46 protein-coding genes and 2 pseudogenes (1 of these 48 cut by a window edge) are annotated in these 57,365 nt (G+C 67.1%); 32 read left to right on the top strand and 16 right to left on the bottom strand.

Annotated features, from left to right (window positions below):
• The 3 genes and pseudogenes from DFS13_RS21520 to DFS13_RS40870 form a co-directional block, all read left to right on the top strand.
• Window positions 1–2,273: the 3' portion of a cytochrome P450/oxidoreductase gene (locus tag DFS13_RS21520; RefSeq protein WP_111442101.1), read on the top strand. 73 nt of this gene lie to the left of the window's left edge; the window shows 2,273 of its 2,346 coding nt (coding positions 74–2,346); its start codon lies beyond the left edge, outside the window; the stop codon is at window positions 2,271–2,273.
• 66 nt (window positions 2,274–2,339) lie between these two features.
• On the top strand, window positions 2,340–3,674 hold the full coding sequence (locus tag DFS13_RS21515; RefSeq protein WP_006482599.1) for an MFS transporter: 1,335 nt from the start codon (window positions 2,340–2,342) through the stop codon (window positions 3,672–3,674).
• 78 nt (window positions 3,675–3,752) lie between these two features.
• Window positions 3,753–3,891, top strand: a pseudogene (locus DFS13_RS40870) (short-chain dehydrogenase/reductase); the annotation flags it as partial.
• Between the two features lie 17 nt (window positions 3,892–3,908).
• On the opposite strand, the gene DFS13_RS21505 reads toward DFS13_RS40870, so the two are convergent.
• Window positions 3,909–4,619: an IclR family transcriptional regulator gene (locus DFS13_RS21505; RefSeq protein ID WP_006482615.1), complete on the bottom strand. Its 711-nt coding sequence runs from the start codon at window positions 4,617–4,619 to the stop codon at window positions 3,909–3,911.
• 165 nt (window positions 4,620–4,784) lie between these two features.
• Between DFS13_RS21505 and DFS13_RS21500 the strand changes: the two genes are divergently transcribed.
• The 10 genes from DFS13_RS21500 to DFS13_RS21455 all read left to right on the top strand — a co-directional run bounded on the left by DFS13_RS21500 (window position 4,785) and on the right by DFS13_RS21455 (window position 15,898).
• Window positions 4,785–5,483, top strand: a complete 699-nt coding sequence (locus DFS13_RS21500; protein ID WP_111442100.1) for an RraA family protein — start codon at window positions 4,785–4,787, stop codon at window positions 5,481–5,483.
• Window positions 5,483–6,430, top strand: a complete 948-nt coding sequence (locus tag DFS13_RS21495) for an NAD(P)-dependent oxidoreductase (protein WP_048987772.1) — start codon at window positions 5,483–5,485, stop codon at window positions 6,428–6,430. Before DFS13_RS21500 ends, DFS13_RS21495 begins: the two co-directional genes overlap by 1 nt.
• 21 nt (window positions 6,431–6,451) lie before the next feature.
• On the top strand, window positions 6,452–7,393 hold the full coding sequence (locus tag DFS13_RS21490; protein ID WP_069352632.1) for an SMP-30/gluconolactonase/LRE family protein: 942 nt from the start codon (window positions 6,452–6,454) through the stop codon (window positions 7,391–7,393).
• Window positions 7,394–7,479: 86 nt separating this feature from the next.
• The gene (locus tag DFS13_RS21485; RefSeq protein ID WP_111442099.1) at window positions 7,480–8,859 is read left to right on the top strand and encodes an MFS transporter; all 1,380 of its coding nucleotides are present in this window, start codon (window positions 7,480–7,482) and stop codon (window positions 8,857–8,859) included.
• A gap of 49 nt (window positions 8,860–8,908) precedes the next feature.
• Complete coding sequence (locus tag DFS13_RS21480) at window positions 8,909–10,060, top strand: porin (protein ID WP_006494204.1); 1,152 nt, start codon at window positions 8,909–8,911, stop codon at window positions 10,058–10,060.
• A 10-nt stretch (window positions 10,061–10,070) separates the two neighbouring features.
• Window positions 10,071–11,117 (top strand): amidohydrolase, encoded by a 1,047-nt coding sequence (locus DFS13_RS21475; RefSeq protein WP_111442098.1) that lies wholly within the window; start codon window positions 10,071–10,073, stop codon window positions 11,115–11,117.
• The gene (locus DFS13_RS21470; RefSeq protein ID WP_111442097.1) at window positions 11,114–12,394 is read left to right on the top strand and encodes an MFS transporter; all 1,281 of its coding nucleotides are present in this window, start codon (window positions 11,114–11,116) and stop codon (window positions 12,392–12,394) included. The genes DFS13_RS21475 and DFS13_RS21470 overlap by 4 nt, the downstream gene beginning before the upstream one ends.
• Complete coding sequence (locus DFS13_RS21465; RefSeq protein ID WP_111442096.1) at window positions 12,391–13,629, top strand: MFS transporter; 1,239 nt, start codon at window positions 12,391–12,393, stop codon at window positions 13,627–13,629. The genes DFS13_RS21470 and DFS13_RS21465 overlap by 4 nt, the downstream gene beginning before the upstream one ends.
• A gap of 11 nt (window positions 13,630–13,640) precedes the next feature.
• Window positions 13,641–14,963: an MFS transporter gene (locus DFS13_RS21460; protein WP_006494208.1), complete on the top strand. Its 1,323-nt coding sequence runs from the start codon at window positions 13,641–13,643 to the stop codon at window positions 14,961–14,963.
• A gap of 2 nt (window positions 14,964–14,965) precedes the next feature.
• A complete protein-coding gene (locus tag DFS13_RS21455) occupies window positions 14,966–15,898 on the top strand; it encodes an amidohydrolase (protein ID WP_111442095.1) in 933 nt (310 codons plus the stop codon).
• A gap of 191 nt (window positions 15,899–16,089) precedes the next feature.
• On the opposite strand, the gene DFS13_RS21450 is transcribed toward DFS13_RS21455, so the two are convergent.
• The 3 genes from DFS13_RS21450 to DFS13_RS21440 all read right to left on the bottom strand — a co-directional run bounded on the left by DFS13_RS21450 (window position 16,090) and on the right by DFS13_RS21440 (window position 18,523).
• On the bottom strand, window positions 16,090–16,884 hold the full coding sequence (locus tag DFS13_RS21450; protein WP_048987665.1) for an SDR family NAD(P)-dependent oxidoreductase: 795 nt from the start codon (window positions 16,882–16,884) through the stop codon (window positions 16,090–16,092).
• A 61-nt stretch (window positions 16,885–16,945) separates the two neighbouring features.
• The gene (locus tag DFS13_RS21445; protein WP_230205719.1) at window positions 16,946–17,800 is read right to left on the bottom strand and encodes a type 1 glutamine amidotransferase domain-containing protein; all 855 of its coding nucleotides are present in this window, start codon (window positions 17,798–17,800) and stop codon (window positions 16,946–16,948) included.
• A 9-nt stretch (window positions 17,801–17,809) separates the two neighbouring features.
• On the bottom strand, window positions 17,810–18,523 hold the full coding sequence (locus DFS13_RS21440) for a type 1 glutamine amidotransferase domain-containing protein (RefSeq protein WP_006482622.1): 714 nt from the start codon (window positions 18,521–18,523) through the stop codon (window positions 17,810–17,812).
• 121 nt (window positions 18,524–18,644) lie between these two features.
• Between DFS13_RS21440 and DFS13_RS21435 the strand changes: the two are divergent.
• From DFS13_RS21435 to DFS13_RS21425, 3 genes and pseudogenes are all read left to right on the top strand, one after another.
• Window positions 18,645–19,554 (top strand): annotated as a pseudogene (locus DFS13_RS21435) (LysR family transcriptional regulator).
• A gap of 239 nt (window positions 19,555–19,793) precedes the next feature.
• A complete protein-coding gene (locus DFS13_RS21430) occupies window positions 19,794–20,984 on the top strand; it encodes a M20 aminoacylase family protein (protein ID WP_006482607.1) in 1,191 nt (396 codons plus the stop codon).
• A 56-nt stretch (window positions 20,985–21,040) separates the two neighbouring features.
• A complete protein-coding gene (locus DFS13_RS21425) occupies window positions 21,041–22,372 on the top strand; it encodes an MFS transporter (RefSeq protein WP_006482620.1) in 1,332 nt (443 codons plus the stop codon).
• Between the two features lie 41 nt (window positions 22,373–22,413).
• On the opposite strand, the gene DFS13_RS21420 is transcribed toward DFS13_RS21425, so the two are convergent.
• Window positions 22,414–23,334 (bottom strand): LysR family transcriptional regulator, encoded by a 921-nt coding sequence (locus DFS13_RS21420; RefSeq protein WP_006482592.1) that lies wholly within the window; start codon window positions 23,332–23,334, stop codon window positions 22,414–22,416.
• A gap of 136 nt (window positions 23,335–23,470) precedes the next feature.
• On the opposite strand from DFS13_RS21420, the gene DFS13_RS21415 reads away from it, so the two are divergent.
• Together DFS13_RS21415 and DFS13_RS21410 are read left to right on the top strand one after the other, a co-directional pair.
• Window positions 23,471–24,244 carry a transporter substrate-binding domain-containing protein gene (locus tag DFS13_RS21415; protein WP_006482624.1) on the top strand — a complete coding sequence of 258 codons (774 nt, stop codon included), beginning with the start codon at window positions 23,471–23,473 and terminating at the stop codon, window positions 24,242–24,244.
• Window positions 24,245–24,299: 55 nt separating this feature from the next.
• Window positions 24,300–25,415 carry a succinylglutamate desuccinylase/aspartoacylase family protein gene (locus tag DFS13_RS21410; RefSeq protein ID WP_069352623.1) on the top strand — a complete coding sequence of 372 codons (1,116 nt, stop codon included), beginning with the start codon at window positions 24,300–24,302 and terminating at the stop codon, window positions 25,413–25,415.
• A gap of 211 nt (window positions 25,416–25,626) precedes the next feature.
• Here DFS13_RS21410 and DFS13_RS21405 read toward each other — a convergent pair whose 3' ends face one another.
• Complete coding sequence (locus tag DFS13_RS21405) at window positions 25,627–26,415, bottom strand: IclR family transcriptional regulator (RefSeq protein ID WP_006482577.1); 789 nt, start codon at window positions 26,413–26,415, stop codon at window positions 25,627–25,629.
• A gap of 227 nt (window positions 26,416–26,642) precedes the next feature.
• On the opposite strand from DFS13_RS21405, the gene pcaF reads away from it, so the two are divergent.
• Window positions 26,643–27,845 (top strand): 3-oxoadipyl-CoA thiolase, encoded by a 1,203-nt coding sequence (gene pcaF / locus DFS13_RS21400; RefSeq protein WP_006494221.1) that lies wholly within the window; start codon window positions 26,643–26,645, stop codon window positions 27,843–27,845.
• Window positions 27,846–27,956: 111 nt separating this feature from the next.
• On the opposite strand, the gene DFS13_RS21395 is transcribed toward pcaF, so the two are convergent.
• The 3 genes from DFS13_RS21395 to DFS13_RS21385 form a co-directional block, all read right to left on the bottom strand.
• Window positions 27,957–28,484 (bottom strand): DUF523 domain-containing protein, encoded by a 528-nt coding sequence (locus DFS13_RS21395; protein ID WP_060211008.1) that lies wholly within the window; start codon window positions 28,482–28,484, stop codon window positions 27,957–27,959.
• A gap of 74 nt (window positions 28,485–28,558) precedes the next feature.
• Window positions 28,559–29,119 carry a GNAT family N-acetyltransferase gene (locus tag DFS13_RS21390; RefSeq protein ID WP_111442094.1) on the bottom strand — a complete coding sequence of 187 codons (561 nt, stop codon included), beginning with the start codon at window positions 29,117–29,119 and terminating at the stop codon, window positions 28,559–28,561.
• A complete protein-coding gene (locus tag DFS13_RS21385) occupies window positions 29,116–29,973 on the bottom strand; it encodes a class I SAM-dependent methyltransferase (protein WP_111442093.1) in 858 nt (285 codons plus the stop codon). Before DFS13_RS21385 ends, DFS13_RS21390 begins: the two co-directional genes overlap by 4 nt.
• 311 nt (window positions 29,974–30,284) lie before the next feature.
• Between DFS13_RS21385 and DFS13_RS21380 the strand changes: the two genes are divergently transcribed.
• Both DFS13_RS21380 and DFS13_RS21375 read left to right on the top strand, forming a co-directional pair.
• Entirely contained in the window at window positions 30,285–31,829 is a 1,545-nt protein-coding gene (locus tag DFS13_RS21380) for a PAS domain-containing methyl-accepting chemotaxis protein (protein WP_006494225.1), read from the top strand.
• A gap of 411 nt (window positions 31,830–32,240) precedes the next feature.
• Complete coding sequence (locus tag DFS13_RS21375; protein ID WP_006494226.1) at window positions 32,241–33,785, top strand: PAS domain-containing methyl-accepting chemotaxis protein; 1,545 nt, start codon at window positions 32,241–32,243, stop codon at window positions 33,783–33,785.
• A 116-nt stretch (window positions 33,786–33,901) separates the two neighbouring features.
• Here DFS13_RS21375 and gabD read toward each other — a convergent pair whose 3' ends face one another.
• Both gabD and DFS13_RS21365 read right to left on the bottom strand, forming a co-directional pair.
• On the bottom strand, window positions 33,902–35,371 hold the full coding sequence (gene gabD / locus DFS13_RS21370; RefSeq protein WP_012493582.1) for an NADP-dependent succinate-semialdehyde dehydrogenase: 1,470 nt from the start codon (window positions 35,369–35,371) through the stop codon (window positions 33,902–33,904).
• Window positions 35,372–35,461: 90 nt separating this feature from the next.
• Window positions 35,462–36,751, bottom strand: a complete 1,290-nt coding sequence (locus tag DFS13_RS21365) for a 4-aminobutyrate--2-oxoglutarate transaminase (protein ID WP_060263351.1) — start codon at window positions 36,749–36,751, stop codon at window positions 35,462–35,464.
• Between the two features lie 120 nt (window positions 36,752–36,871).
• On the opposite strand from DFS13_RS21365, the gene DFS13_RS21360 reads away from it, so the two are divergent.
• The gene (locus DFS13_RS21360) at window positions 36,872–38,380 is read left to right on the top strand and encodes a PLP-dependent aminotransferase family protein (protein ID WP_006491984.1); all 1,509 of its coding nucleotides are present in this window, start codon (window positions 36,872–36,874) and stop codon (window positions 38,378–38,380) included.
• Window positions 38,381–38,540: 160 nt separating this feature from the next.
• On the opposite strand, the gene DFS13_RS21355 is transcribed toward DFS13_RS21360, so the two are convergent.
• The gene (locus DFS13_RS21355) at window positions 38,541–39,377 is read right to left on the bottom strand and encodes a DMT family transporter (protein ID WP_062910281.1); all 837 of its coding nucleotides are present in this window, start codon (window positions 39,375–39,377) and stop codon (window positions 38,541–38,543) included.
• Between the two features lie 114 nt (window positions 39,378–39,491).
• Between DFS13_RS21355 and selD the strand changes: the two genes are divergently transcribed.
• From selD to DFS13_RS21335, 3 genes are all read left to right on the top strand, one after another.
• Window positions 39,492–40,556 (top strand): selenide, water dikinase SelD, encoded by a 1,065-nt coding sequence (gene selD / locus DFS13_RS21350; protein ID WP_111442128.1) that lies wholly within the window; start codon window positions 39,492–39,494, stop codon window positions 40,554–40,556.
• A gap of 81 nt (window positions 40,557–40,637) precedes the next feature.
• Window positions 40,638–41,231, top strand: coding sequence for a LysE family translocator (locus DFS13_RS21345; protein WP_058902351.1), 594 nt, complete (start codon window positions 40,638–40,640; stop codon window positions 41,229–41,231).
• Between the two features lie 230 nt (window positions 41,232–41,461).
• Complete coding sequence (locus DFS13_RS21335; RefSeq protein WP_006494232.1) at window positions 41,462–42,541, top strand: purine nucleoside permease; 1,080 nt, start codon at window positions 41,462–41,464, stop codon at window positions 42,539–42,541.
• A 218-nt stretch (window positions 42,542–42,759) separates the two neighbouring features.
• Here DFS13_RS21335 and DFS13_RS21330 read toward each other — a convergent pair whose 3' ends face one another.
• Window positions 42,760–43,053, bottom strand: a complete 294-nt coding sequence (locus DFS13_RS21330; RefSeq protein ID WP_006491979.1) for a DUF4148 domain-containing protein — start codon at window positions 43,051–43,053, stop codon at window positions 42,760–42,762.
• A gap of 417 nt (window positions 43,054–43,470) precedes the next feature.
• Entirely contained in the window at window positions 43,471–44,475 is a 1,005-nt protein-coding gene (ceoR, locus tag DFS13_RS21325; protein ID WP_006484497.1) for a putative multidrug efflux transcriptional regulator CeoR, read from the bottom strand.
• Window positions 44,476–44,649: 174 nt separating this feature from the next.
• Between ceoR and DFS13_RS21320 the strand changes: the two genes are divergently transcribed.
• The 6 genes from DFS13_RS21320 to DFS13_RS21295 all read left to right on the top strand — a co-directional run bounded on the left by DFS13_RS21320 (window position 44,650) and on the right by DFS13_RS21295 (window position 52,997).
• Complete coding sequence (locus DFS13_RS21320; protein WP_006484499.1) at window positions 44,650–45,510, top strand: alpha/beta hydrolase; 861 nt, start codon at window positions 44,650–44,652, stop codon at window positions 45,508–45,510.
• Window positions 45,511–45,542: 32 nt separating this feature from the next.
• A complete protein-coding gene (gene ceoA, locus DFS13_RS21315) occupies window positions 45,543–46,760 on the top strand; it encodes a multidrug efflux RND transporter periplasmic adaptor subunit CeoA (RefSeq protein WP_058902350.1) in 1,218 nt (405 codons plus the stop codon).
• Window positions 46,761–46,805: 45 nt separating this feature from the next.
• The gene (ceoB, locus tag DFS13_RS21310) at window positions 46,806–50,006 is read left to right on the top strand and encodes a multidrug efflux RND transporter permease subunit CeoB (protein ID WP_006484500.1); all 3,201 of its coding nucleotides are present in this window, start codon (window positions 46,806–46,808) and stop codon (window positions 50,004–50,006) included.
• A gap of 10 nt (window positions 50,007–50,016) precedes the next feature.
• Entirely contained in the window at window positions 50,017–51,558 is a 1,542-nt protein-coding gene (gene opcM, locus DFS13_RS21305; RefSeq protein ID WP_060263349.1) for a multidrug efflux transporter outer membrane subunit OpcM, read from the top strand.
• 314 nt (window positions 51,559–51,872) lie between these two features.
• Complete coding sequence (locus tag DFS13_RS21300; RefSeq protein ID WP_062910282.1) at window positions 51,873–52,277, top strand: hypothetical protein; 405 nt, start codon at window positions 51,873–51,875, stop codon at window positions 52,275–52,277.
• 306 nt (window positions 52,278–52,583) lie between these two features.
• A complete protein-coding gene (locus DFS13_RS21295; RefSeq protein WP_043204459.1) occupies window positions 52,584–52,997 on the top strand; it encodes a hypothetical protein in 414 nt (137 codons plus the stop codon).
• Window positions 52,998–53,255: 258 nt separating this feature from the next.
• On the opposite strand, the gene DFS13_RS21290 is transcribed toward DFS13_RS21295, so the two are convergent.
• Both DFS13_RS21290 and DFS13_RS21285 read right to left on the bottom strand, forming a co-directional pair.
• Window positions 53,256–54,749: a M81 family metallopeptidase gene (locus tag DFS13_RS21290; protein WP_111442092.1), complete on the bottom strand. Its 1,494-nt coding sequence runs from the start codon at window positions 54,747–54,749 to the stop codon at window positions 53,256–53,258.
• Window positions 54,750–54,821: 72 nt separating this feature from the next.
• The gene (locus DFS13_RS21285; RefSeq protein ID WP_006494237.1) at window positions 54,822–56,126 is read right to left on the bottom strand and encodes an MFS transporter; all 1,305 of its coding nucleotides are present in this window, start codon (window positions 56,124–56,126) and stop codon (window positions 54,822–54,824) included.
• A 161-nt stretch (window positions 56,127–56,287) separates the two neighbouring features.
• Here DFS13_RS21285 and DFS13_RS21280 point away from each other — a divergent pair, with 161 nt between their 5' ends.
• Window positions 56,288–57,256 carry a LysR family transcriptional regulator gene (locus DFS13_RS21280; protein ID WP_006484475.1) on the top strand — a complete coding sequence of 323 codons (969 nt, stop codon included), beginning with the start codon at window positions 56,288–56,290 and terminating at the stop codon, window positions 57,254–57,256.
• The last annotated feature ends 109 nt before the right edge of the window (window positions 57,257–57,365 follow it).

Raw genomic sequence — 57,365 nt, 5'->3', positions numbered from 1 at the left:
ACGGGTGCCCGGTCAGCGCGGCCGCGGCCGCGTTCGATCCGTTCGACGACGGCTATCAGCAGGATCCGCCCGAATACGTCCGTTGGGCGCGCGAGCGGGAGCCGGTGTTTTACAGCCCGAAGCTGGGGTACTGGATCGTCACGCGCTACGACGACATCAAGGCCATCTTTCGCGACAACCTCACGTTCAGTCCGTCGATCGCGCTGGAGAAGATCACCCCGACGGGCGCCGAGGCGAACGCGGTGCTCGCGTCGTACGGCTTCGCGCTGAACCGCACGCTCGTCAACGAGGACGAGCCCGCGCACATGCCGCGTCGCCGTGCGCTGCTGGACCCGTTCACGCCCGAAGCGCTGAAGCATCACGAACCGATGGTGCGCCGGCTCGCGCGCGAATACGTGGACCGCTTCATCGACGACGGCCGCGCGGATCTGGTCGACCAGATGTTGTGGGAGGTGCCGCTTACCGTCGCGCTGCACTTTCTCGGCGTGCCGGAAGAGGACATGGACACGCTGCGCGAATACTCGATCGCCCATACGATCAACACGTGGGGCCGTCCGAAACCGGAGGAGCAGGTCGCTGTCGCGCATGCGGTCGGCAAGTTCTGGCAGTTCGCGGGCAAGGTGCTCGACAAGATGCGCGAGGATCCGTCCGGGCCGGGCTGGATGCAGTACGGGATTCGCAAGCAGAAGGCGCTGCCCGACGTGATCACCGATTCGTATCTGCACTCGATGATGATGGCGGGGATCGTCGCCGCGCACGAGACGACCGCGAACGCGACGGCCAATGCGATGAAGCTGCTGCTGCAGCATCCCGATGCGTGGCGCGACATCTGCGACGACCCGTCGCTGATCCCGAACGCGGTCGAGGAGTGCCTGCGCCACAACGGCTCGGTCGCCGCGTGGCGACGGCTCGCGACGAAGGACGTCACGATCGGCGGCGTCGCGGTGCCCGCCGGCTCGAAGCTGCTGATCGTCACGTCGTCCGCGAATCATGACGAAGCGCGCTTCGCGGATGCGGACCTGTTCGACATTCGCCGGGAGAATGCGAGCGATCAGCTCACGTTCGGCTACGGGTCGCATCAGTGCATGGGCAAGAATCTCGCGCGCATGGAGATGCAGATCTTCCTCGAGGAGTTCACGCGCCGTCTGCCGCACATGAAGCTGGCGGAACAGCGCTTCACGTATGTGCCGAACACGTCGTTCCGCGGCCCCGAGCACCTGTATGTCGAATGGGATCCGGCGGCGAATCCCGAGCGCCGCGACCCGTCGGCGCTGCGCGCGCGCACGGCGGTGCGCATCGGCGAGCCGTCGTCGCACGCGGTGAGTCGCGTGGTGAAGGTACAGCGCGTGTCGAGGTGCGCGGATCGCGTCGCGCAGGTCCGCCTCGTGTCCGGCGACGGTCGCATGCTGCCGCGCTGGACGCCCGGCGCGCATATCGACGTGATCTGTGGCGATACCGGCATCACGCGCCAGTATTCGCTGTGCGGCGACCCGGCCGAGCGCGACGCGTACGAGATCGCGGTGCTGCACGAAGCGCAGGGCCGCGGCGGATCGGCATGGGTGCATGCGAATCTGCGCGCCGGCGACGTGCTGAAGATCCGCGGGCCGCGTAATCACTTCCGTTTCGCGACCGACGCCGGCAAGGCGATCTTCGTCGCGGGCGGCATCGGCATTACGCCGATCAGCGCGATGGCGCGCGAAGCGAAGGTGCACGGCATCGACTACGAGATCCACTATAGCGGCGCACGACGCGCGTCGATGGCGCTGCTCGACGCGCTCACGGCGCTGCACGGCGAGCGTCTGCACGTCTACGTGTCGGACGAAGGTTCGCGCAACGACTTCCGCGCGCTGTTCGCCCAGCCGGCCGACGACACGCGCATCTACGCGTGCGGCCCCGCGCGGATGCTCGATGCGCTCGAAGCGAGTTGCGCGCACTGGCCGCGCGATGCGCTGCGTGTCGAGCATTTCGTGTCGACGCGTGCGGCCCTCGACCCATCGAAGGAGCGCCCGTTCGAAGTCGAACTGAAGGATTCCGGCATCACGCTGACGGTCGCGGCGAACCAGACGGTGCTCGACGCATTGCAGCACGCGAACATCGACGTGCAGAGCGACTGCCGCGAAGGGCTGTGCGGATCCTGCGAAGTGCGGGTGCTGGCCGGCCGCGTCGATCATCGCGACAGCGTGCTGACGCGCGCCGAACGCGACGCGAACGATCGCATGATGACCTGCTGTTCGCGCGCGTGCGGCGGCGAGCGGCTCGTGCTCGAACTCTGAATCCACGGGCGTCGCCGCGGCGTCGCTCGCCCCACGCAAACCACAAAAAAACCGGAGACATGCGCGATGAAGAAGCGTGCCAACCTGATGTTCGCCTGTACCGTCGGCACCACGCTGGAGTGGTACGACTTTTTCGCGTTCGCCGCGTGTGCGGTGCTCGTGTTCGACAAGCAGTTCTTCGTCGTCGGCAATCCGCTCGCCGCCACGCTGCTCGCGCTCGCGACGTTCGCCGTCGGCTTCGTCGCGCGGCCGCTCGGCGGCATCGTGTTCGGGATGATCGGCGACCGCATCGGCCGCCGCAAGACGCTCGTCGTCAGTCTGCTGATGATGGGCATCAGCACGTTCTGCGTCGGCTTGCTGCCGACCTATGCGTCGATCGGCATCGCGGCGCCGCTGCTGCTCGTGCTGCTGCGCATCGTGCAGGGCATCGCGGTCGGCGGCGAAGCGACCGGCGCGATCCTGATGATCGCCGAGTCGATGCCCGGCGCGCAGCGCGGCTTCTGGACCAGCTTCACGATGTTCGCCGGGCCGCTCGCGAACGTGCTGACCGCGTTCGTGATCGGGATGGTGCAGCGATTCTACGGCGATGCCGCATTCGTCGACTGGGCGTGGCGGATTCCGTTCTTCATTTCCGCGCTGCTCGTGATCGTCGGCTTCTGGACGCGCCGGCGCGTCGAGGAATCGGCGGCGTTCGCCGAGCTGTCGGCCGCGCACCAGACGGTCGAGCGCGCGTCGCTGCGCGACACCTGCGCGAGCAACGGGCGGCAAATGGCGCGTGCGTTCTTCGTGAAAGCCGCGGAGAACACGTTCCTGTATCTGTTTTCGACGTTCGCGCTCGGACTCGCGACCGGCTATCTGCACTTCAGCAGACCGCAGGCACTGTCCGCGCTGATGTGGGCGTCGGCGATCGAGGTCGTCGTCATCCTGATTGCCGCGCACGTGTCGGACCGGATCGGACGGCGCCCGGTGCTGATCGCCGGCCTGCTCGGCGCGGCGATCGCCGGTTGTTCGCTGTTCACGCTGTCGCCAGGCAGCGACTACGTTCATCTGCAACTGGCGTTGATCGCGTGCCTGACGTGCCACGGGATCATTCTCGGACCGATGGCCGCGTACATGGCCGAACTGTTTCCGACGCGCGTGCGCTTCACCGCGCTGTCGACCAGCTATCAGCTTGCATCGGTGCTCGGCGGATCGATCGCGCCGATCGTCGGCACGCTGCTCGTCAGCTATACGGGTTCGGCGATCTTTGTCGCCGGCTACGCGATCCTGATGGCGCTGCCGGCGTTCGTCGCGGTGATCGCGTCGCGCGAATCGCGCGGCGAGGACTTCCAGTCACGTTCGATGTCCACCGGCCATGCGGTTGTGCTGACGAACGACCGGCCGCGCTCGACGCATGCGTAAGGAACGCCGCCCGCGTCATGCGGGCGTTCGTACTAACCCTGTTTAAAAACGCTTATCACGGTGAAAAATTCCGCGTAGGAAGCCGCGTCGTTCGGCGTGCGCGTGTGCACGCTCGAGCCGGGCGGGATGCGTACCGAATGGGTCGCGCAGGCGGCGCGCGGCGCTGATCGTCGACCCGTCGCGCCGCGACGACGTGCCGCTGCGCCTGCTGCTCGGCCGTTGCGGAAGCGGCGATCAGATGCCGTAGACGTTCTCGCAGAGCGCGACACTCGCGCCCAGCTTCCGCGATAGATCGGCGGCCGCATCCAGCTGCGGTCGATCCAGTTCACCCGACTCGTGCGCGACGCTGAGGCGCGACGCAGGACCGGACAGCGTCAGCGCCGCCATGAACTTGTCGCCGGCGCCGAAGACCGGCACCGCGAACGCTGCGGTGTGCACATCGCGTGCACCCGCGGTGAAGAGGGGCAGTGCGGGCGGCTTGTCATAGATCGGTTCGCCGAGCCCCCAGAAACGGATCACCTGGCTGATGGCCGTGTCGTCGAGCGGCAGCATCGTGCCCGCGAGCCGCGTTTCACGCAGGCCTTCGGACGGCTCGACCCGAAACAGGCAAAGCCGCTGCCCGTTGTCGTGCACGTAGTACGATGCGCTTTCCTTCGTCAGCGCGGCCAGCGCATGCAGCGCCGGTTCGACCACCGTGGACAGATGGAAGGACTGCTCGTACAGCTTGCCGAGGTACAGCACGCGGTGCCCAAGCGAATAGTTGCCGGACTGCGCGCGCACGACATAGCCCATTCGCTCCAGCGAGTTCATCAGCCGATAGACCGTCGTCTTGTGCATGCCGGAGGCTTGCGACAGTGTCGCGAGCGACTGCGATTCGGCGCCCGGCTTGAAGCAGTCCAGCAGCGAAAGCGCCTTTTCCACGGCAACCACGCCGTCATTTCCCATTCCTTCTCTCCCGTCGACACACAACGGATATTGTACAGAGTAAAACGCTGGTTTACCACGTAAAAGGGTAAACGCCAGTGCCCTGGTATGGGTTGTCTCGTTATAGTGATTTCACTGTGTACACCAGTGTTGTACACAGTACAACGCACAACCCGAGGTCGAGTCATGAGCAAGCCATCCGTCAGTACTTCTCCGATCAATCGCGACATCGAACGCATCTCGCCGGAACTCGTTCAGGCGGCCGCGCGTTACCAGGCCGCGATCCTCGCCGACGTCGCGGGCCGCCGCGGCACGGTGCATGGCCGCGTGCGGCCGCTGTCGCCGAAGATGAAGGTCGCCGGCCCCGCAGTCACGGTCGAAGTCCGTCCGGGCGACAACCTGGCGATCCATGCGGCGCTCGCCGTCGCGAAGCCGGGCGACGTCGTCGTGGTCGACGGCAAAGGCGACATCTCGTGCGCGCTGCTTGGCGAAATCATGGCGGCGCAGGCGAAGGCGAGCGGCATCGCCGGCATCGTCATCGACGGCGCGGTGCGCGACGCGCACGAACTGGCCAACGGCGACTACCCGATCTTCTCGGCCGGCCTCAATCCGTGCGGCCCGACCAAAAGCATCGCGGGGCGCGTGAATGCGCCGATCTCGCTGGGCGGCGCGACGGTCGATCCGGGCGACCTGGTGGTCGGCGACGCCGACGGCGTCGTCGTCATTGCGCGCGCCGACGTCGCGCGCATCGTCGATCTCGCGCAGAAAAAGCTCGACTTCGAAACCGCGCGTATCGCAGCGATCCACAAGGGCGATCTTCGTCCGGGCTGGATCGAGAAGGAACTGCGCGCGGCCGGCATGCTGGCCGAAGGCGAGGCGCTGTGATGCAGACCGCTTCGCATCAGCCCGTGGTCCTCGTGACCGCCGCCGACCTGGCGCCGCAAGCGCTCGAGATGCTTGCGCAGTTCGACGTCGTGTTCGCCGGCAAGCAACCGACCGAGGACGACATCGTAGCGCTCTGCATCGAGCACAAGCCGGTCGCGATCATCGTCCGGTACGGCAAGATCAACGCCCGCATCATGGACGCCGCCGAGCACCTGCAGGTGATTTCGAAGCACGGCAGCGGCATCGACGTGATCGATCAGGACGCGGCTGCCGCACGCGGTATCGCGGTGTGCGCCGCGGTCGGCGCGAATGCGGCCGCCGTCGCCGAGCACGCATGGGCGCTGCTGCTCGCGTGTGCGAAGTCGGTTCCGCAGCTCGATATCCGCATGCGCGAGGGCCATTGGGACAAGGCGACGCACAAGTCCGTCGAACTCGACGGGCGCACGCTCGGCCTCGTCGGACTCGGCGCGATCGGCCGGCGCGTGGCCGCGATCGGTGCGGCGTTCGGCATGAAGGTACTCGCGTTCGATCCGTTCGCGAAGGAAGCGCCGGCCGGTGTGAAGCGCGTGCCGCTCGACACGCTGTACGCGGAGTCGGACGTCGTGTCGCTGCATTGTCCGTTGACGGCCGACAACCGCCGGATGCTCAACCGCGACACTTTCGCGCGTTTCAAGCGCGGCGCGATTCTCGTCAATACCGCACGCGGTGGCTTGATCGACGAAGCCGCGCTTGCCGACGCGCTGGCGAGCGGCCAATTGCGCGCGGCCGGCCTCGACAGCTTCGATGTCGAGCCGATGACGGTGCCGCACCCGTTCCAGCAGATCCCCAACGTGATTCTGTCTCCGCATGTCGGCGGCGTGAGCGATGCCGCGTACGTGAACATGGGCAAGGGCGCGGCCGCCAACGTTCTCGCGGTGCTCGACGAACGCGCGCATAGCGCGGCCTGAACCCTGGACATCGAGGTACGCATGTTTTATCTGACGAGTCCCGACGTGCGCGAAGCCGACGTGTTCACGCGCATGCCGGAGAAGTTTCGCAAGCCGGACGTCCGCACGGAATGGGCGCGCGCGAATCGCGGCGGCATGGTCACGGACTCCTTTCTCGAAGGGCCGGTGTGGGACCCGGACGGCTATCTGTTCGTCACCGACATTCCGCACGGGCGCATTTTCCGCATTTCGCCGTCGGGCGACTGGGATCTCGTCGTCGAATACGACGGCGAGCCCAACGGGATGAAGCGCTTCGACGCATCGCACCTGATCATCACCGACTATCGGAACGGCCTGATGCTGCTCGATATCGAGCGCGGTGAAATTCGCCCGCATCTCGAGCGCCGCAACACCGAGCGCTTCAAGGGCGTGAACGACCTGACGTTCGACTCGGCCGGCAACCTCTATTTCACCGACCAGGGGCAGACCGGGCTGCACGATCCGACGGGCCGCGTGTATCGGCTCTCGCCCGACGGCAAGCTCGACATGCTGCTCGGCACCTGCCCGAGCCCGAACGGGCTCGTCCTGTCGCGCGACGAGAAGGTGCTGTTCGTCGCGATGACGCGCGGCAATGCCGTGTGGCGCATGCCGCTGCAGGCCGACGGGTCGGTCAGCAAGGTCAGTCAGTTCTTCACGTCGTACGGACCGAGCGGTCCCGACGGCCTCACCGTCGATCTCGAAGGCCGCCTGTTCGTCGCGAATCCGGGGCTTGGCCGCGTGTGGGTGCTCAACCATTGCGCGGAGCCCGTCGAGATCCTGACCGGACCGAAAGGGGCGTCGCTCACGAGCGTGTGCTTCGGCGGCCCGGACATGAAGACGCTCTTCATCACCGAATCGACGTCCGGTTCCGTCCTGAAAGCGGACATGCGCATTGCCGGCCCGCTGCCGAAACAGGCCGCGAAACGGGCAGTGAAGCAGGACTGAGACCCACGAGCCGGGAAGCTGCGCGTCGGCTTCCCGCCCGCATGCCGAAAGATCGCGCCGCCAGCCGCGCGACGAAGGAGACAAGCATGACCATTTCGCACGCGCTGCGTGCCGGCGATGACGCCCCACGCGCCGACGCGCCATCCTCGCCGCAGCTTGCCGGCGAAGACTACGCGGCCAGCGAGCGCACGCTCGCCAGGGCGTTCCGGCGCATTCTGCCGTTCATCTTCGTCTGCTACGTGATCAGCTATCTCGACAGGACCAACGTCGGTTTCGCGGCGCTCACGATGAACAAGGATCTCGGTCTGACGGCCGAGCAGTTCGGTGTCGGTGCAGGCCTGTTCTTCATCGGCTATTTCCTGTTCGAGATTCCGAGCAACCTGATCATGCAGAAGGTCGGGGCGCGCGTATGGATCGCGAGAATCATGATCACGTGGGGCCTGTTCTCGATGGCGACGGCGTTCGTCGTCGGACCGAAGAGCTTTGCGGCCGCGCGTTTTCTGCTCGGGCTCGCCGAGGCGGGATTCACGCCCGGCATCTACCTGTATTTCACGCACTGGTTTCCCGGCAAGTGGCGTGCGAAGGTGACGGCCGCCTTCCTCGTCGGCATTCCCGTCGCGAACATGATCGGCTCGCCGGTTTCGGGCGCGCTGCTCGAACTCGGCGGCCTGCATGGGCTGCGCAGCTGGCAATGGCTGCTGCTGATCGAAGGCGTCCCTGCGGTGATGCTCGGCATCGCGTGCCTGTTCGTGCTGGCCGACCGTCCCGAGAAAGCCGCGTGGCTCAATGACGAAGAGAAGGCGTCGCTCGCGAAGCGCCTCGCGTTCGAGCAGCGCGACATCGGCGCGAAGCACGGCAGCACACTGCGCGACGCGATGACGAACTGGCGCGTGTTCGTGCTCGCGTTCGTCAACTTCTGCGGGATCGTCGGCTCGCTCGGCGTCGGCTTGTGGATGCCGCAGATCATCAAGCAGTTCGGCGTCGAACACGCGGTGGTCGGCTGGCTGACGGCCATTCCGTATGCGATCGGCGCCGGCGTGATGCTCTGGTGGGCGCGTCTCGCCAATCGCGCGGCCAACCGGATTCCGTATGTCGCCGGTGCGCTGGCCGTCGCGGCCGTGGCGCTGTGCGCGAGCGCCTTCATTCATGCGCCGGTTTTCAAGCTGATCGCACTGTGCGTCACGGTGAGCGGAATCCTCGCGTTCCAGGCGACTTACTGGGCCATCCCGTCGGGATTCCTCACCGGTCGGGCCGCCGCGGGCGGACTCGCGCTGATCGTGTCGGTCGGCAATCTCGGCGGCTTCGTCGGGCCGTCAATGATCGGTGCGCTCAAGCAATTCTCCGGCGGCTTCACCGCGCCGCTCATCGCCGTGTCGGGTGTGCTGCTGCTCGGCGCGTTGACCATCGCATGGCTCGGCGATCCGGGCTCGGGCGCCGGCGAAGCGCCTGCCGTCCGCGAGGCGTGAATTTGCTTTCGCCAGAACACCCACCCACAAAAAACAGTTTGGAGACTTCATGTCGTCGAATCAGGCCAGCCAGCATTCCCGCCCGAAACCCTGCTTCGTGCTCGGCGCCGTCACCGTCGCGAGCGCGGCCTCGTGGTGCGCTGCCGCGCATGCGCAAAGCAGCGTCACGCTGTACGGCATTGCCGACGTCGGTATCGAGCACATCAACAATACGAATACCGGCGGCGCGCAGACGCGCGAAGCGTCGGGCAATCTGTCCGGTTCGCGCTGGGGACTGAAGGGCGTCGAGGATCTCGGCGGCGGCATGAAGGCCATTTTCCAGCTGGAAAACGGCTTCAACATCAATGACGGCACGACCGCGCAGTCGACGAAAGGCCTCGGTTCGAACGCCGCCACGACGTCGCGGATTTTCGGCCGGCAGGCGTGGGTCGGGCTGGCGTACCGGGGCCAGCAACTGACGTTCGGCCGCCAGAACGCGCTCTTTTACGAACAGGCCGTGGCCTTCGACCCGATGGGCGCGTCGTCGCGATACTCGGTGCTATCGGTCGACTACGCGGCGGCCGCGCGCATCGACAACTCGGTGAAGTACACCGGCGTGTTCGGTCCGCTGACGGCGCAGGCCATGTATAGCACCCGCTACGACACCGGGTACGGCGCCGAGGTGCCGGGCGCGCAACTCACCGGCCGCTTCTTCAGCGGGGCGCTGACTTTCTCGCAAGGGCCGCTCGCCGCGAGCGTGTCGTACGAGCAGCGCAACAGCAACACCGTCGCGACGAACACGGGCACCGAGCGGCGCGCCACGGCGGCCGCGTCGTATGCGATCGGGCCGGTGAAGGGATTCGCCGGTTATCGCTACCTTCGTGCGTCGAATGCGTTCCTGCCGGCGAACCCGATCCGTGTCGCGAACGGCGCCGATGCCAGCGCGGCGAACCTGTACTGGGCCGGCGCGCAATACGCGGTGTCGCCGGCGTTCGTGGTCACGGCGACGGCCTATTACCAGGACGTGCATTCGACGAGTGCCGACCCGTGGCTCGCCGTGCTGTGTGCGGATTATCTGCTGTCGAAGCGCACCGATATCTATGCGACGGCGGGTTTCGCGCGCAACAAGGGCGGCTCCGCGCTCGGCGTGAACGGCTATGGCACGGTCGCGCCCGATCACAACCAGACGGGCGTGGTGATCGGCATGCGCCAGAAGTTCTGAGGCGAGTGCGATGCAGACCGTTCACGCGCCCCATCTGCCGGTCAGGCCCGAGTGGCTCGCATTGCGCGACGAGCCGGTGCTCGAACCCGAACTCGCCATCGTCGACGCCCACCATCACCTGTGGGACCGCCAGACCGGGCGCTATCTCGCGGACGAGTTCGGCGCGGACGTGCGCGGCGGGCATCGGGTCGTGTCGACGGTCTACGTGCAGTGCCGCTCGATGTTGCGCGCAAGCGGGCCGGAGGCGTTCAAGCCGGTGGGCGAAGTGGCATTCGCGAGCGGCATCGCCGCGATGTTCGATAGCGGCGCATACGGCCCCACGCGCTGTTGCGAGGCCATCGTCGGCGGTGCCGATCTGTCGCTCGGCGCGGAACTCGATGCGGTGCTCGACACGATGCTGCAGGTGTCCGGCGGGCGATTGCGCGGCATCCGCAATCCGCTCGCGTGGCATGCGAGCCCCGACGTGCGGTCGAGCCCGGTGACGCCGCCGCGCGACCGGATGTCGGAGCCGGCTTTCAGGCAGGGCGTGACGACGCTCGGCCGCTACGGGCTGTCGCTCGACGCGTGGGTCTATCACACGCAGCTCGACGACCTGTACGAACTCGCGCGCGCGTCCGAGGACGTCGTCGTCGTCATCGACCATTTTGGCGGCCCCGTCGGCGTGGGGCCGCATGCCGGCCGGCGTGCCGAAGTGCATGCGCAGTGGAAACGGCAACTCGCGCGTCTCGCCGCGTTGCCGAACACGCGCATGAAGCTCGGCGGCGCGGGCATGACCGTGTTCGGTTTCGACTTCGCCGCGCGCGCGCTGCCGCCGTCGTCGCAGGACCTGGCGGCCGCGTGGCAGCCGTATTTCGATACCTGCGTCGAGCTTTTCGGCGTCGATCGCTGCATGTTCGAAAGCAACTTCCCCGTCGACAAGGGGATGTTCGGCTATCGCGTGCTGTGGAACGCCTTCAAACGACTCACGTCCGCGATGTCGGTCGACGAAAAGGCCGCGCTGTTCAGCCGGACGGCCGCCTCGACGTATCGCGTCGCGATTCCCGGAGACAGCCCATGAAGACGACTGCAACCGTGGCGACGCAGGACATCGATGCCGCCGCCGCGGAAAAAGGGCTCACGCGCGTGACCGGTATCGAGTGGCGTTCGCTGTCGCTCGCGGGGCTCGGCTGGACGTTCGAGAGCTACGACTCATTCCTGCTGTCGCTGCTGCTGCCGACGCTCGCGCTGCAGTTCGGGCTGAACAAGGCGCAACTCGGCATGTTCACGAGCGTCACGGCGGCCGGACAGATCATCGGCGGCATTCTGTTCGGCTTCGTGTCGGACCGGATCGGGCGCGTGCGCACCGCGCTGCTCTGCGTCGGCATCTACTCGCTGTTTTCCGGCCTGATCGCATTTGCGCCCGATGCGCACGCGTTCGCCACGTTGCGCTTTTTCGGCGCGCTCGGCATGGGCGGGACCTGGACCGCGGGCGCGGCGCTCATCGCGGAGACCTGGCATCCGGGCCGGCGCGGCAAGGGCGGTGCGCTGATGCAGATGGGCTTGCCGATCGGCGCGATTCTCGCGATCGCGATCTCGGGCATCGTCGGCGCCACGCATGGCGGATTGGGCGGCGACGGCTGGCGTCTGCTGTTCCTGATCGGTGCGTCGCCGTTCTTCATCCTGTTCTGGGTCGCGCGCAAGACGCCGGAATCACCGATCTGGCTCGAACGCAGGCACGCGCAGTCGCAGGCTCGCAAGCCCGGCCCGACCAGTCGCGAGAAGCCGAACGTGCGCGGCCTGCTCACCGCCTTCTGCTTCATCTTCTTCCTGCAGTACCTCTACTGGGGCGTATTCACGTGGACGCCGACGTTCCTGATCACGGTGAAGCACCTCGACTTCGTGCATAGCCTGAAGTTCGTGCTGGCGTTGCAGTTCGGCGCGATCGCCGGGTTCCTGCTGTTCTCGGCATGGGTCGACCGGCTCGGCCGGCGGCCGATGTTCCTGGGCTATCTGCTGGTCGGCGCGCTGGCCGTCGGCGTGTATATCGTGTCGGCGAATCCGTTGCTGCTGATGACCGCGATCTTTCTGACCGGCTTCAGCGTGAACGGCATCTTCGCGGGTGCCGGCCCGTTCCTCGCGGAGATCATCGGCAACACGGCATCGCGCGGCTTCTTCATGGGTCTCGCATACAACGGCGGCCGGCTCGGCGGCTTCATCGCGCCGTTGATCATCGGTGCGCTGGCGTCGACGTCGGGCGGCTTCGTGCTCGGACTCGCGACGACGATCGTCGCGTTCGTCGCCGCGGCCGCGGTCGTGCTGTTCGCGCCTGAAACGCGCGGAAAGGCGCTGTCATGAACGTGGCGACGCAAGCGGGATGGGTGAACAGGCTGTTTCCCGCGCTGACGGAGGCATCGCTGCGGCGCTACCTGAGCGGGCAGGTCGCGTCGGTGCTCGGCAGCTGGACGCAGAACGTCACGCTGAATCTGCTGATCTATCACCTGTCCGGCTCGGCGGCGATCCTCGCGCTGCTCAACTTCCTGCTGTACGGGCCGCAGTTGATCGTCGCACCGGTGGCGGGCTCCCGCATCGGCTCGGCCAACGCGCGCCGCGTGACGCTCTGCGTGCTGACGACGTCGCTGCTGCTGACGGGCAGCCTCTTCACGTTGTCGCTGCTTGGCCTGCTCGGCGTGAAGCTGATCCTTGCGCATGCGCTGGCGATCGGCGTGTCGAGCGCGGTGGAAACGCCGGCGCGGCAGGTGCTGCTGCTGACGAGCTTGCAGGATCCGACGCACACGTCCAACGCGGTCGCGATGAACACGATGGTCTACAACGTCGGGCGTATGGTCGGCCCGACCATCGCCGGCTTCGTCTATCCGACGCTCGGCCCGCGGACGTCGTTCGCGATCTATGCGCTCGCGCTGTGCTTCATGGCGGCGTGCGTGCGGTCGATCCGGACCGCGACGGTGGACGGCCCGTCGCGCACGGAAAGCGGCCTGCGCGATGCGGTCGGCTACGTGCTGTCCGATGCGTTCTCGGCCCGCTATCTGCCGATTCTCGCGTGCATCGGCCTGTTCGCCGGCAGCTACCAGACGCTCGTGCCGCTGCTCGCGGACCAGGGCTTTCACGACGCGGCACGCTTTACCGGCGTGTTCTTCGCGTGCGCCGGCGCCGGCTCGTTGAGCGCGGCGGTGCTGCTGTCGTCGGCGTTCGGGCCGCGTGCGTCGCGCCGGCTCATCGCGTATGCGCCGTGGACGGCAGTCGGCGCGCTGGCCGTACTGGCCGCGACGACCGATGCGGCGGGATCGATTCCCGCGTTCTACGCGCTCGGCTTCAGCCTCACGTTCGCGGCCACGTCGACGAACGCGACGATTCAGCGGCAGTGCCCAGAACACGTGCGCGGCGGGCTCGTCGGGATGTACGGCATGGCCTACAACGGCACGATGCCGTTCGGTTACCTGCTCGTCGGCAGCGCATCGGAGGCGCTCGGCGTGCGACACACCTTCGCCGCCATGGCCGCCGTGCTGGCGTGCGGCGTGGTGGCGGTCATCGCGTGGCAACGGTTCACAGCAACGCGCTCAGGCGCACAATAAACGGAGACAACATGCAAGCCGGTTTCATGGAAGCGTCCGCGATCGAGCGCCGGACCATACGAAAGGTCGTCTGGCGACTCATTCCCTTCTTGATGATCTGCTACCTGCTTGCCTTCATCGACCGGGGCAACGTGGGGATGGCGTCGCTGCAGATGAACCATGACCTCGGGATGTCGGCGCAGGTCTTCGGTTTCGGCAGCAGCCTGTTCTTCATCTCGTACTTCTTTTTCGAAGTGCCGAGCAATCTCGCGCTGCAGAAATACGGCGCGCGAATCTGGATCGCGCGGATCATGATCACGTGGGGCATCGTGTCGGCGGCGACCGCGCTCGTGCACAACGCGACGACGTTCTACGTGCTGCGTTTCCTGCTGGGCGCGGCCGAGGCCGGCTTCTTCCCGGGCGTGCTGCTGTATTTGTCGTACTGGATTCCCGCGCAGTACCGGGCGCGGATCGTCGCGACGTTCATGGTCGCGATTCCGGCCGCGAGCTTCATCGGCTCGCCGATCTCCGCGCTGCTGTTGCAGATGGACGGTGTCTGGGGCCTGCGTGGCTGGCACTGGCTGTTCATCCTCGAAGGCATTCCCACGGTGCTGCTCGGCATCGCGTGCCTGTTCATGCTGACGAACAAGCCGGAGAACGCGAGGTGGCTCGACGACGACGAGCGCGCGTGGCTCTCGAACGCGCTGGCCGCCGGCCACAAGACGCGCAAGAAGGTGCCGTCGTTGCCGCTTTCGCAACTGTTCCGCAACCGCTATGTGCTGTGCCTCGCGCTCGTCGACACGTGTGCTTCCGCGGCAGGCAGCACGCTGTCCGTGTGGCAGCCGCAGTTGCTGAAGTCGTTCGGCTTGACCGTCATGGAAACCGGCCTGCTGAACTCGGTGCCGTACGCGGTGGCCTCGATCCTGATGGTTTACTGGGGCCGGCGCTCGGACCGCCTCGGCGAACGCCGCTGGCACACGGTCGTGCCGATGCTGCTGATCGGCGTGGGCCTGTTCGCGACGTCGCTGAGCGGATCGCTGCTGCCCACGATCTGCATGCTCTGCGCGGTGCTGGTCGGCGCGTATTCGTTCAAGGGCCCGTTCTGGGCGCTCGCGACCGACATGCTGTCCAACAGCACCGTGGCGGCCGGGCTCGCGACGGTCAATGCCATCGCGAACCTGCTCGGCGGCGGGCTGATGGTGAACGTATACGGGTGGGTGAAGGCGGCGACGGGCAGCTACGCGCTCGCATTGATGCCGCTCGCGATCCTCACGCTCGTGAGCGTCGCGACGCTGCTGCTGCTCACGCGCAATCATGCGGCCGGCAAGCTGGTCGGCAAGACGGGGACCATCTGATCATGGCGCGCATCGCGAGACGTGAATTCCTCCGGATCGCCGGCGCCGCGCTGGCTTCGGCTGCATTGCCGAGGCTGGCCGCGGCCGACGAAACGTGGTCGAGCGGCACCGGACGGCCGGCGTTCCGGTTGCCCGACGGGGCGATCGACTGTCACATGCACGTCTACGACGACCGGTTTCCGGTCGCGCCGGGCACGACGCTGCGCCCGCCGAATGCGACCGTCGCGCAATACCGAAGCGTGCTGGCGCGTATCGGCGTGAAGCGCAACGTGGTCGTGACGCCGTCGACGTACGGGACGGACAATCGCTGCACGCTGGCGGCGATCGCGCAGTTCGGCGCCGACGCGCGTGGCGTGGCGGTGGTCGACGGCACCGTGAGCGACGACGAACTTCGGATGCTCGATCGCGGCGGCATCCGTGCGATCCGCTTCAACCTCAGCTATCCGGGTGCGACGACACTCGACATGCTGGCGCCGCTCGCCGCGCGCATCGCGAACCTCGGATGGCACATCGAGCTGGTGGTGCAGGGTGCGCGGCTGCCTGAGCTGGAGCCGCATCTTGCGGCGTTGCCTTGCCCGCTCGTCATCGACCATATCGCGCATGTGCCGCAGCCCGGCGGACTGTCGTCGGCCGCGTTTCGTACCGCGCAACGCCTCGTGGAAAAGGGCCATACGTGGATCACGTTGTCGGGGCCGTACGTCGACAGCAAGACGGGCGCGCCCGCCTACGACGACGTCGCGCCGGTCGCGAAGGCGCTGATCGACATGGCGCCGGAACGCATGCTGTGGGGCACCGACTGGCCGCACCCGACGCAGAAGACGGACAAGCCGGACGACGCAAGCTTGCTGGACGTGATCGCCGGCTGGATCGGGCGGCCGGACTGGCAGCAGCGGATATTCGTCACGAACCCGGCGAAGTTGTACGGATTTGCATAGCGCGGGGAGGAGGTCGGGAAGCTTGAAGCCGCTGACGAAACGATGTCGTCCGCAATCGGAGGATATGTTTGAAGGCGGATGGAGCCAGCGGCTGCTCGGCGGCGGCTACCGCCGACCGCGTCGCGCGGTATCCGGGCAGACGCGCGCGTCGACGGCGACGCAGGCATGTGCGCCGACAAGCGGCCTGCGGCTCAGAGAATCGACCGGTAGGTGCCGCCCTCGACGCGCACCGCGGCGCCATTGGATGCCGCGCCCAAAGGGCTGGCAAGCAGCGCCACCATCGCGGCAATCTCGTCGGCCTCGATCATGCGGGCGATCAGCGAGCTTGGACGATACGTGCCGAAGAAGTGCGATTCGATTTCCGCATCGGTCATATCGGGCCGAGGCGCGGTTTGCCGAAGATACGCGACGATGCCTTCGGATCGCGTGGCGGACGGCAGTACGCTGTTGACGGTCACGCCGGTTCCCTTCGTCAGTTCGGCCATGCCGCGCGAGACCGCGAGTTGGGCCGATTTGCTGACACCGTAGTGCACCATGTCCGGCGGCGTGAACGCACCGACTTCGCTGGACATGAAGATCACACGCCCCCAGTTCTTCGCAAGCATGCGAGGAAAGTAATGCCGTGACAGCCTGACACCCGACATCACGTTGACGTCGATCATTCGCAACCAGTCGTCGTCGGTGATCTCCGCGAACGGCTTCGCTTCGTAGTAGCCGAGATTGTTCACGAGAATATCCGTGTCCGGCTGGGCATCGATCAGTGCCGCGACGCCTCGCTCGCCGCTCACGTCGGCGACGATGCCGCGTACGCTGCCGCGCGGCGCGGCAGCGGAGAGCTCGGCGACGGCTGCGTCGAGCTTGTCTCGTTGCCGCCCCGTGATCGTGACCGCGACGCCTTCCGATGCCAATGTTCGCGCGATCGCCATCCCGATGCCGGCGGTGGCGCCGGTGACGATCGCGGTTTTTCCTTCAAGTTGCAGATCCACGGTTTGCTTCTCCTTTGCTTTACTCATCGAGGAACCGGCACGGCCGGTCCGTTGCACGGCATTACTTGAGCCGCTTCAGCATTTCGCCGGCGACGTCCAGCGCCGACGCCGGATTCTGTCCGGTGATCAATTCGCGGTCGGTCACCATGTGCGCGGTAAACGGCACCTCGTTGCTGCTATAAACGCCACCCGCGCGTTGCAATGCGGTCTGCGGATAGAACTTCATCGCGCCGCCGCCGAGCAGCCCTTTGGCTTGCTCTTCTTCCGCGTTGCTGATCACCGTCATCCGGTAACCGGCATAGATCCATTTCATGTCGCCGTCGCCCGCGTTTCCCGCCGCGAGCTTTCGCGTGAAGCCCGGCGCATCGGGCAGGGTCGACAGCAGCGCAATCGGGCCGTGGCAAACGAGCGCAGTGGTCTTGCCGCGCGCGTGAAAGTCGGCCAGCAATCTGCCGACGGCGGCACTGGTCAACAGGTCCTGCATCGGCGCATGGCCGCCGGGAACATAGACGGCATCGAAGTGCGCGTAACCGATCTGCTCCACCCGCGACAGGCTGATCACCGGGGAGTGCGCGCGCGACGTGATTTGCAGCCGGTCGAGCAACGCGCGGTAGTCGCGCATCGCGTTTTCGTCGCCGTTGAAGTACATCTTGTCGGCCGACGTGACGTCCAGCGTCGGCGCCTTGCCCTCCGGCGTCGCGAAGGTCACCTGGTGGCCGGCATCGAGCAGCGCCTTCACGGGCTGCATCAGCTCGTTCAGGTAGAAGCCCGTCGCGAAGACCTTGCCGTCCTTCAGGTCGAGGTGGTCGGAATCCGACAACACCACAAGCACGTTGGCAGCGTGGGCGCCGTATGCGGCAATGCCGAGGATTGCCGCAACGGCGAGCTTGCGCATCGAATACATCGCTTTCTCCATCGGGAAGTTTCAGGCTTGTCGTGAACGGGTGAGCAACAGATGACGCATCGCGGCGCCCACGCCGGAAGCCGACTGCGGGTTCTGGCCGGTCACGAGCCGTCCGTCGACGACGACCTTTGCGGTCCAGTTCGGTGCGGGATCGTGAAGTGCGCCACGCTGCCTCAACGTACTCGCGAGCAGGAAGGGGACCACGCGATCGAGCTGGACCGCCCGTTCTTCTTCGTCCGTGAATGCGCTCAGATTCTTTCCGGCGACGAGATAGGTACCGTCGTCGAACTTCACGTCGACCAGTGCGGCCGGGCCGTGACATACGGCACCAACCACGCCACCCGCTTCATAGATCGTGCGCGTCACCTTCTCCACGTCGGCGTTGCGGGGAAAATCCCACATTGCGCCATGACCGCCGGCAAAGAAGACCGCCGCATATTTCGACGCGTCGACGTCGCCGAGCCGCTGCGTGTGGCGCAGTGCGTCTCGGAACGCGGCATCGCTCCAATACCGGGCGTTGATTTCGTCATCGAGATCGAGCCCGTCGACGGGCGGTTCACCGCCCTGAATCGATGCGAATTCGACGGGAATGCCGGCCGCGTCGAGTTCGGCCAGCGGATGCGTCACTTCGCCGAGATAGAAACCGGTCGGCTCCCCGGTCGAGCCTTTCCTTGCGTGGCTCGTGAGTACGAATAGAACCGACAGATCCTGCCGGTCGCGATGTTCGCCATTCATGCTGTGCTCCTGGATTTCAATGGGTGACTCGACGATGCAGTCACGACGCACGCACTTTATTTGGCTCGTTCGCGGAGATAAACTGGCGGAAAAGTAAAGCTTTTGTTCTTTGGAGGACAAGATGGCGCGCAAATTCGACCATCTCGGTGACGTGGAAGCATTCGTGACGGTGGTCGAAAAAGGCTCGATGACTGCCGGCGCGGTGGCATTGGGCAGCACGCCTTCCGTGTTGAGCCGGGCCATCACACGCCTGGAAGCCCGGCTGGGCACGCAGTTGCTGCGTCGCTCCACGCGGCGGTTGAGCCTGACGGAGCACGGCCGGCTCTATCTGGAACAATCGCGCGCGGCGTTCCTGCTGATCGATGACGCCGAGCGGGCCATTCAGGGGCACGGCGGTACCTTGACCGGCCATGTCCGGCTGAGCGTACCCACGACGTACGGGCACTATCGTCTGCCGCCGCTGCTTCGGCGGTTCACGCGGGAACACCCGCACGTTCGCGTGGAGTTGAACATCGCGAACCGGAACGTGGATCTCGTGGCCGAGGGCTTCGACCTGGCGATCCGTCTGGGCGAATTGCCGGACAGCGGTCTGGTCGCGCGCAAGCATCGAGGATGCGGCACTGTGCCTGGTCGCGTCGCCCGAGTATGTCGCGCACGCCGGCACGCCCGGAAATGTGGCCGACCTGGAGCACCATCTTTGTTTGCCGTTCATGCTGCCCAGCAGCGGCCGTATCGCACCCTGGGTATTCCGCGACGGCGATCAGGACATCGATTGGCTGCCGGCTTCGAACGTCGCGGTGTCCGACGATGTGCTCGGTGTCGTGTCGATGGCGCAGAGCGGCGCCGGTATATGCCAGACCTACGACTTCATCGTTCAGGATCGGATCCAGGCCGGACATCTCGTCGAAGTGCTGCCCCATCTGCGCGGTCGCACACGGCCGTTTTCGGTCGTCTATGCGCCGCATCGCCGTCTGTCGGCCGCGTCCCGCAACTTGATCGACATGTTGGTCACGTCGGCATCCGAGGCTTGAAGTGCCGGCAATGCCGACGCGAGATTCGACGTGGCGTGACGGGTGCTGCATCGGATGCCTGTATTCGCATCTCATCGAAAGCGACACGAGCCGGACCGAAGCCCCGTATTAACCCTGATTAAAAACACTTATCACGGTGAAAAATTCCGCATCTTCTTGAACCGATATCGGCTCGCTATAGTGGCTCGCTTTCCCGCACGCATCCGCGGCGTGCGCAGACAAACGGCAGGAGCCCCTTGATGACCACCGATACCCGCTTCACCGAAGTCGAGGATCTGATGCCCGCCGCCGGCGGGCTGCGCGAGATCCGTCACCACATCCATCACCACCCCGAACTCGCGTACGAAGAGCACGACACGGCCGCGCTCGTCGCGGACAAGCTCGAGCAATGGGGCTGGCAGGTGACGCGCGGCGTCGGCAAGACGGGTGTCGTCGGCACGCTGAGGGTGGGCGACGGCACGCGCAGCATCGGCATTCGCGCGGACATGGACGCGCTGCCGATCGTCGAGGCGACCGGCCTGCCGTATGCGAGCGGCACGCACGGCAAGATGCACGCATGCGGCCACGACGGCCACACCACGATGCTGCTCGGCGCCGCCCAGCATCTCGCGAAGACGCGCCACTTCTCGGGCACCGTGCACCTGTATTTCCAGCCGGCGGAAGAGCACGGCGTCGACAGCGGCGCGAAGAAGATGATCGACGACGGCCTGTTCGAGCGTTTCCCGTGCGATGCGGTGTTCGGCATGCACAACCATCCGGGCGCGGCGCCCGGCGTATTCCTCACGCGGCGCGGCCCGTTCATGTCGGCGGGCGACAAGGCGATCATCACGATCGAAGGCGTCGGCGGCCACGCGGCGCGGCCGCACCTCACGGTCGATCCGGTCGTCGTCGCGGCGAGCATCGTGATGGCGCTGCAGACGATCGTCGCGCGCAACGTCGACCCGTCGCAGCCGGCGGTCGTCACGGTCGGCTCGATGCACGCGGGCACCGCGAACAACGTGATTCCGAACGGTGCGCGCCTCGAGCTCAGCGTGCGTTCGTTCAGCCCCGACGTGCGCGCGCTGCTCAAGCGCCGCATCACCGAGCTGGCCGAAACGCAGGCCGCGAGCTACGGTGCGACTGCCAACGTCGAGTACATCGAAGGCTATCCGGTCGTCGTCAATACGGATGCCGAAACGGATTTCGCCGCGCAGGTCGCGCGCGAACTCGTCGGCGATGCGCACGTGGTCGAGCAGGCCGACCTGCTGATGGGCAGCGAGGATTTCGCGTTCATGCTGCAGCAGCGACCGGGCTCGTTCGTGCGGCTCGGCAACGGCGAAGGCGAGGACGGCTGCATGGTGCACAACCCGAAATACGACTTCAACGATCGCAACCTGCCGATCGGCGCGGCGTTCTGGACGCGCCTCGTCGAGCGTTACCTCGGACAGTGATCGCGGCGGCGGCGCGCGGCCGGCGCTTCCGGCCGCATTGACAGGAGAGGATAGCGATGCAGAAGGACCATCTCGCGCTGCACCCCGCGACGACGGACGCCGCCGACACCGGCGCGCCGGGCGCGCCTGCCGTCACGCGGCGCGGCGCGATCGCCGCGGCCGTGATCGGCAACTGGCTGGAATTCTTCGATTTCACCGTGTACGGCTTCTTCGCGGTGCTGATCGGCAAGCTGTTCTTCCCGTCGAGCGACCCGACCACGTCGCTGCTGCTGTCGGTCGCGACGTTCGCCGCCGGCTTCTTCACGCGGCCGCTCGGCAGCGTCGTGCTCGGCGTCTACGCGGACCGCAAGGGACGCAAGGCCGCGCTGAACCTGACGATCATGCTGATGGCGCTCGGCACCGGCCTGATCGCGATCGCGCCGACCTATGCGCAGGTGGGCGTCGCCGCGCCGCTGCTCGTCGTGTTCGCGCGCTTGCTGCAGGGTTTCTCACAGGGCGGCGAATTCGGCGCGGCGACGTCGACGCTGCTCGAACAGGGCGGCACGTCGCGTCGCGGGTTCCGCGCGAGCTGGCAGCTCGCGACGCAGGGCGGCGCCGCGCTGATGGGCTCGGGCTTCGCAGCGCTGCTGTCGAACACGATGACGAAGGATGCGCTGGAAGGTTGGGGCTGGCGGCTGCCGTTTCTCGTCGGCGTGCTGATCGCGCCAGTCGGGATGTTTTTGCGCCGCCGGCTCGCGGACGATGCGCCCGGCGACCGCCATCACGGCATCGAGCGCGGCGTGCTGCACGAACTGTTCTCGAAGCACACGCGCACGGTGTTGCTGCTGATGCTCACGGTGATGGGCGGCACGGTGTCGACCTACATCCTGACCTTCTACATGCCGACCTACGCGATCCATACGCTCGGCCTGCCGATGAAGCTGTCGATGTTCGTCGGCGTCGCGTCGGGCTGCGTGATGCTGGTCACGTGCCCGCTGTTCGGCTGGCTGTCGGACCGGCTCGGCAGCCGCCGCCTGCCGATCTTCGTCGGCCGCGGCGTGCTGGTCGCGCTGCTGTTCCCGGCGTTCTGGCTGATGAACCATCATCCGACGCTGTCGGTGATCCTGCCGCTGACCGCGCTGATGCTGCTGTTCTATTCGCTCGGCTCCGCATCGGAAATGGCGCTGATGTGCGAGTCGCTGCCGCGCCACGTGCGCGCGACGGGGATCTCGATCGCGTATGCGCTCGCGGTGACGATCTTCGGCGGCACCGCGCAGCTGATCGCGACCTGGCTCGTGAAGACGACCGGCAGCAAGCTCGCGCCGGCCGGCTACGTGGCCGCGTGCGTGGTGCTGTCGCTGGTCGCGGTCGCGATGCTGCGCGAGACGGCGCGGGAATCGCTGGACTGACGTGCGAGGCGCGATGCGGGCCGCGACGCGGCCCGATGCGCTTACCGCCCGCGCACGACCCTCAGATACGACGCGAGCATCGTCGCGAGTTCCTGCGCGGCCGGCGTCAGCGGCACGGCCGCGCGCTGCAGCAGGCACACGTCCTGCGCGTCGGCCCGTTCGCGCACCGATATCTTCGCGAGCGCGCCGGCGAACGGCCCGTGCCGCGTGATCGCTTCGGTTTCGAGCGCGAGCGAATCGGTCTGCGTGACGATCTGCAGCGTCTCGAACATCCCCTCGACGGTCGCGAGAATCTTCGGCGGCGGCTGGCCGTGCGCGTCGAAGTACGCCAGCAGCCGGTTGACGACCGGGTCGGCGCTCAGGTTCGGCGAGCGCGTGGACACCCATCCATAGGCGGCCAGCTCGGCGAGCGATTGCGCATGCATCGCCGGGTGCCCGTTGCGGCACACGACCACCGGCGCCGACGTGCGCAGCGGCGTGACCGCGAGATCGGTCGTGTCGGTCTGCTTCGCGACCAGCGCGATCGCGAAATCGACCGCGCTTTCGCGCAGCCAGCCGATCATCATCCGCGACGTGCCGGTGCGCAGGTGCACGTCCACCTTGTCGAAGCGCGCGCGGAACGCGGTCAGCACCGGCGCGAACGCGTCGATCAGCGGCTCGGTCACGAGGCCGAGCGTGACGGTGCCTTCGTAGGCGCCGCTCAACTGACGGATTTCCCGCTCGACCTGCTCGCATTCGCCGAGGATCGCACCGGACCGCGCGAGCAGCCGCTGGCCGACGGCCGTTGGCACGATCCCGCGGTTGGTACGCGTGAACAGCGTCGCGCCGAGCGTCGCCTCGAGGCCCTGCAGTTGCTGCGTGACGCCGCTTTGCGCGAGATCGAGCGCGCGGGCGGCCGCGCGCAGGCTGCCGTGCTCGACGACGGCCTGGAAGATGCGGAGCTGGGACAGCGTGAACGCCATGGGAAGCAGCGAGGCCGGTGATCGGAAATACCGATCATGATAAGTCAGCCGATGGTTCCGGCGCTGGCCGCGGGCTTCTACGATCGCAGGCAGTCCGGCTCATGCCGTTCGTTCCTTTTCCTGCCTATCGTCGACCATGAAACGTTTCCTTGCCCCGCTCGTTTCCCTGTGCATTGGCCTGGCCGCCACGTCCGCGTCCGCGCTCGATGCGCCCGTGGTGCGACTCGGCATCGACCCGACCTACCCGCCGATGGACGCGAAGGCGCCCGACGGCAGCCTGAAGGGCTTCGACGTCGATCTCGGCAACGAAATCTGCCGCCGCGCGCAGTTGCGCTGCCAGTGGGTCGAGCTCGAATTCTCCGGGATGATCCCCGCGTTGCAGGCGCGCAAGATCGACGCGATCCTGTCGTCGATGGCGATCACCGCGAAGCGCGAGAAGCAGATCCTGTTCTCGTCGAAGCTGTTCCGCTTCAAGTCGCGGCTCGTCGCGCGGCCCGGCAGCGGGCTCGACGGCACGGCGGCGTCGCTGGCCGGCAAGCGCGTCGGCGTGCAGTCCGGCACGCAATTCGAATCGTGGGCGCTCGCGCACTGGGCGCCGGCCGGCGTCGGCGTGGTGCCGTACAAGAGCCAGGACGACGTGTTCGCCGATCTCGTCAACGGCCGCCTGGACGCGGCGCTGCTCGGCACCGTGGAAGCCGATTACGGGTTCCTGCGCCAGCCGCGCGGCAAGGGTTTCGCATTCGTCGGCGCGCCGCTCGACATGGGCGATCGCGGCGTCGGCATCGGCATGCGGCAGTCCGATACCGCGCTGAAGGCGTCGATCGACGGCGCGATCGCGTCGATGCTGAAGGACGGCACGTACAACCGGATCGCGAAGCAGTATTTCGATTTCAACCCGTACGGCGACTGAGCGCCGTGCCGGCCCGTTGCCCCGATTCCCTGCTTTCATCCATTCGAGACCCTCGATGCAGATTCGCACCACGCCACTCCTGTCGCCGTCGATCGGCACGCAACGCACGCTGACGAGCTTTCATTTCGGGCCGGCCGACAGCGGCCGCAAGATCTACCTGCAGGCCGCGCTGCACGCGGACGAGACACCCGCGATGCTCGCGGCGGTCGTGCTCAAGCAGCGCCTCGCGCAGCTCGACGCCGAAGGGCGGCTCGCGGCCGAAATCGTGCTCGTGCCGGTGTCGAACCCGGTCGGCCTCAATCATCATCTGCTCGGGCAGTTCATCGGCCGGTTCGATCTCGCGAGCGGCCGCAACTTCAATCGCGGCTTCCTGCCGCTCGCGGAGATCGCCGCGCGTGCGCGCGACCGGCTGGGCGACGACGGCGCGCGCAATCGCGCGATCGTGCGCGAATGCGTCGGCGCGGCGCTCGACGAAATCGCGCCGCGCACCGAATTCGATGCGCTGCAGCTGGCGCTGCTGAAGCTGTCGCACGACGCCGACGTCGTGATCGACCTGCATTGCTCGCTCGAAGCGGTGATGCACGTCTACACGAGCGATACCGCGTGGCCGGAGGTCGAGCCGCTCGCGCGTTATCTCGGTGCCGAGGTGTCGCTGCTCGCCGAGGATTCGGGCGGCCATGCGTTCGACGATGCACATCATCTGCTGTGGTCACGGTTGCGCGCGTATTTGCCGGACGGCACGCCGATGGCGGCCGGCACCGTGGCCGTGACGGTCGAGTGCCGCGGCCAGCGCGACGTGACGTACGAATACGCGCAACGCGACGCCGGCGCGCTCGTCGACTATCTCGTGTGGTGCGGCGCGGTGCGCGGCGAACGCGCGCCGCTGCCGCCGCTGGCCGCGCCGGCCACGCCGCTCGCGGGCAGCGAGCAGTTTTATGCGCCGGTGAGCGGGATCCTCGTGCACCGCGCGGCGATCGGCGCGACGATCCGTGCCGGCGATCCGCTGTTCGACATCGTCGATCCGCTGACGGACGCGATCACGACGATCTCGAGCGCGACCGATGGCGTGTTCTACATGCGCCGCGCGATCCGCTTCGTGACGGCCGGCGCGCCGCTCGGCCGCGTGACGGGCACGGTGCCGGTGCGAAAGGGGATGCTGCTGGGCGCGTGATCGAGGCGGTGGCCTGCCGACGCGATGCAATTTCGTTCTCGTCAGATTGACCGTGTTCGAGCGCGTTACTAAATTGTGCGACGCGGAGTGCGCTCCGTGTTCCGTGAGAAGAACGTTGCAGAGATCAGAGTTTGAGCGGGCGGCCTGTGCCGCCCGTCTTTTTTTGTTCGGTGACTTGTCGTGTCACGGATACGACGATCGGGCAGGGTGCTCAGCCACGTCGCGCCACCAGCTCCGATACCGTCTGCGCGGCCTGCTGCAGCGGCCCGAGAAACTCCTTCACCATCTGCTTCGCGGTATGCCGCTGCGCGTTGCCGCTGATGTTCATCGCGGCGATGACCTGCCCGCGCCGGTTGCGGATCGGCGCGGACAGCGACATCAGCCCCACTTCGAGTTCCTGGTCGACCACGGCCCAGCCCTGCTGGCGCACCTGCGCGATCGCCGCCTTCAGTTCGCCGATGTCGGTGATCGTGCGCGGCGTGTGCGCGCGGATGGCGCTCTGCGCGAGCGTGTCGTCGAGCGTCGCATCGTCGAGCGCGGACAGCAGCACGCGGCCCATCGACGTGCAGTATGCAGGCAGCCGGCTGCCGATCGACAGGTTGATCGTCATGATCTTGCGGGTCGGCACGCGCAGTACGTAGACGATCTCGGTGCGGTCGAGCACCGCGGCCGAGCAGCTTTCGTGGATCTGCGCGGACAGTTGCTCCATCACCGGATCGGCGAGATTCCAGAACGGCATCGACGTGAGATACGCGAAGCCGAGCTCGAGGATCTTCGGCGTGAGCCGGAACAGCCGGCCGTCGGCCTCGACGTAGCCGAGCGTCTGCAGCGTGAGCAGGATCCGGCGCGCGCCCGCGCGCGTGAGGCCGGTGGCCGATGCGACCTCGGTGAGCGTCTGTTCCGGGCGTGCCGCGTCGAACGCGCGGATCACCGCGAGGCCGCGCGCGAACGACTGCACATAGGAGTCGCCGGGTTTCGTCTGAATATCGTCGGTTGTCATGAGCGCCTGGAATGTCGTGCAGCCGAGAAGATAGCGCATGGGGCCCGACACGCCAACCGCCTGGCCGACCGTGCCCTTGACAGGTCGTCCCCGCACTCCCTATGATGCGTTGAACGTTCGATACACGATCTTATGTTCGTATGTAGAACATTTAAGCGCATCCCGGCGGGCAATGCAAGGGGCGCGCCCTGTTCATTTCCCAGCCTTTCACGGGACCGGAGACACTGATGACCGAAGCTTTTCTGTGTGATGCGATCCGTACGCCGATCGGGCGTTACGGTGGTGCACTGTCCGGCGTGCGCGCCGACGATCTGGGCGCGGTGCCGCTCAAGGCGCTCGTTGAGCGCAACCGCGACGTCGACTGGACGGCGATCGACGACGTGATCTACGGCTGCGCGAACCAGGCCGGCGAGGACAACCGTAACGTGGCACGCATGTCGGCGCTGCTGGCGGGCTTGCCGGAGGGCGTGCCGGGTTCGACGATCAACCGCCTGTGCGGTTCCGGGATGGACGCGGTCGGCGTGGCCGCGCGCGCGATCAAGTCGGGCGAAGCCGCGCTGATGGTCGCGGGCGGCGTCGAGAGCATGACGCGCGCGCCGTTCGTGATGGGCAAGGCTGCGAGCGCGTTCGCGCGCCAGGCCGACATCTACGACACGACGATCGGCTGGCGCTTCGTCAATCCGTTGATGAAACAGCTGCACGGCGTCGATTCGATGCCGGAAACCGCCGAGAACGTCGCGGTCGACTACAACGTCAGCCGCGCGGATCAGGACCTGTTCGCGCTGCGCAGCCAGCAGAAGGCCGCGCGGGCGCAGCAGGACGGCACGCTGGCCGAAGAAATCGTGTCGGTCACGATTGCTCAGAAGAAGGGCGATCCGGTGATCGTGTCGCGCGACGAGCATCCGCGCGAGACGTCGCTCGAAGCGCTCGCGAAGCTGAAGGGCGTCGTGCGCCCGGACGGCTCGGTGACGGCCGGCAACGCGTCGGGCGTCAATGACGGCGCCGCCGCGCTGCTGCTGGCGAACGAGGCAACCGCGAAGCGCTTCGGCCTGACGCCGCGCGCCCGCGTGCTGGGGATCGCGACGGCCGGCGTCGCGCCGCGCGTGATGGGCATCGGCCCGGCGCCGGCTACGCAGAAGCTGCTCGCGCGGCTCGGGATGACGATCGACCAGTTCGACGTGATCGAGCTGAACGAAGCGTTCGCGTCGCAAGGTCTCGCGGTGCTGCGCATGCTCGGCGTCGCCGATGACGATCCGCGCGTGAATCCGAACGGCGGCGCGATCGCGCTCGGCCACCCGCTCGGCGCATCGGGCGCGCGCCTCGTGACGACCGCGATGTACCAGTTGCATCGCACGAACGGCCGCTTCGCGCTGTGCACGATGTGCATCGGCGTCGGCCAGGGCATCGCGATCGCGATCGAACGCGTCTGAGCGGCGTAATGCGGTGATGCGGGCGGTGCGCGGCCGGATCCGCGCCGCTTGACCGCTGCGCCGTTTCCGCCACGATGGGCGGCACGAGGTGTCTCGTGCCGCCCATCGTCGTTAACCGGCCTGCGACGCTTGCCTGAGCCGCGCGTCGAGGGCGTCGATCTCGGTGTCCGCGAACACCTCGATGCCATGCGCGCGCAGCAGCGCCGCCGTGACGCCGGCGCCCGCGTGGCGCCGGTTCTCGAAACTTCCGTCGTAAATGAACGTGCTGCCGCACGACGGGCTGCCGTCGGCGAGGATCGCGAAGCGGCAATCGTGCGCCTGCGCGAGGGCCAGCGCGGTTTGCGCGCCGGCAACGAACGGGGTCGTCACGTCGGTGCCGTTCACGTCGACGATACGTGCGTGACCCGACAGCACCTGCTGCCCCGATGCGCCGCCGGCGATCTCGGCAGGCGGGCGCGGCACGCCGAGGCCGCCCGCGAGTTCGGGGCAGACGGCCACGAGCCGCCCTTCGCGTTGCCAGCGTTCGAGCGCTTCGTGCGCGGCGGTCTTCGCCGCGCCGTTGTAACGCACCGGATGGCCGACCACGCACATGCTGACGAGGATCTTCGGCGGGGCGGGCGGTGGCGGCTCGTGGTTCAATGTCGCGCTCCGTGACGGTTGATGGCGATTGTGGCAGAGCGAAAAATTCTACGCGTCATTCCCGTGCCGGGCCGTCAGGCCGTCGGCCCTTCGAGGTGAATGTCCTCGGGCTCGAGCGCGTAAAGCTCGGGATCGGGCGCCATGCTGACCGTGAAGCCGAGCCGCAGGTAGAAGTCGATCGTGTGCCGCGACGGCGTGGCCGACACATACAGGCGCTCGGTGCCCATTGCACGTGCCTGCACCTGGGCCGCGCGATAGAGCTGTACGCCGAGCCCGCAGCCGCGCCAGTCGTGGCTCACATGCAGGAATTTCAGCTGCAGCATGTCGCGCCGCGGGCCGAGCGGCCGGCTGTCGACGACGACGGCCGCGACGAGCCGCGTGCCGTCGAACCGGCCGAGAAACCAGCCGCCGCGGTCGTGGCAGTCGAGCAGGATTGGCGTGTAGTGATCGGCTTCGCCGTCGGGCCAGCCGGCCACGTCGTAGAACTCGGGCACGAGATGCAGCGCGCCGTCGCGCAGCACGTACAGGTGCTCGATGATTTCGCGGCGGTCGATGGTCCACACGAGCGGCACGTCGTCGCGGGCCAGCAGGCGGGCCGACAGCGCGTCGCGTTCGGCGGCGGTGCGGCGGGTCATGCGGCCGCCCGCTGCGCGGCGATTGCGTACATCAACGGCAGGCGCGGCATGCCTTCGGGCGGCACCATCCGGCGGCCCTCCAGCTCGCGCATGCCGTCGAAGCCCTTCCAGCCGTTCGCGTACGGATATTCGTTCAGGCGCTCGATCGTGAGCCCGGCCGAGATCAGCGCATTCACCACGTCGCCGATGCCCCACATGAACTCGTAGCTCGGATGCGGGTTCGCGAAATCGACGATGCCCGGGTGGTCGTGCTGCGCGCCGAGCCCCGTGCCGGACGCCGCGACGTAATCGCCGACGCCCGCGGGTTCCTCGGTCGCGTCGCCGTTGAAGTAGTCGTAGCGCGGTTGCCACTGTTCGTCGAAATACAGTGAGAACGGATGGAACTCGATCATCGCGAAGCGGCCACCCGGTGCGAGCAGCGAGGCGATCCCGCGCGCCCATGCGCTCAGGTCGGACAGCCAGCAGATCGCGCCGTACGACGTGAACACGCGATCGAAGCGCTCGCCGCGCGCGGCGGCTTCGGGCATCCAGTCGAGTACGTCGGCGCGCTCGAACCGCGCGGGCAGGCCCGCGTCGGCCGACAGTCGCCGCGCGAAGTCGATCGCCTCGTCGGAGATGTCGACACCGGTTGCATCCGCGCCGTCGCGCACGAGGCTCAGCGTGTCCTGCCCCGCGTTGCATTGCAGGTGCAAGAGCCGCAGACCGGTGAGATCGCCGAGCAGTTCGCGTTCTTCCGGAAACAGCGTCGAGCCGCCATTGCGGAAAAATGCAGCCTGATCGCCTTTATGGCTGTTATGCGCGACCGTCGCCGTATTCCAGGACAGCCGATTCAGTTCGTGCAATGCCTTTTTCATGGAATTCGAATTCAGGTGGAATGGAGCAGGATAAGTCAAATCGTTTCGCCGCGCGCAACGGATGCTGGCATTGGCGCATCGGGCCGAGCGTTGTGGCAAGTTGATAAACGCGTGTCGGGATTATCGCCGGATTATTTGATCGAAATCATGGCAATGGCTGGATTGCCCATTTTATGCGCAAAGGAATTAAGGTTTTCCGATGAATTGCCGACAGTAAGGACGAGAGTGTCGTAAAGCGTTCAACCGTTTTTCGGCTACTGAGCGCGACTTCAGCGCGGCGCGGACGACAGATCCGCCTTTCGGAGCCTTGCATGCGCAACAACCAGCCCGTTACCCAACAGGAATTCGATTTTCCCGACGACGTCACGCTGATGTCGACGACCGATGCCGACAGCATCATCACCTACGCAAACACGACGTTCGCGCAGGTGAGCGGGTTCTCGAACGAAGAGCTCGTCGGCCAGCCGCACAACGTGGTGCGTCACCCGGACATGCCGAAGGAGGCGTTCGCCGATATGTGGGCGACGCTCAGGCGCGGTGAGCCCTGGACCGCGCTCGTGAAGAACCGCCGCAAGAACGGCGATCACTACTGGGTGCGCGCGAACGCGATTCCGGTGATGCGCAACGGCGCGCCGCAAGGCTACATGTCGGTGCGCACGAAGGCGCCGCACGACGAGACCCAGGCCGCGGAAGCGCTGTATCGCGCGTTTCGCGAAGGCAAGGCCGGCCGGCGCCGGTTCCACAAGGGGCTCGTCATCCGTACCGGGCTGCTGCGGCTCGCATCGCTGTCGCAGACGATGTCGGTGCGCGCACGCGTGCATTCGGCGCTGTGCGTGCTGGCGCCGGCCGTCGTCGGCGCGGGCTGGGCCTGCGGGCTGGCCGGCGGCGGGCTCGCGGCGTTTGCCGGCGTGACGGTCGGCGTGGCGGCGGCCGCCGGCTGGTGGCTCGACGCGCAGATCGTGCAACCGCTGAAACGGCTGCACGAGCAGGCGCTGAACGTCGCGACCGGCGAGAGCCGGCGCGGCGTGCGGATGAATCGCGTCGACGAGATCGGCATGACATTGCGCACGATCAACCAGCTCGGGCTGATGTTCCGCTGGCTCGTCGACGACGTCAGCGAGCAGGTGCACAACGTGCAGCGCGCGAGCAACGAGATCGCGCAGGGCAACAACGATCTGAGCGCGCGCACCGAGCAGGCCGCGTCGAGCGTGCAGGAAACGGCCGCGTCGATGGCCGAGATGACGGCCACCGTGTCGAGCAATGCGGAGACGGCGCTGCAGGCGAATCAGCTGTCCGTGTCCGCGAGCGAGGCGGCCGAGCGCGGCGGGCAGGCGGTCAGCGAGGTCGTCGCGACGATGAGCGAGATCACCGACAGCTCGCGCAGGATTGCCGACATCATCGGCGTGATCGACGGCATCGCGTTCCAGACCAACATCCTCGCGCTGAACGCGGCGGTCGAGGCGGCGCGTGCGGGCGAACAGGGTCGTGGTTTCGCGGTGGTCGCCGGCGAGGTGCGCGCGCTCGCGCAGCGCAGCGCGAACGCCGCGAAGGAAATCAAGACGCTGATCGGCGCGAGTGTCGAGCGGGTCGAGTCGGGTGCGCGGCGCGTGGACGAGGCGGGCCGGACGATGGAGGACATCGTCACGCAGGTGAAGCGCGTGTCGGATCTGATTGCGGAGATCAGCTCGTCGACGGCCGAGCAAAGTACGGGTGTCGCGCAGGTCGACCAGGCGGTCGTGCACCTGGACAACATCACGCAGCAGAACGCGGCGCTCGTCGAACAGAGCACGGCGGCGTCGGAGAGCCTGAAGCAGCAGGCGACGCGGCTCGTGGATGCGGTGAACGTATTCAGATGATGCCGAAAGGGGGCGCGACGTGCGGGTTCGATCGATGAATGCCGGATGTCGCGCCCAGCGCTTATCCAGGGTTGAGGATTGGGTCGAACGGCGAAAAATGAGAAATATTCTTATTTCCAATTGACTGTTCGTGTATTCAATCACGCCGAAATCACGACGGGAAATAATCAGACGAATGGCCGGAAAACCTTTGTCGGACAAGGCGTTGCGTTTTATCCGTGAACAAATTATTCGGTAAAAACAAGTTGATTCATATTTAATGCATATTTACCCGAATACGGCATAATGTTTTCGTCGAATGTGCCGAAAGTGCAGGAGCCCGACTCACACGCATGCGAATCGATCGCCATGCGCGGAGTCTCGAATCAATCGACGAGCGGACGCAAGATCCGCCACCCGGAGCTCCACACCATGCGCAACAACCAGCCCGTCACGCAACGCGAATTCGAATTTGCCGACGATGCGACGCTGATGTCGACGACCGATGCCGACAGCTACATCACGTACGCGAACGCGGCGTTCATCCAGGTCAGCGGCTTTTCTCCCGAGGAAATCGAAGGCCAGCCGCACAACGTGGTACGTCACCCGGATATGCCGAAGGAGGCGTTCGCCGACATGTGGGCGACGCTCAAGGGCGGCGAGCCGTGGACCGCGCTCGTGAAGAACCGCCGCAAGAACGGCGATCACTACTGGGTGCGCGCGAACGCGATTCCGGTGATGCGTAACGGGCAGCCGAAAGGCTACATGTCGGTGCGCACGAAGGCGACGCGCGACGAGATCGCGGCCGCCGAGGCGCTGTATCGCGATTTCCGCGAAGGCAAGGCCGGCAGCCGCCGGTTCCACAAGGGATTGATCGTGCGCACGGGCGCGATGCGCGTCGCGTCGCTGTTCCAGACGATGTCGGTGCGCGCCCGGCTGGTGTCGACGCTATGCGTGCTCGCGCCGGCGGTCATCGGCGCCGGCTGGGCGGGCGGGTTGACCGGCGGCGGGCTCGCGGCGTTCGCCGGCGCGGCGATCGGCGTGACGGCGGCGGCCGGGCTGTGGCTCGACGCGCAGATCGTGCGGCCGCTTCGACAGTTGCGCGACGAGGCGTTGCGCGTGGCGACCGGCGAGAGCCGCAGCGGCGTGCGGATGAACCGGGTCGACGAGATCGGCATGACGCTGCGCACGATCAACCAGCTCGGGCTGATGTTCCGCTGGCTCGTCGACGACGTCAGCGAACAGGTGCTGAACGTGCAACGCGCGAGCAACGAGATCGCGCAAGGCAACAACGACCTGAGCGCACGCACCGAGCAGGCGTCGACCAGCGTGCAGCAGACGGCCGCGTCGATGGCCGAGATGACGGCGACCGTGTCGAGCAATGCGGAGACGGCGTTGCAGGCGAATCAGTTGTCCGTGTCCGCGAGCGAGGCGGCCGGGCGCGGCGGGCAGGCGGTGAACGAAGTCGTCGCGACGATGAACGACATCACCGACAGCTCCCGCAAGATCGCGGACATCATCGGCGTGATCGACGGCATCGCGTTCCAGACCAACATCCTCGCGTTGAATGCGGCGGTCGAGGCGGCGCGCGCGGGCGATCAGGGGCGCGGTTTCGCGGTGGTCGCCGGCGAGGTGCGGGCGCTCGCGCAGCGCAGCGCGAACGCGGCGAAGGAGATCAAGACGCTGATCGGCGCCAGTGTCGAGCGGGTCGAGTCGGGTGCGCGGATCGTCGATGGCGCGGGCAAGACGATGGAGGACATCGTCACGCAGGTGAAGCGCGTGTCGGATCTGATTGCGGAGATCAGCTCGTCGACGGCCGAGCAGAGCACGGGTGTCGCGCAGGTCGACCAGGCGGTCGTGCACCTGGACAACATCACGCAGCAGAACGCGGCGCTCGTCGAACAGAGCACGGCGGCGTCGGAAAGCCTGAAGCAGCAGGCGACGCGGCTGGTCGAGGCGGTGAACGTATTCCGCTGATCGCGGGGAAGGGAGGGTGACGCGGGCGCGACGGAGAGGCGCCGGCCCGCGTCGGGCCGCCCGGTTCCGGCCGGGCGGCGAGGGCCTGTCGCCGGGAAGCGACCGGCCCCGAACCGTCAGACGGCCAGGCAGAGGTACTTGATCACGACGTAGTCGTCGATGCCGTAGTGCGAGCCTTCGCGGCCGAGGCCCGACTGCTTGACGCCGCCGAACGGCGCGACTTCGTTCGAGATCAGGCCCGTGTTCACGCCGACCATCCCGTATTCGAGCGCTTCGGCCACCTTCCACACGCGACCGATGTCACGGCTGTAGAAGTACGCGGCGAGGCCGAACTCGGTGTCGTTCGCGAGGCGGATCACTTCGTCGTCGCTGCCGAACTTGAACAGCGGCGCGAGCGGCCCGAACGTTTCTTCCTTCGCGACCTTCATCGCCGGCGTGACGCCCGTCAGCACGGTCGGCTCGAAGAAGCCGTGGCCGAGCGCATGGCGCTTGCCGCCCGTCACGACGGTCGCGCCCTTCGCGAGCGCGTCCTCGATGTGCGCCTCGACCTTCAGCACGGCCGCTTCGTTGATCAGCGGGCCCTGCGTGACGCCCGGCTCCGTGCCGCGGCCGACCTTCAACTGGCCGACGGCCGCCGCGAGCTTCTGCGCGAACTGGTCGTATACGGCTTCGTGTACGTAGAAGCGGTTCGTGCACACGCACGTCTGGCCGCTGTTGCGGTACTTCGACGCGATCGCGCCCTGCACGGCCGCATCGAGATCGGCGTCGTCGAACACGATGAACGGCGCGTTGCCGCCGAGCTCCAGCGACACCTTCTTGACCGTCGCCGCGCATTGCGCCATCAGCAGGCGGCCGACCGGCGTCGAGCCCGTGAACGACAGCTTGCGCACGATCGGGTTCGACGTCAGCTCGCCGCCGATCGCCTTCGGGTCGCCCGTGACGACGCTGAACACGCCGGCCGGCACGCCCGCGCGCTCGGCGAGCACCGCCATCGCGAGCGCGGAGAACGGCGTGGCCTCGGCCGGCTTCACGACGATCGGGCAGCCGGCCGCGAGCGCCGGGCCGACCTTGCGCGTGATCATCGCCGCCGGGAAGTTCCACGGCGTGATCGCCGCGCATACGCCGATCGCTTCCTTCGTCACGACGATGCGCTTGTCGCTCGCCGGCGTCGGGATCGTGTCGCCGTACACGCGCTTGCCTTCCTCGGCGAACCATTCGAGGAACGACGCCGCGTAGCCGATCTCGCCCTTCGCTTCGGCCAGCGACTTGCCTTGCTCGGTCGTCAGGATCAGCGCGAGGTCGTCGGCGTTTTCCATCATCAGGTCGTGCCACTTGCGCAGGATGACCGCACGCTCCTTCGCGGTCTTCTTGCGCCATGCGGGCCAGGCGGCGTTCGCGGCGTCGATCGCGTGACGTGTCTCGGCCGCGCCCATCGCCGGCACGGTGCCGAGCAGGCCGCCGGTGGCCGGGTTGCGGACGTCGAACGTCTCGCCGTTCGTCGCGCCTTGCCATTCGCCGTTGACGTACGCCTGCTGGCGGAACAGCGACGGATCTTTCAGTGCCAGGGTTTCCTGAACAGTGCTCATATGAATCACCTGCTTCGAAAAGGACGGATGAAAACGGCCGCCGCCGTCTTCACGACGGCGGCGGCGCATTCAGTTGCGGCGGACGGGAACTCAGGCCGGCACGCCGACCGTTTCCTTCAGCACTTCCTCGAGGATCACGAGCGCTTCGTCGAACACGGCTTGCGGGATCGTCAGCGGGAACAGGAAGCGCACGACGTTCGAGTACACGCCGCACACGAGCAGCAGCAGGCCGCGCTCGAGCGCACGCGCCTGCACGCGCTTCGTGAATTCGGCATCCGGCTCGCCCGAACCCGGCTTCAGGAATTCGACCGCGATCATCGCGCCCGGGCCGCGCACGTCGGCGATCTGCGGCACGTCGGCCTGCAGCGCGTTCAGCTTCGCCTTCAGCACGTCGCCGAGTTGCGTCGCGCGCTCGCACAGCTTCTCTTCGTCGATGATCTCGAGCACCGCGTGCGCCGACGCGACCGCCAGCGGGTTGCCCGCGTAGGTGCCGCCGAGGCCGCCGGGGGCGGCCGCGTCCATCACGTCCGCACGGCCGACGACGCCCGACAGCGGCATGCCGCCCGCGAGGCTCTTCGCCATCGTGATCAGGTCGGCCAGCACGTCGTAGTGCTGCATCGCGAACAGCTTGCCGGTACGTGCGAAGCCCGTCTGCACTTCGTCGGCGATCAGCAGGATGCCGTGTTCGTTACAGATCTTGCGCAGCGCGCGCACGAATTCGGCCGGCGCCGGGTTGAAGCCGCCTTCGCCCTGGACCGGTTCGAAGATGATCGCGGCGACGCGCTTCGGATCGATGTCGGCCTTGAACAGCATCTCGATCGCCTTGATCGAGTCGGCCGTCGTCACGCCGTGCAGTGCGTTCGGGTACGGCGCGTGGAACACGTCGCCCGGGAACGGGCCGAAGTTCAGCTTGTACGGGGCGACCTTGCCGGTCAGCGCCATGCCCATCATCGTGCGGCCGTGGAAGCCGCCCGAGAATGCGATCACGCCCGGACGGCCGGTCGCCGCACGTGCGATCTTGATCGCGTTCTCGACGGCTTCGGCGCCGGTCGTGAAGAACGCGGTCTTCTTCGGGAAGTCGCCCGGCGCGCGTTCGTTGATCTTTTCCGCCAGCTCGACGTACGACGCGTACGGGACGATCTGGTAAGCGGTGTGCGTGAAGCTGTTCAGTTGATCCGCGATCGCCTTGACGATCTTCGGGTGGCGGTGGCCCGTGTTCAGCACCGCGATGCCGGCGGCGAAATCGATGAAGCGGCGGCCTTCGACATCCCACAGCTCCGCGTTCTCGGCGCGGGCGGCGTAGAAATCGCACATCACGCCGACGCCGCGCGGGGTGGCGGCGTTCTTGCGGGCCTGCAGGTCGGCATTCTTCACGGTCATCTCCTTGATGTTCTGTCCGGTGGGTAGGAAATCGGGCGCCTTGGCAGCCCATGGAGGCGACTATAATCACATTTGGCTCTGGCAATCAGAGCCATTTCAATAAATATTCAGGAGCCAATCATGCGCGCGAGCGTGTTGTCGGACTGGCTGGCGCAGCGCCTCGTGCGCGGCGGCGAACAGCCGATCTACCGGCAGCTTCACCGGCTGCTGCAACAGGCGATCCTGTCGCGCGAACTGCCGGCCGGCACGCGTGTGCCGTCGTCGCGGCTGCTGGCCGCCGAGCTCGGGATCGCGCGCAACACGGTCACGCAGGTTTACGAACAGCTGGCGCTCGAAGGCTATGTGAACTCGGCGACGGGGCGCGGCACGTTCGTCGCCGACAGCGCGCCGGACGAGATCGTCGGCGCGCCGCCCGACGCGGGCGCCGGCCCGGCCGTCGTGACGCCGTCCGTACGGCGGCTGTCCGCGCGCGGCACGCGGCTCGTCGAAGGCGCCGGCGTGTCGAAGCGCCAGGGCGGCGCGTTCATGCCGGGCGTGCCCGATGTGTCGCGATTTCCGGCGCGTGTGTGGACGCGGCTGCACAACAAGTACTGGCGACGCCTGCGCCCCGACCTGCTGACCTACGCGCCCGGCGGCGGGCTCGCGCTGCTGCGCGAGTCGCTGGCCGACTACCTGCGCACGTCGCGCTCGGTGCGCTGCACGCCCGAGCAGATCGTGATCACGACCGGCATCCACCAGTCGATCGACCTCGCGGTGCGGCTGCTGACCGACCCGGGCGACGCGATCTGGACCGAGGACCCGTGCTACTGGGGCGTGCGCAGCGTGCTGAACGTGTCGGGGCTGACCACGCGGCCGATTCCGGTCGACGACGAAGGCATCGCGCCGTCGGCCGCCGATCTCGCCGAGCCGCCGAAGCTGATGCTCGTCACGCCGTCGCACCAGTATCCGCTCGGGATGGTGATGAGCCTCGCGCGGCGGCGGATGCTGCTCGAATACGCGCGCCAGCACGGCTGCTGGATCATCGAGGACGACTACGACAGCGAATTCCGCTACGGCAGCCGGCCGCTCGCGTCGCTGCAGGGGCTCGACACGGCCGGGCAGGTGATCTACGTCGGCAGTTTCGGCAAGACGCTGTTCCCGGGGCTGCGGGTCGGCTATCTGGTCGCGCCGGAGCCGCTCGCGGAAAGTTTCGCGACCGCGAGCGCCGAGTTGTATCGCGAAGGGCAGCTGCTGCAGCAGGCCGTGCTCGCCGAATTCATCGCGGAAGGGCACTTCGTGTCGCACATCCGCAAGATGCGCACGCTGTACGGACAACGCCGCGAGGTGCTGCTCGACGCGGTCGCGCGGCGCTACGGCGATACGCTGCACGCGCTCGGCAGCGACGCCGGGCTGCATCTCGTCACGCAATTGCCGGCCGGCGTCGACGATCGCGCGGTCGCGCAGGCCGCGCTCGAACGCAACATCGTGGTGCGGCCGCTGTCCGGGTACTACGCGGATCGCGAGCGTGCCGCATCGGGTTTGCTGCTCGGCTATGCGTGCGTGCCGGAAGACGAGATCGCGACCGCGTTCGCGACGCTTGCCGAGGCGATCGACGAGCGGGCGTTCGACAAGGTGGCGGCGGCGGTGTGAGGCGGACGGACAGCCGCGCCGCCGGCGGGCCGAATCGTGCTGCCCGCGGTGCGGGGAACAGGCGTGTGCCGCGACGCGCGAGACGTTCGCCGATGCGCGGATTCGCGTGGAGCCGGTTCGACGCGTCCGGCAGTGTCAGCGGCGGCCGCTGGCCCGCTGTTTAAAGCCGGATCAACGCCGCGCCCGCGACCACCAGCGCGCAGGCGGCGAGCCGCTGCGCACCGGGCCGCTCGCGCATCACGAACCAGCCGATCGCGACCGCGAAGATCGAGCTCGTTTCGCGCAGCGCCGACACGGTCGCGACCGGCAGGTGCCGATACGCGAGGATCACGATCCCGTATGCGGCGAGCGAGATCGTGCCGGCGATCGCGCCCTGCGTGAGCGCGGTGCGCGAGCCGAGCACCGCGCGCGGGCCGCCGCGCACCGCGCAGACGAGCACGAGCTGCGGCACGCTCCACAGCAGATACACCCACGCGATATAGCCGAGCGCGCTGCCGGACACGCGCGAGCCGATCCCGTCGCAGATCGAATACGCGGCGATGAACACGCCCGTGAGCAGCGCATACGGCACGCCTTCGCCGGAGAACCGCAAGCCGCGCCGCAGCGCGAGCGACATGATGCCGATCGATACGAGCGCGATGCCCGCGAAGCCGAACGGCGTCGGCCGTTCGTGCAGCATCGCGAGCGCGAGGACCGATACGAGCAGCGGCGAGATCCCGCGCGCGATCGGATAGATCTGCCCGAATTCGCCGTTGCGGTACGCGCGCGCCAGCGTGAAGCAGTACGCGACCTCGAGCACGGCGGACGCGACGACGTACGGCCACGCGGCGGGCGCCGGCGCGGGCAGCAGCACGGCGCCGGCGATGCCGAACGCGAGATACGGCAGCGACATCGTGCCGAGCTGGACCAGCCGGTCTTCGCTGACGTGGAGGAACGCGTTCCAGATGGCGTGCAGCAGCGCGGAGCACAGCACGAGGCCGATGAAGAAGTGATCCATGAACGAACGGGCGGACGAAGGCGGGAGCGGGCAGCGCCGTCAATTATGTGGGTATCGGGCGCGCTCGCGCGGAATTGTCGATAATAGAACGTTGTTATTCACCGGATGCCGACGATGACCGAAGCCACCCAAGCCCAGCCTGCCGTTCCGCGCCTCACGAGCCTGTCGCACGGGGGCGGCTGCGGCTGCAAGATCGCGCCGGGCGTGCTGTCCGAGCTGCTCAAGCGCGCGACGCCGCCCGCGCTGTTCCCGGATCTGCTGGTCGGCACCGAGACGTCCGACGACGCGGCGGTCTACCGGCTCAACGACGAGCAGGCGATCGTCGCGACCACCGATTTCTTCATGCCGATCGTCGACGATCCGTTCGACTTCGGCCGCATCGCGGCCACCAACGCGCTGTCCGACGTCTATGCGATGGGCGGCAAGCCGATCCTCGCGCTCGCGCTGGTCGGCATGCCGATCAACGTGCTGCCGCACGAGACGATCGCGGCCGTGCTGCGCGGCGGCGAATCGGTGTGCGCGGATGCCGGCATTCCGGTCGCGGGCGGTCATTCGATCGATTCGGTCGAGCCGATCTACGGGCTCGCGGCGATCGGCGTCGTGCATCCGTCGCGCGTGAAGCGCAACGCGGCCGCGCGCGCGGGCGACGTGCTCGTGCTCGGCAAGCCGCTCGGCGTCGGCGTGCTGTCGGCCGCGCTGAAGAAGAACCAGCTCGACGCCGACGGCTACGCGCAGATGGTCGCGACGACCACCAAGCTGAACCGGCCGGGCGCCGAGCTCGCCGCGCTGCCGGGCGTGCATGCGCTGACCGACGTCACCGGCTTCGGGTTGCTCGGCCATACGCTCGAACTGGCGCGCGGCGCGCAGCTCACCGCGCGCGTGCACTATGCGTCGCTGCCGTGGCTCGCGGGCGTCGAGACGTTCGTTGCCGATGGTGTGTTCACCGGCGCGTCGGGCCGCAACTGGGCCGCGTACGGCACTGACGTACGGCTCGCCGACTGGCTGCCGCCCGTCGCGCAGGCGCTGCTGACCGATCCGCAGACGTCGGGCGGGCTGCTGGTCGCGTGCGCGCCGGAGGCGGTCGACGACGTGCTCGCGTGCTTCCGTGCCGACGGCTTCGACCGCGCGGCCGTGATCGGCGAGATGGCGGACGGGCCCGCACGCGTCGACGTCGCCTGACGCCGGATTCATACCGCTTATCGTTTCGACGTCGCTGGAATCGATGCCTTCCATCGACGGTATTGATGCCATCGACGACCGATGAACGACTTCCTGTTCGGGCTGATGATCGCGCTGTCGGTCGGGCCCGTCGCGCTGATGATCGCGAACTACGGCATGCGCGCCGGCACGGCGACCGGCGTGCGCGCGGCGATCGGGGTGGCCGCTGCCGACGGCTGTTATGCGGTCGTCGCGTTCACCATCGGCGCGCTGCTCGCGGGCACGCTCGCGTCGCATCTGTCGCTGTTCCGCCTGGTCGGTGCGTGCGTGCTGCTCGCGATGGGCGCGCGGATGCTGTGGCAGGCGCTGCGTGACCGGCGCCGCACGCTCGATGGCGACGTCCCGCCGCCGCCGGGCAATCGCCCGTTCATGTCGATGTTCTTCGTCACGCTCGCGAACCCGCTGACCATCCTGCTGTTCTACGGCTATGCGACCGCTGCCGCCGGCGCGCATCGGCACTGGCTGCTCGGCGCCGCGTGCGTGTTCGCGGGCAGTCTCGCCGGGCAGCTCGTGTTCGCGTTCGGCGGCAGCGCGATCGGGCGTTTCGTGAAATCGCCTGCGTGGCTCGCGGCGAGCCATGGGGTCGCCGCACTCGTCGTGCTCGGCTACGGCGTCGCGGGGCTGATGCGCGTGTAGCGCGGCGCGAAGCGGCCGACGTCGCGCACGGCGACGAACCCGATAGCATTCCTGATGTTTGCAAGGCCGCGACGAATGCGCGATTTTCCGTCGCGCAACACGCCTCCGTTCGCACGAAACACCGCCAGCCGTTTCGTAGTCGGGTTCCGCATCGCGTACGCCCGTTCTATACTCGTCGCGCAGTCTCCGAGAGCCGTTCTCACCCAACATCACCGAAACAAGGAACGCCGATGCTGACTCGCTCCATCCTTTCCGCCGCCGCATTCTCGCTTGCCGCCTGTGCGACCGCGCCGTCGATCGCGCAGGACAACCAGGGCAACGATGCAGGCAATGCAGCATTCGCCGAGACCGGCTCGCATGGCCGCCCGGTCAAGGTCATGATCATCACGATGTTCGGCCCGGAAGGCCAGGCATGGCTCGACCGGCTCGGCCCGTGGCGCGACATCACCGTGCCGGGCCTGTCGCCCGACTATCCGGCTGTCCACTGCAACAAGCAGGACGTGTGCGTGGTCACGACCGGGATGGGCTATGCGAACGCGTCGGCGACGATCATGGCGCTCACGTTCTCGCCACGCTTCGATCTGCGCCGCACCTATTTCCTGATCTCGGGCATCGCGGGCGTCGACCCCGCACAGGGCACGGTCGGATCGGCCGCGTGGTCGAAATACCTCGTCGATTTCAGCCTGCAGTGGGAGCTCGATGCGCGCGAGATTCCGGCCGGGTGGAACACCGGCTTTCTCGGCATCAACACGAAGAGCCCGAACGACAAGCCGCCGCTCGACTATCGCACCGAAGTGTTCCAGCTCAACCCGCAGCTGACCGACGCCGCGTACGCGCTGTCGCGCAACGTCGTGCTCGCCGATAGCGCCCAGGCGCAGGCTGCGCGCGCGAAGTTCACGTATGCGCCGGCGAACCGGCCGCCGACGGTGATCCAGTGCGATACGTCGTCGGGCAACACGTGGTTCTCGGGCACGCTGATCGGAGAGCGCGCGCGTCAGTGGACCAAGATCCTGACGGACGGCAAGGGCACCTACTGCATGACCGCGCAGGAGGACAACGCGACGTATGAAGCGCTCAAGCGCGCGGCGAGCGTGAAGCGGGTCGACCTGTCGCGTGTGGCCGTGCTGCGCACCGGGTCCGATTTCGATCGGCCGTACGCGGGGCAGACGAGCGCCGACAACCTGCTGAACTACGCGGACCAGGGCGGCTTCGCCCCGGCGACCGAAAACCTGTACCGCGCGGGCAATCCGCTGGTGCAGGACATCGTCACGCACTGGGGCGAATGGCGCGACGGCGTGCCGCGTCGTTGACGGCCGGACGATGACTCAGCCGGCGGTCAACGCAGTCAATGCGATTGCGGGGCCGAACGGAACGGCGTCCAGACCGGCGTGGTGTCGTCCCAGTGATCGAGCGGCGAAGGAAGTTGATCGTTCATCATGTGCTCCTGCAACTAACTGACTCGGCGAGTCGTCGACAAAGTCGTTCGAAACGCCGCGCGCGGGGCAACCCGCCGCGCGGCGTCGCGCGTTTACCGGCCCCCGCCGGCGAGCTGGTTGCCTTCCGGCGTCGAGCGATACGGGCTTTGTGCGAGTTCGAGCCCTTGCGGATACGAAGTCGCCTTGCGCAGGTATGCGAGCGTGCCGTCCTTGCGGGCCTGCACGACTTCCGCGCTCACTTCGGCGCGCGTCCGCGGGCCGTTGTGTTGCGAGTACCACGATGTGTTGCCGTAGTCGCCGGCATGCGGGGTACCCGAATCGGCGAAGGCCGGTGCGGACACCGCAAGCGCGAGAGCAAGGGCCGAGAGAAGATGGCGGCGGTTCATGGCGTCACTCCTAGAGATGTCGGAGCTGGCGCTTGAGCGCTGACTCCGGTCCCGCCAGGCGGGATCTGTTCGATGCGCAACGAGGTGCGCGACAGGGTTTACTCTAGGTATCTGTTCCGGTGCGATAAATGCGGCAGACGCGAATTGAATTGTCGTGTCAGTGGAACAATCGTCATCCGCACCGCCGGCAGGGTTATGCGGAAATGGCCGGGAGCCCCGCGGCGCGGGCTTCGCCGGGATGCGCGGCGGCGACGCGCAACGACCCGCGACGACGCACGCGGCCGATTGCCGCGGGTCGCGCAAAGGTTTACTGCGGATTCGGGAAGGATCGGGGGCGCCGCGCTTGACAGACGTGCCGGGCGGCGCTCAGGCGGGATGACGCGCGGGCCGTCCGGCCCGCGCGCGGAGGTCAGGCGATTACGCGACCCACTCGTTGATGACCGGCGTATCGAGCACCGGCGCGCGTTCGGCTTCCTCGAACGTGCGCTTGCTGCACGTCGCGTCGAGGCTGCCCTTGCCGCTCAGCAGCGGGCAACGGTCGAACACTTCGGCCACCCAGTCGACGAACACGCGCACCTTCGGCGACAGATGGCGGCTGTGCGGATACACGACCGAAATCGGCATCGGCAGCGGCTTGACGCCGGGCAGCACTTCCTTGAGCCGGCCTTCGCGCAGGTGCGGCAGCACCATGAACAGCGGCGGCTGGATCAGCCCGAAGCCTTCGATTCCGCACGTCACGTACGCATCCGCGTCGTTTACCGACACGATGCCCTCCATCTTCATCTCGACTTCCTTGCCGTCGATCAGGAAAGTCCAGTCGATCGTGCGGCCCGTGCGGCTCGAGAAGTAGTTGACGGCCTTGTGCTGGTTCAGGTCGTCGATCGTCTGCGGCTCGCCGTGGCGCTCGAGATAATCGGGCGACGCGACGGTCACGCATTCGAACAGGCCGACGCGGCGTGCGACGAGCGACGAGTCCTGCAGCGCACCGACGCGGATCACGCAGTCGACGCCTTCCTGCAACAGGTCGACCGGCCGATCGGACAGGCCGAGTTGCAGGTCGATGTCCGGGTAGCGCGTATGGAATTCGCACAGCGACGGGATCACGAGCAGCCGCCCGATCGAGCCCGGCATGTCGATACGCAACTTTCCGTGCGGCTTCCGGTTGTTGGCCTGGAAGCTTGCTTCGGTTTCCTCGACGTCCGCGAGGATCCGCACGCATCGTTCGTAGTACGCGGCGCCGTCCGGCGTGAGCGAGAGCCGGCGCGTGGTCCGGTGCATCAGCCGCACGCCGAGGAATGCTTCGAGATTCTGGATGATCGTCGTGACGGACGCTCGCGGCAAGCTGAGCGTTTCTGCTGCCTTGGTGAAGCTGCTTGTATCGACGACGCGAGTAAACACCTGCATGGCCTGAAGCCGGTCCATCACAACCTCCGCAATTTAATTTGCCGCCGGAACAAGAAGGCTGCGCTACCTCGTGGGTAAACGCAGCCTCGGATTGTTCGGGGGCGTTGAATTGTGTTGCCGGATTATAGGCATTTATCCCAATGTCTGCCGGACCCAGAATTCGTTCCATCTCGAAATGGATGCTGCATCGTCATGGACGCTTCTGAATTCAGCAAATTCCTGAAAGCCGCGCTGCCCGCGCAAGCCATAGCGGGCGCGGCGCTGACGGTTGCCGAAGTGGAAATTCCCGGCTACGCGCAGGACATCGTGCTGCGTCTCTACCGCCGCCCGGACAAGACCGGGTTGCCAGTAGTGCTTTATTTCCACGGCGGCGGCTTCGTCCGCGGTTCGCTCGAAGACGCGGATTTCGCCGCGCGTTTTTTAGCAGAACGCTTACCAGCTCTCGTAGTGTCGGTCGATTATTCGCTCGCGCCGGCCTTTCCTTTTCCGGCCGCGCCGGAGGATGCGTATCGCGCCGCCGTGTGGGCCGCGACGCGCGCCCGCGCGTTCGGCGGCAACCCGAAGAAGATCGGGGTCGCCGGGCACGACGCGGGCGGCCAGCTCGCGAACTGCCTCGCCTTCATCGCACGTGACCGCGGCGAAGTGTCGATCGCCGCGCAGGCGCTGTTCGGGCCGATGCTCGACCCGAGCATGACGCGCATCGGCGACGCCGAGCGCCTCGCGTCCGACATCACCGCGCGCGAATGCGCGGCCTGCTATCGCGCGTATCTGCCGCAGGCCGCGCAGCGCATGCACCCGTACGCGGCGCCGATCGAATCGGTGCGCCTCGCGGGGCTGCCGCCGACGCTCGTCGTCACCGCGCAGAACGACGTGCTGCACGTCGAAGCGGAGAACTATGCGGGCTGCCTGATCTCGTCGGGCGTGCTCACGCAGGTGATCCGCTACCCGGACATCACGCACGCCGCGCTCGCCACGCACGAAGCCGCATTCGAGGAAGCCGTGCGCTTCTTCCAGTGCCGCTTCCAGGCCCGCCAGCCGAACCGTCCCGAATAACCAGAACCAATCCACGCTTACTGGAGATCCACATGGCCATCCTACGCACCTCCCGTTCCCGAATCGCGACCGCGGCGATCGTCACGCTCGCCGTCGTCGGCCTCGGCACGTTCGGCGCGATGCGCGTGAGCGCGAACGCCCCCGAGAAAGCGGCGGCGCCGCTGCCCGAAGTCGACGTCGCGACCGTCGTGCCGCAGACCGTGACCGACTGGCAAAGCTATTCGGGCCGCCTCGAGGCGGTCGAGAAAGTCGACGTGCGCCCGCAGGTGTCGGGCACGATCGTCGCGGTGAACTTCAAGGACGGCGCGCTCGTGAAGAAGGGCGACGTGCTGTTCGTGATCGACCCGCGCCCGTACCAGGCGGAAGTCGATCGCGCCGCCGCGCAGCTCGCGGCCGCGCAGGCCCGCAACGGCTACGCGCAGAGCGACTGGCAGCGCGCGCAGCGGCTGATCGGCGACAACGCGATCGCGAAGCGCGACTACGACGAGAAGCAGAACGCGGCGCGCGAAGCGAACGCGAACCTGAAGGCCGCCGAAGCCGCGCTGGAAACGGCGCGCATCAATCTCGGCTATACGCGCATCACCGCGCCGGTGTCGGGCCGCGTGTCGCGCGCGGAAATCACGCTCGGCAACGTCGTGTCGGCCGGCGCGTCGGCCGCGCCGCTGACGACGCTGGTATCGGTGTCGCCGATCTATGCGTCGTTCGACGCGGACGAGCAGACCTACCTGCAATACATCAACGGCGCGCGCAGCGGCCGCAAGGTGCCGGTCGAGCTCGGCCTCGCGAACGAAACCGGCTACTCGCGCAGCGGCGAGATCGATTCGGTCGACAACCGGCTCGACACGTCGTCCGGCACGATCCGCGTGCGCGCCCGCTTCGACAACGCGGACGGCACCCTGGTCCCGGGCCTCTACGCACGCGTGAAGGTGGGTGGCAGCGCGCCGCACGAGGCGCTGCTCGTCGACGACGCGGCGATCAACACCGACCAGGACAAGAAGTTCGTGTTCGTCGTCGACCAGCAGGGCCGCGTGTCGTATCGCGAAGTGCAGCAAGGGATGCAGCACGGCAACCGGCGCGTGATCGTGAGCGGGCTGTCGGCCGGCGACCGCGTGGTCGTGAACGGCACGCAGCGCGTGCGTCCGGGCGAGCAGGTGAAGCCGCACATGGTCCCGATGACGGGCGGCGATGCGCCGTCCGCGCCGCTCGCGAGCACCGCGAAGCCGGCCGCACCGGCGAAGGCGGATTCGTAAGCGGCGCGCCGCTTCGCATCCGCGTTCAACCAGACAGAGCAACCCATGAACATTTCCAAATTCTTTATCGACCGGCCGATCTTTGCAGGAGTCCTATCGGTGATCATCCTGCTCGGCGGGGTGATCGCGATGTTCCTGCTGCCGATTTCGGAATATCCGGAAGTCGTGCCGCCTTCGGTGATCGTGAAGGCGCAGTACCCGGGCGCGAACCCGAAAGTGATCGCCGAGACGGTCGCGTCGCCGCTGGAAGAGCAGATCAACGGCGTCGAGGACATGCTCTACATGCAGTCGCAGGCGAACAGCGACGGCAACATGACGATCACCGTCACGTTCAAGCTGGGCACCGATCCGGACAAGGCCACGCAGCTCGTGCAGAACCGCGTGAACCAGGCGCTGCCGCGCTTGCCGGAAGACGTGCAGCGGCTCGGCATCACCACGGTGAAGAGCTCGCCGACGCTGACGATGGTGGTCCACCTGATCTCGCCGGACAACCGCTACGACATGACCTACCTGCGCAACTACGCGCTGATCAACGTGAAGGATCGCCTGTCGCGGATCCAGGGCGTCGGCCAGGTGCAGCTGTGGGGTTCGGGCGACTACGCGATGCGCGTGTGGCTCGATCCGCAGAAGGTCGCGCAGCGCGGGCTGTCGGCCGAGGACGTCGTGCAGGCGATCCGCGAGCAGAACGTGCAGGTCGCGGCCGGCGTGATCGGCGCATCGCCGTCGCTGCCCGGCACGCCGCTGCAGCTGTCGGTGAACGCGCGCGGCCGTCTGCAGACGGAAGACGAATTCGGCGACATCGTCGTGAAGACGACGCCGGATGGCGGCGTCACGCACCTGCGCGACATCGCGCGGATCCAGCTCGACGCGTCCGAGTACGGGCTGCGCTCGCTGCTCGACAACAAGCCGGCCGTCGCGATGGCGATCAACCAGTCGCCGGGCGCGAACTCGCTGCAGATCTCGGACGAAGTGCGCAAGACGATGGCCGAACTGAAGCAGGACATGCCGGCGGGCGTCGACTACAAGATCGTCTATGACCCGACGCAGTTCGTGCGCTCGTCGATCAAGGCCGTCGTGCACACGCTGCTCGAAGCGATCGCGCTGGTCGTGATCGTCGTGATCGTGTTCCTGCAGACCTGGCGCGCGTCGCTGATTCCGCTGATCGCGGTGCCGGTGTCGATCATCGGCACGTTCTCGCTGCTGCTCGCGTTCGGGTATTCGATCAACGCGTTGTCGCTGTTCGGGATGGTGCTCGCGATCGGGATCGTGGTCGACGATGCGATCGTCGTCGTCGAGAACGTCGAGCGCAACATCGAGAACGGGATGAACGCGCGGCAGGCGACCTACAAGGCGATGCAGGAAGTGAGCGGGCCGATCATCGCGATCGCGCTGACGCTGGTCGCCGTGTTCGTGCCGCTCGCGTTCATGTCGGGCCTGACCGGCCAGTTCTACAAGCAGTTCGCGATGACCATCGCGATCTCGACGGTGATCTCGGCGTTCAACTCGCTGACGCTGTCGCCGGCGCTGTCCGCGATCCTGCTGAAGGGGCACGGCGACAAGGAAGACTGGCTCACGCGTGTGATGAACCGCGTGCTCGGCGGCTTCTTCCGCGGCTTCAACAAGGTGTTCCATCGCGGGGCGGAGAACTACGGTCGCGGCGTGCGCGGCGTGCTGTCGCGCAAGACGCTGATGCTCGGCGTGTATCTCGTGCTGGTGGGCGCGACGGTGCTCGTGTCGAAGGTCGTGCCGGGCGGCTTCGTGCCCGCGCAGGACAAGGAATACCTGATCGCGTTCGCGCAGCTGCCGAACGGTGCGTCGCTCGACCGCACCGAGAAGGTGATCCGCGACATGGGTTCGATCGCGCTGAAGCAGCCGGGCGTCGAGAGCGCGGTCGCGTTCCCGGGGCTGTCGGTGAACGGCTTCACCAACAGCTCGAGCGCGGGCATCGTGTTCGTCACGCTCAAGCCGTTCGCGGAACGGCACGGCAAGGCGCTGTCGGCCGGCGCCATCGCGGGTGCGCTGAACCAGAAGTACGGCGCGATGAAGGATTCGTTCGTCGCGGTGTTCCCGCCGCCGCCGGTGCTCGGCCTCGGTACGCTCGGCGGGTTCAAGATGCAGATCGAGGATCGCGGCGCGGTCGGCTACGCGAAGCTGTCGGATGCGACCAACGACTTCATCAAGCGCGCGCAGCAGGCGCCTGAACTCGGCCCGCTGTTCACGAGCTACCAGATCAACGTGCCGCAGCTCAACGTCGATCTCGATCGCGTGAAGGCGAAGCAGCTCGGCGTGCCGGTGACCGACGTGTTCAACACGATGCAGGTGTATCTGGGTTCGCTGTACGTGAACGACTTCAACCGCTTCGGACGCGTGTACCAGGTGCGCGTGCAGGCCGATGCGCCGTTCCGCCAGCGCGCCGACGACATCCTGCAACTGAAGACGCGCAACGACAAGGGCGAGATGGTGCCGCTGTCGTCGCTGGTCACCGTGACGCCGACGTTCGGCCCGGAAATGGTCGTGCGCTACAACGGCTACACGGCGGCCGACATCAACGGCGGCCCGGCGCCCGGCTTCTCGTCGGGGCAGGCGCAGGCCGCGGTCGAGCGCATCGCGCACGAGACGCTGCCGCGCGGCGTGCGCTTCGAGTGGACCGACCTCACGTACCAGCAGATCCTCGCGGGCGATTCGGCGATGTGGGTGTTTCCGATCAGCGTGCTGCTCGTGTTCCTCGTGCTCGCCGCGCTGTATGAAAGCCTGACGCTGCCGCTCGCGGTGATCCTGATCGTGCCGATGAGCATTCTGTCGGCGCTGACGGGCGTGTGGCTCACGCAGGGCGACAACAACATCTTCACGCAGATCGGCCTGATGGTGCTGGTGGGGCTGTCGGCGAAGAACGCGATCCTGATCGTCGAATTCGCGCGCGAGCTCGAACACGACGGCAGGACGCCGCTCGAGGCCGCGATCGAGGCGAGCCGGCTGCGGCTGCGCCCGATCCTGATGACGTCGATCGCTTTCATCATGGGCGTGGTGCCGCTCGTCACGTCGACCGGCGCGGGTTCGGAAATGCGTCATGCGATGGGGGTCGCGGTGTTCTTCGGGATGCTCGGCGTGACGCTGTTCGGGCTGATGCTGACGCCGGTGTTCTACGTCGTGCTGCGCACGCTCGCGGGCGGCAAGATTCACGTCGCCGGCAAGGACTCGGCGGGTTATGGCGTGTCGCCGTCGGGTGCGTCGGCTTCCGATGCTTGAGGATAGAAAGATGGACAACATGCACAACACGAACGGCCTGATGCGCTTCGCGAAGGTGGCGGCCGCGAGCACCCTGCTCGCGACGCTGCTCGCCGCGTGTGCGGTCGGCCCCGACTACCAGCGTCCCGACGCGGCGGCGCCCGCCGCGTTCAAGGAAGCGCCGACCCTCGCCGCCGGCGAGCAGGCCGGCACGTGGAAGACGGCCGAGCCGTCGGATGGCGAACACCGCGGCGAATGGTGGAAGGTGTTCGGCGACCCGGTGCTCGATTCGCTCGAGACGCAGGCGCTTGCCGCGAACCAGAACCTGAAGGCCGCGGCCGCGCGGGTCGAGGAAGCGCGGGCGGCGACGCGTTCGGCGCGCTCGCAATGGTTCCCGCAGGTCGGCGCCGGTTTCGGGCCGACGCGCGAGGGGCTGTCGTCGGCGTCGCAGTTCCAGCCGCAGGGCACCGGCCCGACCAACGCGACGCTGTGGCGCGCGCAGGGCACGGTGTCGTACGAAGCCGATCTGTTCGGCCGCGTCGGCCGCAACGTCGAGGCGTCGCGTGCCGATCAGGCGCAGAGCGAAGCGCTGTTCCGTTCGGTGCAGCTCGCGCTGCAGGCCGACGTCGCGCAGAACTACTTCGAACTGCGTCAGCTCGATTCGGACCAGGACCTGTACCGCCGCACGGTCGAGTTGCGCGAGCAGGCACTGAAGCTCGTGCAGCGCCGCTTCAACGAAGGCGACATCAGCGAGCTCGACGTGTCGCGCGCGAAGAACGAACTGGCGAGCGCGCAGGCCGATGCGGTCGGCGTCGCGCGCCGGCGCGCGGCGTCCGAGCATGCGCTCGCCATCCTGCTCGGCAAGGCGCCCGCGGATTTCGCGTTCAAGGAAACGCCGATCGTGCCGGTCGCGGTGAAGATTCCGCCGGGCCTGCCGTCCGCGCTGCTCGAACGCCGCCCGGACGTGTCGGCGGCCGAACGCGCGATGGCGGCCGCGAACGCGCGGATCGGGCTCGCGAAGTCGGCGTACTTCCCGAAGCTCGACATCACCGGGTCGTTCGGCTATGAAGCGTCGACGCTCGGCAACCTGTTCCTGTGGTCGAGCCGTACGTTCCTGCTCGGGCCGTTCGCCGGTACCGCGCTGACGTTGCCGCTGTTCGACGGCGGACGGCGGGCGGCCGGCGTGCAGCAGGCGCGCGCGCAGTACGACGAGCAGGTCGCGAATTACCGGCAGCAGGTGCTGGTCGCGTTCCGCGAGGTCGAGGACAATCTCGCCGATCTGCGCCTGCTCGACGACCAGATCCGCGCGCAGGATGCGGCCGTCAATGCGTCGCGCCGGGCCGCGACGCTGTCGCGGACGCAGTACCAGGAAGGCGAGGTCGCGTATCTCGACGTGATCGACAGCGAGCGCTCGGTGCTGCAGTCGCAGTTGCAGGCGAACCAGTTGACCGGTGCGCAGGCGGTGTCGACCGTCAATCTGATCCGTGCGCTGGGCGGCGGGTGGGGGAATGCGCCGGCGCCGACGGCGGTGGGTGATGCGGCGTCTGGCAAGGCTGACGTAGCTGCGCGGTAAGCGCGAACGGCGGGCGATTCGTCGCTTGCCGACCGTGAAGCGAAGAACCCCGGCATGCAGGCTCAGGTCTGCATGCCGGGGTTTTTTATGGGGCGTCGCGAATTTCGGGGAGGAGCGGTCAGTCGACAGCATCCGGGAGATCGGTAACAATCCATCTGATTCTCACGGGTAGCTGCTGATCGTGACGGAAGACATATGACGCATTCCTTATAGGCGCATCACGACAATAGCGTTCCCATCCGGTTTCCACTACCAGATCATCGAGAATCCGAATGCGCTTTGCGGTGACACGATAAAACCTCGAGAGGGGTACGATGGCAGACTCAATCTCGGATGAGGAGCTGTTCGAGCTCTGGCTCAATAACTTCCTGAAGTGGCTGGAAGCTTTGACCATGGAACCAGTCGAGCTTTGTGATACTTGGGGAAACTACAACGTCGCCTGGGAATTGGTTTCCGACCTGAACACGGCCGGAAGTTTCATCGTCGCCGTCAAGTGCGGGTATCTTACTGAACGACAAAAACAAGAGATTCGCGTTTTTCTCGATAGTCTCACCCTGATACCGAAGTCGTTGCTTGTTTCAGCGACAACGGCAGCGGCCAATCGAAAAGCGATGAGCGACGCGTGTTGGGTGCGCTATCGCGAAGGCGCGCTCGCCCTGCTGGTTATCCTCCGGCCTGCGGCCGAAAGGAACAGAGAATACTTTTCCCGCCAGAAATGATCGGATGATTACTTCGGGCCGATGCCGGCCATCGACTTCGCGCGCAAGCGCATCGTTCGATGGCGTCACGGACGGAGCCGCACCGATAGATGCAAGCGTTGAATTCCGGTCTTGGTCGACACGGCGACCGTCTAATCGTGGAGTAGTATTCCCGCATGTCCGCGGTTACTGTCCAGGCCTCCACGGCGCCCGGCCGATGATCTACCCGTGACGGCGGTGGCAAGCTCGTTAGCGAGCGTCTGGAACCTGCTTCGACGATACGTGCGGCGGCGCCGTCCGCGGCGACGGCATTGACGGGAACGCATCATGTCAACCGAGTGGAAGCACCGCGTCAGACTGTTTATCCAGCGCTTCTGGCAGCCGACCAGTGCGTGCATGACCTGCATGCCGGGGAGCTGGGGAAATATCACGAGCCTGCCCCACTGGACCATCGCATTTCATACGGGTCTGCTGACCGGGCTCCTGGCTGTACTTCTGACTTTCACGCCGGTGGGGAAACTCTATGCGCATCGATATGGCAATGCGCTGGTCGTTGGCGTCCTGACGACGTTGGGCGATGCGTACTCGCACACGAGTCATTACCGTATCCCCTATGTCGAGCACATCGTGACGGGTGCCATTTCAGGTCTATTGGCGCTTGCGGCCTCCTATCTCTTCGAAGATCGCGCGCGGCGCCTTCGCGCGGTGTGGGCTCGCGTTTCCGGACAGCTTATCCGCTGACTTTCCGGGCAACGTGCCGACAAGTGACCGTTGCGGGCCGGAAGTGAGACGTCCACGGAAATCCACGAAGAACCTTTTTCATTGCACCGCATGTCGCAACTAACGGTCAGTTCCGCCCGGCACCTTCCGACGGCGCGGCGGCGTCCCGCCCCGCGCGCCGTCGATGGATGACGACGATCAGCGTGCGGGCAGAGCGGCAACGCGTGACGCCGCGTCCGCATCCGCGCGGAACCGGTCACGCGCCACCACATCACCGCATCACGCGCCGCCGAACGCGCGTCCCATCGGCTTCATCCGCATCCCGCGCGCGAGCCGGGTCCACGGCAGGTCCGCCGGGTCGGCCTGCATCGGCCCCGGCGCCTTGGCGACCAGCACCGCGTGCGCGATGTCCTGGAAATCGGCGCGAAAGTGCACCGAACTCTTGTTGACGAGAATCTTCATCGCCTCCGGCTCGATTCCGCCCACCCGATACAGATTGCGATCGAGCATCTGCGCCTTGCCGGCGCTCACGACGATCCGCACGCCGTCGATCCGCAGGCACGCGACCGGCCCGACGTCGGCCTGCATGCCGTTCATCATCGGGCCGTCGTAGCGGCAGATGCCGTCGGACAGCGCGACGACCTCGAAGCGCGCGCGAAGCGGCTCGTCGCCGGGCACGCCCGAGCCGCCGAGCGACAGGTCGATGCGCGCGCCGGCTCCCGCGCGCCACGCCGCGGCCACCGCCGCCGGATCCCACAGCAGGCCGAGCGCCGCGTCCTGCGCGCCATGACGCAGCAGCGCGCGAAGCAGGCCCGTCGTATTCGAATCGCCGCCCGCGCCCGGGTTGTCCTGCGTGTCGGCGATCACGACCGGTTTGCTTGCGTCCGCCGCGAGCCGCATCGCCTCGCGCACGGCGTCGTCCGGCGACAGGAACGGCACCTGCCACTGCGCCTCGTCGGCCAGCATCGTGTCGTACAGCGTCTGTACAGCGGCCTCTACCGCGTCGGCGTCGCCATAGCCCCAGATGACCGGCCCGCATTCCGGGAAATCCGCGGCCGGGAAGCCCGGTGCGAACGACAGCGACACCACGCCGCCGGCTTCGAGCGCCGCAAGGCGCGCGTACATCGTGCAAGCGGGATCGAGCAGCGTGCACATCCCGTTGATCGGAATCAGGAACGGCAGCCGCCGCGCCGCGCGATGCAGCGGGCCGCGGCCCGCGAGCAGGCGTTCGAGCAGCGCGGCCGCGCGTGCGCCGGTTTCCGCCATGTCCACGTGCGGATACGTGCGAAAGGCGACCAGTGCGTCGGCGTGGCGCAGCATCAGGTCGGTCACGTTCGCGTGCAGATCGAGCGACGCGACCACCGGCACGTCCGGGCCGACCGCGGCGCGCACGCGCTCGAGCAGGGTGCCTTCGCCGTCGTCCGTGTGCTCGGCGACCATCGCGCCGTGCAGGTCCAGATACACCGCGTCGCAGCCGCCGCGTCGCGCCGCCTCGACGATCTCGCCGGCGATGCGTTCGAAGGCGTCCTCGGTGACGTGCGCCGACGGGCTCGCGCCGGCCCAGATCACCGGCAGCAAGCGCCAGCCGCGCCGCTCGGCCGCGTTGATGAAGCCGCCGGCCGGAATGTTGACGTCGCGTAGCGCGAGCACGTCGGCGCCGCGCACCAGCGCGGGAAACCCTTCGCCGCGTTCGAAGTTGGCATAGGCGGCCTTGGTGGGCGCGAAGGTATTGGTTTCATGCTGGAAACCGGCAACGAGAATGCGTCGGGTCATGTGTCTGAGTCCAGTAAAGCAGGTGGGTGTGCGGGGTCGATGGGGCGCTACGGTGCCGTCGCGGCACGCCGGTCAGCGCGCTGCGGCGGGCAGGCGGTTCATGATCAGCGCGACGGCGCCCGCGACCATCAGCGCGACGATCACGAGCAATCCCGCCTGCATGCTGCCGGTGGCGGTGCGGATCTCGCCGATCAGCGTCGGGCTGAGGAAGCCGCCGAACAGGCCGATCGTGTTGATGAGCGCGATGCCGCCGGCCGCCGCGTTGCCGGTCAGGTATTGCGACGGGATGGCCCAGAACACGGTGTAGGCCGCCCACAACAGCGCCGTGGCGATCGTCATGCAGACGAGCGAGATCGCGAGATTGCCGCCGGCCCAGGTCGCGGCGGCCAGCGCGGCCGCGCCGACGAGCGCCGACACCGCGCTGTGCCAGCGGCGTTCGCCGCGCCGGTCCGAGCGCCGGCCGATCACGAGCATCGCGCAGGCGGCGCCGATGTACGGAATCATCGAATAGAAGCCGATCTGCATCGTGTCGGTCACGCCGTTGGCCTTGAGGATCGACGGCAGCCAGAAGCTGACCGCGTAGATTCCGCAGATCATCGTGAAGTACGCGAACGCCAGCAGGTAGACGCGCGGGTCGCGCGCCGCCTGCCCGAACGCGTGGTGGCCGGCCGCGGGCGTCTGCAGCTCGGTGGCGAGCAGGCTTTTCTCGCGGTCGCTCAGCCACGTCGCATCGTCCGGGCGATCGGCCAGTACCTTCAGCACCAGCAGGCCGAGCACCGCGCACGGCAAGCCTTCCGCGACGAACATCCACTGCCAGCCGGCCAGCCCGTGCGCGCCGTCGAGGGCCGTCATCAGCCAGGTCGACAGCGGCGAGCCGACGATGCCGCCGATCGGCCCGGCCAGCATCACGACGGCCATCACGCCGGCCATGCGGCGCGGGCCGTACCAGTAGGTCAGGTAGAAGATCATGCCCGGCGCGAAGCCGGCCTCGAACACGCCGAGCAGAAAGCGCAGCACGTAGAACGACGTGGTGTCGTGCACGAACATCATCGCGGCGGACGTGAGCCCCCACAGCACCATGATCCGGCTGATGGTCTTGCGCGCGCCGATCCGGGGCAGCATCAGGTTGCTCGGAATCTCGAACAGCACGTAGCCGAGGAAGAAAATGCCCGCGCCGAGGCCGTAGGCCGCGTCGGAGAAGCCGAGCGCGCTTTGCATGTGAAGTTTCGCGAAGCCGATGTTGACGCGATCCAGATACGCGAACGTGTAGCAGAGCAACAGCAGCGGCAGCAGGCGCCAGTTCAGTTTGCGGTACAGCGCCTGTACTGGCGCGCTGTCGTGCGCGACCGGACGGCGGGAGGTTGGGACGGCGGACATGTCGCTCTCCAGTGGCGTAAGCGTGTTGCGGGACGGGTTCCGATTGCCGCATCGTCGAAGAGCCGAAAAAGCAGAGCAAGAGCAACTTAAGTGATCTAATGTTGCTCGACAGGCAACACTCGGGCAAACCGCCAGCAAACATCAGACAGACCGGACACGCCATGCGCGAACTCAACCAGCGCCGCTTGCGCTACTTCCACGAGGTGCTGACCCACGGCTCCATCCGCGGCGCGGCCGACAGCATCAATACCGCGCCGTCCGTGATCACGCGGCAGATTCGCCTGCTCGAGGAGGAGATCGGCGTCGAGCTGTTCGAACGGCAGGCGCGCGGCGTGCGGCCGACCGAGGCGGCCGCGCATCTGCTCGAATACTGGCGCGGTTGCCGCTCGCAGCAGGAATTGTTCGAGGAACGCCTGCAGGCGTTGCGGCGGCTGCAATCCGGCCAGGTGCGCATCGTCACCAGCGAAGGCTATGTCGACGTGCTGATGGACGAGGTGCTGACCGATTTCTGCATGCGTTACCCGAAGCTCGACGTGATCGTCGATGTGCTGCCCGTCAACAACGTGCTGCAGGAAGTGGCGGAGAGCCGCGCGCACATCGGGCTCGCGTACAACCCGCCGGCTCATCCGGAGATCGCGTATCTCGCCACGTCGTCGCAGCCGGTGGTGGCGCTCGTTCATGCCGGCCATCCGCTCGCGGTGCGGGGCGGCGCGGTGCGCGCGCACGAACTCGGCGAATATCCGCTCGCACTGATGCCGCCGGCGTTCGGCCTCGGTCAGGTCGCGCAGATGCTGGCGTATACCGAGAACCTGCCGATCCGTCCGACGCTGACGACCAACTCGCTCGCGGTGTTGCGCCATTTCGTGAAGCGCCACGAGGGGATTACGTTGATCGGCGCATTCGCCGCGTATCGCGAACTCGAGAGCGGCGAACTCGTCGCGCTGCCGATCGCGCATCCGTTGTTCGATTCCGCGAAAGCGCGCCTGCTCGTGAAGGCGGGGCGGCCGCTCGGCGTCGCGGCCGATACGTTGCTGAACTGCCTGCTGCACGACATGACGATGTTCGCGGGAGCGGCGACGCGTCGGGGCCCGACCGGGAAACGGCCGCGCGCGGCGAAGCGCGCGCGTTGACGGGCGCTGTCGCCGGAGGCGACGCTCAGGCGTCGGCGCGTCGTCGTTGACAGGCCGTCCGCCGCCTTCCGCGATGCGATTTCCCGGCAAGCCGTCGCGCCGGGCTCCC

This window comes from Burkholderia sp. 28_3 (assembly GCF_003253915.1).
GTDB classification, from domain to species: domain Bacteria; phylum Pseudomonadota; class Gammaproteobacteria; order Burkholderiales; family Burkholderiaceae; genus Burkholderia; species Burkholderia cenocepacia.
This window is presented reverse-complemented; position numbering and strand designations above follow the sequence as displayed.

Bases quoted from the DNA above. Each gene is read 5' to 3' on its own strand.
- DFS13_RS21385 (WP_111442093.1), bottom strand. From the start codon at position 29,973: ATGAAAAAGGCATTGCACGAACTGAATCGGCTGTCCTGGAATACGGCG.
- ceoR (WP_006484497.1), bottom strand. From the start codon at position 44,475: ATGGACCGGCTTCAGGCCATGCAGGTGTTTACTCGCGTCGTCGATACA.
- DFS13_RS21495 (WP_048987772.1), top strand. From the start codon at position 5,483: ATGCAGACCGCTTCGCATCAGCCCGTGGTCCTCGTGACCGCCGCCGAC.
- DFS13_RS21430 (WP_006482607.1), top strand. From the start codon at position 19,794: ATGACCACCGATACCCGCTTCACCGAAGTCGAGGATCTGATGCCCGCC.
- ceoA (WP_058902350.1), top strand. From the start codon at position 45,543: ATGGCCATCCTACGCACCTCCCGTTCCCGAATCGCGACCGCGGCGATC.
- DFS13_RS21415 (WP_006482624.1), top strand. From the start codon at position 23,471: ATGAAACGTTTCCTTGCCCCGCTCGTTTCCCTGTGCATTGGCCTGGCC.
- DFS13_RS21375 (WP_006494226.1), top strand. From the start codon at position 32,241: ATGCGCAACAACCAGCCCGTCACGCAACGCGAATTCGAATTTGCCGAC.
- DFS13_RS21445 (WP_230205719.1), bottom strand. From the start codon at position 17,800: ATGGAGAAAGCGATGTATTCGATGCGCAAGCTCGCCGTTGCGGCAATC.
- ceoB (WP_006484500.1), top strand. From the start codon at position 46,806: ATGAACATTTCCAAATTCTTTATCGACCGGCCGATCTTTGCAGGAGTC.
- DFS13_RS21485 (WP_111442099.1), top strand. From the start codon at position 7,480: ATGACCATTTCGCACGCGCTGCGTGCCGGCGATGACGCCCCACGCGCC.
- DFS13_RS21475 (WP_111442098.1), top strand. From the start codon at position 10,071: ATGCAGACCGTTCACGCGCCCCATCTGCCGGTCAGGCCCGAGTGGCTC.
- DFS13_RS21460 (WP_006494208.1), top strand. From the start codon at position 13,641: ATGCAAGCCGGTTTCATGGAAGCGTCCGCGATCGAGCGCCGGACCATA.
- DFS13_RS21390 (WP_111442094.1), bottom strand. From the start codon at position 29,119: ATGACCCGCCGCACCGCCGCCGAACGCGACGCGCTGTCGGCCCGCCTG.
- DFS13_RS21335 (WP_006494232.1), top strand. From the start codon at position 41,462: ATGCTGACTCGCTCCATCCTTTCCGCCGCCGCATTCTCGCTTGCCGCC.
- DFS13_RS21280 (WP_006484475.1), top strand. From the start codon at position 56,288: ATGCGCGAACTCAACCAGCGCCGCTTGCGCTACTTCCACGAGGTGCTG.
- DFS13_RS21500 (WP_111442100.1), top strand. From the start codon at position 4,785: ATGAGCAAGCCATCCGTCAGTACTTCTCCGATCAATCGCGACATCGAA.
- opcM (WP_060263349.1), top strand. From the start codon at position 50,017: ATGGACAACATGCACAACACGAACGGCCTGATGCGCTTCGCGAAGGTG.
- DFS13_RS21425 (WP_006482620.1), top strand. From the start codon at position 21,041: ATGCAGAAGGACCATCTCGCGCTGCACCCCGCGACGACGGACGCCGCC.
- DFS13_RS21380 (WP_006494225.1), top strand. From the start codon at position 30,285: ATGCGCAACAACCAGCCCGTTACCCAACAGGAATTCGATTTTCCCGAC.
- DFS13_RS21320 (WP_006484499.1), top strand. From the start codon at position 44,650: ATGGACGCTTCTGAATTCAGCAAATTCCTGAAAGCCGCGCTGCCCGCG.
- DFS13_RS21360 (WP_006491984.1), top strand. From the start codon at position 36,872: ATGCGCGCGAGCGTGTTGTCGGACTGGCTGGCGCAGCGCCTCGTGCGC.
- pcaF (WP_006494221.1), top strand. From the start codon at position 26,643: ATGACCGAAGCTTTTCTGTGTGATGCGATCCGTACGCCGATCGGGCGT.
- DFS13_RS21410 (WP_069352623.1), top strand. From the start codon at position 24,300: ATGCAGATTCGCACCACGCCACTCCTGTCGCCGTCGATCGGCACGCAA.
- DFS13_RS21505 (WP_006482615.1), bottom strand. From the start codon at position 4,619: ATGGGAAATGACGGCGTGGTTGCCGTGGAAAAGGCGCTTTCGCTGCTG.
- DFS13_RS21420 (WP_006482592.1), bottom strand. From the start codon at position 23,334: ATGGCGTTCACGCTGTCCCAGCTCCGCATCTTCCAGGCCGTCGTCGAG.
- DFS13_RS21365 (WP_060263351.1), bottom strand. From the start codon at position 36,751: ATGACCGTGAAGAATGCCGACCTGCAGGCCCGCAAGAACGCCGCCACC.
- selD (WP_111442128.1), top strand. From the start codon at position 39,492: ATGACCGAAGCCACCCAAGCCCAGCCTGCCGTTCCGCGCCTCACGAGC.
- DFS13_RS21295 (WP_043204459.1), top strand. From the start codon at position 52,584: ATGTCAACCGAGTGGAAGCACCGCGTCAGACTGTTTATCCAGCGCTTC.
- DFS13_RS21440 (WP_006482622.1), bottom strand. From the start codon at position 18,523: ATGAATGGCGAACATCGCGACCGGCAGGATCTGTCGGTTCTATTCGTA.
- DFS13_RS21290 (WP_111442092.1), bottom strand. From the start codon at position 54,749: ATGACCCGACGCATTCTCGTTGCCGGTTTCCAGCATGAAACCAATACC.
- DFS13_RS21480 (WP_006494204.1), top strand. From the start codon at position 8,909: ATGTCGTCGAATCAGGCCAGCCAGCATTCCCGCCCGAAACCCTGCTTC.
- gabD (WP_012493582.1), bottom strand. From the start codon at position 35,371: ATGAGCACTGTTCAGGAAACCCTGGCACTGAAAGATCCGTCGCTGTTC.
- DFS13_RS21490 (WP_069352632.1), top strand. From the start codon at position 6,452: ATGTTTTATCTGACGAGTCCCGACGTGCGCGAAGCCGACGTGTTCACG.
- DFS13_RS21300 (WP_062910282.1), top strand. From the start codon at position 51,873: ATGGCAGACTCAATCTCGGATGAGGAGCTGTTCGAGCTCTGGCTCAAT.
- DFS13_RS21330 (WP_006491979.1), bottom strand. From the start codon at position 43,053: ATGAACCGCCGCCATCTTCTCTCGGCCCTTGCTCTCGCGCTTGCGGTG.
- DFS13_RS21465 (WP_111442096.1), top strand. From the start codon at position 12,391: ATGAACGTGGCGACGCAAGCGGGATGGGTGAACAGGCTGTTTCCCGCG.
- DFS13_RS21355 (WP_062910281.1), bottom strand. From the start codon at position 39,377: ATGGATCACTTCTTCATCGGCCTCGTGCTGTGCTCCGCGCTGCTGCAC.
- DFS13_RS21515 (WP_006482599.1), top strand. From the start codon at position 2,340: ATGAAGAAGCGTGCCAACCTGATGTTCGCCTGTACCGTCGGCACCACG.
- DFS13_RS21405 (WP_006482577.1), bottom strand. From the start codon at position 26,415: ATGACAACCGACGATATTCAGACGAAACCCGGCGACTCCTATGTGCAG.
- DFS13_RS21285 (WP_006494237.1), bottom strand. From the start codon at position 56,126: ATGTCCGCCGTCCCAACCTCCCGCCGTCCGGTCGCGCACGACAGCGCG.
- DFS13_RS21345 (WP_058902351.1), top strand. From the start codon at position 40,638: ATGAACGACTTCCTGTTCGGGCTGATGATCGCGCTGTCGGTCGGGCCC.
- DFS13_RS21455 (WP_111442095.1), top strand. From the start codon at position 14,966: ATGGCGCGCATCGCGAGACGTGAATTCCTCCGGATCGCCGGCGCCGCG.
- DFS13_RS21470 (WP_111442097.1), top strand. From the start codon at position 11,114: ATGAAGACGACTGCAACCGTGGCGACGCAGGACATCGATGCCGCCGCC.